The sequence below is a fragment of the Serratia sp. CY33525 genome (assembly GCF_052169115.1).
In the GTDB taxonomy this organism is placed as follows: Bacteria; Pseudomonadota; Gammaproteobacteria; order Enterobacterales; family Enterobacteriaceae; genus Serratia; species Serratia sarumanii.
In genome coordinates this window covers 1-56,969 of the sequence record NZ_JBJNLK010000016.1, presented here as the reverse complement: position 1 = coordinate 56,969, position 56,969 = coordinate 1, and the positions used below count along the sequence as shown (strand labels likewise).

General features: G+C 61.4%; 51 protein-coding genes and 1 other RNA gene (1 of these 52 running past the window's edge). 29 read left to right on the top strand and 23 right to left on the bottom strand.

Annotated features, from left to right (window positions below):
- The 3 genes in view from ACJ8IM_RS23985 to ACJ8IM_RS23975 are tightly spaced (at most 4 nt apart) and all read left to right on the top strand, a layout consistent with a single transcriptional unit that may run on beyond the window.
- Positions 1–540, top strand: the 3' portion of a protein-coding gene (locus ACJ8IM_RS23985) for a response regulator (protein WP_033654056.1). 120 nt of this gene lie to the left of the window's left edge; 540 of the gene's 660 nt are visible here — the last part of the coding sequence; its start codon lies off the left edge, out of view; it ends in the stop codon at positions 538–540.
- Positions 541–544: 4 nt separating this feature from the next.
- Positions 545–1,963: an ATP-binding protein gene (locus tag ACJ8IM_RS23980; RefSeq protein ID WP_033635852.1), complete on the top strand. Its 1,419-nt coding sequence runs from the start codon at positions 545–547 to the stop codon at positions 1,961–1,963.
- Positions 1,960–2,487: a GNAT family N-acetyltransferase gene (locus ACJ8IM_RS23975; protein WP_033654055.1), complete on the top strand. Its 528-nt coding sequence runs from the start codon at positions 1,960–1,962 to the stop codon at positions 2,485–2,487. The genes ACJ8IM_RS23980 and ACJ8IM_RS23975 overlap by 4 nt, the downstream gene beginning before the upstream one ends.
- Positions 2,488–2,497: 10 nt before the next feature.
- On the opposite strand, the gene ACJ8IM_RS23970 is transcribed toward ACJ8IM_RS23975, so the two are convergent.
- From ACJ8IM_RS23970 to ACJ8IM_RS23935, 8 genes are all read right to left on the bottom strand, one after another.
- On the bottom strand, positions 2,498–3,463 hold the full coding sequence (locus ACJ8IM_RS23970) for a quinone oxidoreductase family protein (RefSeq protein ID WP_033654054.1): 966 nt from the start codon (positions 3,461–3,463) through the stop codon (positions 2,498–2,500).
- 108 nt (positions 3,464–3,571) lie between these two features.
- On the bottom strand, positions 3,572–6,451 hold the full coding sequence (gcvP, locus tag ACJ8IM_RS23965; RefSeq protein ID WP_101455657.1) for an aminomethyl-transferring glycine dehydrogenase: 2,880 nt from the start codon (positions 6,449–6,451) through the stop codon (positions 3,572–3,574).
- A gap of 92 nt (positions 6,452–6,543) precedes the next feature.
- Positions 6,544–6,930: a glycine cleavage system protein GcvH gene (gcvH, locus tag ACJ8IM_RS23960; protein WP_033635856.1), complete on the bottom strand. Its 387-nt coding sequence runs from the start codon at positions 6,928–6,930 to the stop codon at positions 6,544–6,546.
- Between the two features lie 46 nt (positions 6,931–6,976).
- Complete coding sequence (gene gcvT / locus ACJ8IM_RS23955) at positions 6,977–8,074, bottom strand: glycine cleavage system aminomethyltransferase GcvT (RefSeq protein WP_033635857.1); 1,098 nt, start codon at positions 8,072–8,074, stop codon at positions 6,977–6,979.
- A gap of 507 nt (positions 8,075–8,581) precedes the next feature.
- Positions 8,582–9,784 (bottom strand): FAD-dependent 2-octaprenylphenol hydroxylase, encoded by a 1,203-nt coding sequence (ubiI, locus tag ACJ8IM_RS23950; protein WP_101455658.1) that lies wholly within the window; start codon positions 9,782–9,784, stop codon positions 8,582–8,584.
- An 80-nt stretch (positions 9,785–9,864) separates the two neighbouring features.
- On the bottom strand, positions 9,865–11,043 hold the full coding sequence (gene ubiH / locus ACJ8IM_RS23945; protein WP_101455659.1) for a 2-octaprenyl-6-methoxyphenyl hydroxylase: 1,179 nt from the start codon (positions 11,041–11,043) through the stop codon (positions 9,865–9,867).
- Position 11,044: 1 nt separating this feature from the next.
- Entirely contained in the window at positions 11,045–12,361 is a 1,317-nt protein-coding gene (pepP, locus tag ACJ8IM_RS23940) for a Xaa-Pro aminopeptidase (RefSeq protein WP_033654049.1), read from the bottom strand.
- Positions 12,362–12,416: 55 nt separating this feature from the next.
- Entirely contained in the window at positions 12,417–12,995 is a 579-nt protein-coding gene (locus ACJ8IM_RS23935) for a YecA/YgfB family protein (protein ID WP_033654048.1), read from the bottom strand.
- A 319-nt stretch (positions 12,996–13,314) separates the two neighbouring features.
- Between ACJ8IM_RS23935 and zapA the strand changes: the two genes are divergently transcribed.
- From zapA to ACJ8IM_RS23920, 3 genes are all read left to right on the top strand, one after another.
- Entirely contained in the window at positions 13,315–13,644 is a 330-nt protein-coding gene (zapA, locus tag ACJ8IM_RS23930) for a cell division protein ZapA (protein WP_004931621.1), read from the top strand.
- 40 nt (positions 13,645–13,684) lie between these two features.
- A non-coding RNA gene (gene ssrS, locus ACJ8IM_RS23925) (6S RNA) lies at positions 13,685–13,867 on the top strand.
- A gap of 52 nt (positions 13,868–13,919) precedes the next feature.
- Positions 13,920–14,528 carry a 5-formyltetrahydrofolate cyclo-ligase gene (locus ACJ8IM_RS23920; protein ID WP_033638575.1) on the top strand — a complete coding sequence of 203 codons (609 nt, stop codon included), beginning with the start codon at positions 13,920–13,922 and terminating at the stop codon, positions 14,526–14,528.
- Positions 14,529–14,576: 48 nt separating this feature from the next.
- Here ACJ8IM_RS23920 and serA read toward each other — a convergent pair whose 3' ends face one another.
- Entirely contained in the window at positions 14,577–15,815 is a 1,239-nt protein-coding gene (gene serA / locus ACJ8IM_RS23915) for a phosphoglycerate dehydrogenase (RefSeq protein WP_025304156.1), read from the bottom strand.
- A gap of 292 nt (positions 15,816–16,107) precedes the next feature.
- Positions 16,108–16,764, bottom strand: a complete 657-nt coding sequence (gene rpiA / locus ACJ8IM_RS23910) for a ribose-5-phosphate isomerase RpiA (protein ID WP_025304157.1) — start codon at positions 16,762–16,764, stop codon at positions 16,108–16,110.
- A gap of 204 nt (positions 16,765–16,968) precedes the next feature.
- Between rpiA and ACJ8IM_RS23905 the strand changes: the two genes are divergently transcribed.
- Entirely contained in the window at positions 16,969–17,862 is an 894-nt protein-coding gene (locus tag ACJ8IM_RS23905) for a LysR family transcriptional regulator ArgP (protein ID WP_033635863.1), read from the top strand.
- Between the two features lie 48 nt (positions 17,863–17,910).
- Here ACJ8IM_RS23905 and ACJ8IM_RS23900 read toward each other — a convergent pair whose 3' ends face one another.
- The 3 genes from ACJ8IM_RS23900 to ACJ8IM_RS23890 all read right to left on the bottom strand — a co-directional run bounded on the left by ACJ8IM_RS23900 (position 17,911) and on the right by ACJ8IM_RS23890 (position 20,325).
- Entirely contained in the window at positions 17,911–18,642 is a 732-nt protein-coding gene (locus ACJ8IM_RS23900; protein WP_025160209.1) for an oxidative stress defense protein, read from the bottom strand.
- Between the two features lie 121 nt (positions 18,643–18,763).
- Entirely contained in the window at positions 18,764–19,381 is a 618-nt protein-coding gene (gene argO, locus ACJ8IM_RS23895; RefSeq protein WP_025304159.1) for an arginine exporter ArgO, read from the bottom strand.
- Positions 19,382–19,506: 125 nt separating this feature from the next.
- Positions 19,507–20,325 carry an IclR family transcriptional regulator gene (locus ACJ8IM_RS23890; protein WP_033649427.1) on the bottom strand — a complete coding sequence of 273 codons (819 nt, stop codon included), beginning with the start codon at positions 20,323–20,325 and terminating at the stop codon, positions 19,507–19,509.
- 374 nt (positions 20,326–20,699) lie between these two features.
- Between ACJ8IM_RS23890 and ACJ8IM_RS23885 the strand changes: the two genes are divergently transcribed.
- The 12 genes from ACJ8IM_RS23885 (at position 20,700) to ACJ8IM_RS23830 (ending at position 33,003) form a co-directional block, all read left to right on the top strand.
- Complete coding sequence (locus ACJ8IM_RS23885) at positions 20,700–22,253, top strand: sugar ABC transporter ATP-binding protein (RefSeq protein WP_060422099.1); 1,554 nt, start codon at positions 20,700–20,702, stop codon at positions 22,251–22,253.
- Entirely contained in the window at positions 22,246–23,328 is a 1,083-nt protein-coding gene (locus ACJ8IM_RS23880; RefSeq protein WP_016930014.1) for an ABC transporter permease, read from the top strand. Before ACJ8IM_RS23885 ends, ACJ8IM_RS23880 begins: the two co-directional genes overlap by 8 nt.
- 14 nt (positions 23,329–23,342) lie before the next feature.
- Positions 23,343–24,443 (top strand): ABC transporter substrate-binding protein, encoded by a 1,101-nt coding sequence (locus ACJ8IM_RS23875; RefSeq protein ID WP_101455660.1) that lies wholly within the window; start codon positions 23,343–23,345, stop codon positions 24,441–24,443.
- On the top strand, positions 24,440–25,306 hold the full coding sequence (locus ACJ8IM_RS23870) for an SMP-30/gluconolactonase/LRE family protein (RefSeq protein ID WP_049212572.1): 867 nt from the start codon (positions 24,440–24,442) through the stop codon (positions 25,304–25,306). The genes ACJ8IM_RS23875 and ACJ8IM_RS23870 overlap by 4 nt, the downstream gene beginning before the upstream one ends.
- Before the next feature lie 256 nt (positions 25,307–25,562).
- Positions 25,563–26,561, top strand: coding sequence for a 3-dehydro-L-gulonate 2-dehydrogenase (yiaK, locus tag ACJ8IM_RS23865; protein ID WP_033654044.1), 999 nt, complete (start codon positions 25,563–25,565; stop codon positions 26,559–26,561).
- Between the two features lie 13 nt (positions 26,562–26,574).
- Positions 26,575–27,045, top strand: a complete 471-nt coding sequence (locus ACJ8IM_RS23860; protein WP_033654043.1) for a YhcH/YjgK/YiaL family protein — start codon at positions 26,575–26,577, stop codon at positions 27,043–27,045.
- A gap of 126 nt (positions 27,046–27,171) precedes the next feature.
- Complete coding sequence (locus ACJ8IM_RS23855) at positions 27,172–28,467, top strand: MFS transporter (RefSeq protein ID WP_033654042.1); 1,296 nt, start codon at positions 27,172–27,174, stop codon at positions 28,465–28,467.
- A complete protein-coding gene (locus ACJ8IM_RS23850; RefSeq protein ID WP_033654041.1) occupies positions 28,467–29,957 on the top strand; it encodes an FGGY-family carbohydrate kinase in 1,491 nt (496 codons plus the stop codon). The genes ACJ8IM_RS23855 and ACJ8IM_RS23850 overlap by 1 nt, the downstream gene beginning before the upstream one ends.
- Positions 29,954–30,610 (top strand): 3-keto-L-gulonate-6-phosphate decarboxylase UlaD, encoded by a 657-nt coding sequence (gene ulaD, locus ACJ8IM_RS23845; RefSeq protein WP_033654040.1) that lies wholly within the window; start codon positions 29,954–29,956, stop codon positions 30,608–30,610. The genes ACJ8IM_RS23850 and ulaD overlap by 4 nt, the downstream gene beginning before the upstream one ends.
- Position 30,611: 1 nt before the next feature.
- Entirely contained in the window at positions 30,612–31,472 is an 861-nt protein-coding gene (locus ACJ8IM_RS23840; protein ID WP_033654039.1) for an L-ribulose-5-phosphate 3-epimerase, read from the top strand.
- Entirely contained in the window at positions 31,466–32,161 is a 696-nt protein-coding gene (gene araD, locus ACJ8IM_RS23835; RefSeq protein WP_033649413.1) for an L-ribulose-5-phosphate 4-epimerase, read from the top strand. Before ACJ8IM_RS23840 ends, araD begins: the two co-directional genes overlap by 7 nt.
- Before the next feature lie 143 nt (positions 32,162–32,304).
- Positions 32,305–33,003 carry an RluA family pseudouridine synthase gene (locus tag ACJ8IM_RS23830; RefSeq protein ID WP_033654038.1) on the top strand — a complete coding sequence of 233 codons (699 nt, stop codon included), beginning with the start codon at positions 32,305–32,307 and terminating at the stop codon, positions 33,001–33,003.
- A gap of 7 nt (positions 33,004–33,010) precedes the next feature.
- On the opposite strand, the gene ACJ8IM_RS23825 is transcribed toward ACJ8IM_RS23830, so the two are convergent.
- Positions 33,011–33,550: a DUF2058 domain-containing protein gene (locus ACJ8IM_RS23825; protein WP_033635867.1), complete on the bottom strand. Its 540-nt coding sequence runs from the start codon at positions 33,548–33,550 to the stop codon at positions 33,011–33,013.
- Between the two features lie 316 nt (positions 33,551–33,866).
- Here ACJ8IM_RS23825 and ACJ8IM_RS23820 point away from each other — a divergent pair, with 316 nt between their 5' ends.
- The 3 genes from ACJ8IM_RS23820 to ACJ8IM_RS23810 all read left to right on the top strand — a co-directional run bounded on the left by ACJ8IM_RS23820 (position 33,867) and on the right by ACJ8IM_RS23810 (position 37,422).
- Positions 33,867–34,844 (top strand): DUF1852 domain-containing protein, encoded by a 978-nt coding sequence (locus tag ACJ8IM_RS23820; RefSeq protein WP_101455662.1) that lies wholly within the window; start codon positions 33,867–33,869, stop codon positions 34,842–34,844.
- A gap of 25 nt (positions 34,845–34,869) precedes the next feature.
- Positions 34,870–35,901 (top strand): methionine synthase, encoded by a 1,032-nt coding sequence (locus tag ACJ8IM_RS23815; protein ID WP_033649411.1) that lies wholly within the window; start codon positions 34,870–34,872, stop codon positions 35,899–35,901.
- Positions 35,902–36,072: 171 nt separating this feature from the next.
- On the top strand, positions 36,073–37,422 hold the full coding sequence (locus tag ACJ8IM_RS23810; protein ID WP_033654035.1) for an MFS transporter: 1,350 nt from the start codon (positions 36,073–36,075) through the stop codon (positions 37,420–37,422).
- Between the two features lie 82 nt (positions 37,423–37,504).
- Here ACJ8IM_RS23810 and mscS read toward each other — a convergent pair whose 3' ends face one another.
- Positions 37,505–38,371 carry a small-conductance mechanosensitive channel MscS gene (mscS, locus tag ACJ8IM_RS23805; protein ID WP_033635871.1) on the bottom strand — a complete coding sequence of 289 codons (867 nt, stop codon included), beginning with the start codon at positions 38,369–38,371 and terminating at the stop codon, positions 37,505–37,507.
- A gap of 205 nt (positions 38,372–38,576) precedes the next feature.
- Between mscS and ACJ8IM_RS23800 the strand changes: the two genes are divergently transcribed.
- The gene (locus tag ACJ8IM_RS23800) at positions 38,577–39,245 is read left to right on the top strand and encodes a DUF1345 domain-containing protein (RefSeq protein ID WP_033635872.1); all 669 of its coding nucleotides are present in this window, start codon (positions 38,577–38,579) and stop codon (positions 39,243–39,245) included.
- Between the two features lie 56 nt (positions 39,246–39,301).
- Here the strand turns inward: ACJ8IM_RS23800 and fbaA are convergent, their stop codons facing one another.
- From fbaA to ACJ8IM_RS23780, 4 genes are all read right to left on the bottom strand, one after another.
- Positions 39,302–40,381, bottom strand: a complete 1,080-nt coding sequence (fbaA, locus tag ACJ8IM_RS23795; protein ID WP_025304179.1) for a class II fructose-bisphosphate aldolase — start codon at positions 40,379–40,381, stop codon at positions 39,302–39,304.
- A gap of 116 nt (positions 40,382–40,497) precedes the next feature.
- Positions 40,498–41,661 carry a phosphoglycerate kinase gene (gene pgk / locus ACJ8IM_RS23790; protein ID WP_028127700.1) on the bottom strand — a complete coding sequence of 388 codons (1,164 nt, stop codon included), beginning with the start codon at positions 41,659–41,661 and terminating at the stop codon, positions 40,498–40,500.
- 70 nt (positions 41,662–41,731) lie between these two features.
- On the bottom strand, positions 41,732–42,748 hold the full coding sequence (gene epd, locus ACJ8IM_RS23785) for an erythrose-4-phosphate dehydrogenase (RefSeq protein WP_004931582.1): 1,017 nt from the start codon (positions 42,746–42,748) through the stop codon (positions 41,732–41,734).
- Between the two features lie 312 nt (positions 42,749–43,060).
- The gene (locus ACJ8IM_RS23780; protein WP_269454184.1) at positions 43,061–44,020 is read right to left on the bottom strand and encodes a LysR family transcriptional regulator; all 960 of its coding nucleotides are present in this window, start codon (positions 44,018–44,020) and stop codon (positions 43,061–43,063) included.
- Positions 44,021–44,102: 82 nt separating this feature from the next.
- Between ACJ8IM_RS23780 and ACJ8IM_RS23775 the strand changes: the two genes are divergently transcribed.
- The 5 genes from ACJ8IM_RS23775 to ACJ8IM_RS23755 all read left to right on the top strand — a co-directional run bounded on the left by ACJ8IM_RS23775 (position 44,103) and on the right by ACJ8IM_RS23755 (position 50,815).
- Positions 44,103–45,188, top strand: coding sequence for a tartrate dehydrogenase (locus tag ACJ8IM_RS23775; RefSeq protein ID WP_033652189.1), 1,086 nt, complete (start codon positions 44,103–44,105; stop codon positions 45,186–45,188).
- Between the two features lie 364 nt (positions 45,189–45,552).
- On the top strand, positions 45,553–47,163 hold the full coding sequence (locus ACJ8IM_RS23770) for a BCCT family transporter (protein WP_033654034.1): 1,611 nt from the start codon (positions 45,553–45,555) through the stop codon (positions 47,161–47,163).
- A gap of 26 nt (positions 47,164–47,189) precedes the next feature.
- The gene (locus ACJ8IM_RS23765) at positions 47,190–48,314 is read left to right on the top strand and encodes an aromatic ring-hydroxylating oxygenase subunit alpha (protein ID WP_033635879.1); all 1,125 of its coding nucleotides are present in this window, start codon (positions 47,190–47,192) and stop codon (positions 48,312–48,314) included.
- Between the two features lie 45 nt (positions 48,315–48,359).
- Positions 48,360–49,808 (top strand): NAD-dependent succinate-semialdehyde dehydrogenase, encoded by a 1,449-nt coding sequence (locus ACJ8IM_RS23760; RefSeq protein ID WP_033654033.1) that lies wholly within the window; start codon positions 48,360–48,362, stop codon positions 49,806–49,808.
- A 41-nt stretch (positions 49,809–49,849) separates the two neighbouring features.
- Positions 49,850–50,815, top strand: coding sequence for a PDR/VanB family oxidoreductase (locus ACJ8IM_RS23755; RefSeq protein ID WP_033654031.1), 966 nt, complete (start codon positions 49,850–49,852; stop codon positions 50,813–50,815).
- A 30-nt stretch (positions 50,816–50,845) separates the two neighbouring features.
- Here the strand turns inward: ACJ8IM_RS23755 and ACJ8IM_RS23750 are convergent, their stop codons facing one another.
- The 3 genes from ACJ8IM_RS23750 to ACJ8IM_RS23740 all read right to left on the bottom strand — a co-directional run bounded on the left by ACJ8IM_RS23750 (position 50,846) and on the right by ACJ8IM_RS23740 (position 54,842).
- Entirely contained in the window at positions 50,846–51,916 is a 1,071-nt protein-coding gene (locus ACJ8IM_RS23750) for an ABC transporter ATP-binding protein (protein ID WP_033654030.1), read from the bottom strand.
- Positions 51,909–53,678, bottom strand: a complete 1,770-nt coding sequence (locus ACJ8IM_RS23745) for an ABC transporter permease (RefSeq protein ID WP_033635883.1) — start codon at positions 53,676–53,678, stop codon at positions 51,909–51,911. Before ACJ8IM_RS23745 ends, ACJ8IM_RS23750 begins: the two co-directional genes overlap by 8 nt.
- Positions 53,679–53,756: 78 nt before the next feature.
- Positions 53,757–54,842 (bottom strand): ABC transporter substrate-binding protein, encoded by a 1,086-nt coding sequence (locus ACJ8IM_RS23740; RefSeq protein WP_373275244.1) that lies wholly within the window; start codon positions 54,840–54,842, stop codon positions 53,757–53,759.
- Positions 54,843–55,439: 597 nt separating this feature from the next.
- On the opposite strand from ACJ8IM_RS23740, the gene brnQ reads away from it, so the two are divergent.
- Positions 55,440–56,762, top strand: a complete 1,323-nt coding sequence (gene brnQ / locus ACJ8IM_RS23735) for a branched-chain amino acid transport system II carrier protein (protein ID WP_033654029.1) — start codon at positions 55,440–55,442, stop codon at positions 56,760–56,762.
- 69 nt (positions 56,763–56,831) lie between these two features.
- Here brnQ and ACJ8IM_RS23730 read toward each other — a convergent pair.
- A partial coding sequence (locus ACJ8IM_RS23730; protein WP_412034317.1) for a transketolase-like TK C-terminal-containing protein occupies positions 56,832–56,969 on the bottom strand: 138 nt, incomplete at its 5' end.

Below are 56,969 nucleotides of genomic sequence, written 5' to 3'. Positions count from 1 at the left end.
TCATCCGGCGGGTTCGATTTGATGCTGTTGGATCTCACGCTGCCGGACGGCGACGGTTTGCAGAAGCTGATCGCCTGGCGGGCCGCCGGGCAAAATATCCCGATCATCATCCTGACCGCTCGCGACCGCATCGAAAGCCTGGTGAACAGCCTGGACTCCGGCGCGGACGACTTTCTGGCCAAACCCTTTGCGCTACTCGAACTCATCTCGCGCGTCAAGGCGGTCAACCGGCGTATGGCCGGCTTTGCTTCGCAAACCTGGAGCCTCGGCACGCTGTATCTCGATCCGGTCAACCATCAGGTGACGCTGGATAACGAGCTGCTGATGCTGTCGAAAAAAGAGTATCACCTGCTGCATGAACTGATGCGCTGCGCCGGCACCGTGGTGCGCAAAGCGGTGTTGGAGCAGCGGCTGTTCGGCCACGGCGACAGTGTGGAAAGCAACTCGCTGGAAGTGCACATGCATAATTTACGGCGCAAGATCGGTAAAGAAAGGATTATTACCGTACGCGGCATTGGTTATTTGCTGAAGAAAGAGTAGCGGCATGATCGGTTTTAAATCCTTCTTTATGCGCACCATTATTTTCCAGGTGCTGGCCATTTTATTATTGTGGGGGCTCCTCGTCGCCTGGGTGAAATATTGGTATTACCCCGACATGGAGAAATATTTCGATAATCAGCAACGTATCGTCGCCGCAGGCATCGCCAATATTCTCGATGAAACCGGCACTGACAATATCGATTATCTCGGCATCATCAAGACCATTGAAGGCATGTACATTGATTCCATCAATAATGGCATGCAGGATCAAATCGACTATCACCCGCTGTTCGTGGTTTATGATCGGGACAACCGGATGCTTTACAGTTCGCTGACGCAGGGAGAACCGCTGCGCCTGCCGCCTTCAGTGCTGTCCGGCTCCGTTAAATACGCCGGCGCCAACTGGCATCTCGCCGGCAGTTGGAGCGAAAAGCGTCAGTATCGGGTCATCGTCGGCGAATCGTTCAACGATCGCACCACGCAGTTCGGCAATCCGGCGGAAAGCACCGCCGTACCGCTGCTGGGCATTCTGGCAGCCATCATCGTCACCTTGTTATTTACCGCCTATTTCAGCCTGCGGCCGCTGCGCCAGATCGCCCGCACCATCTCCGATCGCCAGCCGGGCAACCTATCGCCGATCAATGTCAGCGAGCAGTATCAGGAAATCCGGCCGGTGGTGGTGGAGGTCAACAAACTGATGGCACGCATCGACGCCGCCAATCAGCGCGAGAAACGCTTTATGGCCGATGCGGCGCACGAACTGCGCACGCCGATCGCCGCCGTGCTGGCGCAGCTGCATCTGCTGACCCAGGTCAGCGAGCAGCAGGAGCGCCGGGAGATCATCGGCGACATGCAGCAGGGGCTGGATCGCGCGGCGTCGCTGTCGCGCCAGCTGATCAACCTGGCCAAGCTGGAGGCGGAAGATTTTCCGCTGAAAATCGAGGCGGTGGACATCTACGCAGAGATCGGAAAATGCATCGCGCAGCACGTCCCCTATGCGCTGGAAAAGGATGTGGAACTCTCGCTCGACGGCAGCGAGGACGTGGTGGTAACCACCGATCGCCATGCGCTGATCGCCATCTTCACCAACCTGCTGGACAACGCACTCAAGTACGCGCCGCCCGGCAGCCGCATCGAAGCCCATATCCGTTCGCTGGCACCGCTCGGCTGCTATATTACGTTGCGCGACAACGGCCCCGGAGTGAGCGAAGAGCACCTTCCGCGCCTGTTTGAACGCTTTTACCGCGTGCCCGGCACGCAGCAGACCGGCAGCGGACTGGGATTGGCCATCGCCCGGAACCTGGCCGACAAGATCGGCGCGCAGCTGCGCGTCACCGAAGGCCTCGACGATCGCGGCATCGGTTTTATTATCGATTTGCCGGAAAGTTACCGGCCACAGACTGAGAGTGAACAACGATCATGAGCGCCCCTGTCCTGCTGCAACGGCAGCAACTCGACCGACTATGGGATATTGACCGCAGCGAAATTATCGACACCCTGTATCGCCTGCAGGACGGTAAACTGCAAGCCTACCCGGACTACTACGACGTGCGCGGTTGGGATCCGCACGACCGGGAAACCTATACGCCGATCCATGAAGCCTGCTTCGATCGCGGCGGCGCGTTTTTCGCGCGCTTCGAAGGCGAGGAGATCGTGGCGGCGGCGGCGCTGGATACCGAGCCGCGCGGCCCGCAGCGGGATCTGCGCCAGCTGCTGTTCTTTTACGTCAGCGCGCACAAACGCGGCCAGGGATTAGGCAAGCAGCTGTTCCAGCTCTGCCTGCGTCAGGTGGCGCAAGAAGGCGCCGCCGGGCTGTACGTCTCCTCCATCCCCAACAAAAGCACCGTAGACTTCTATCTGGCGCAAGGGTGCCGGCTCATCGAGCGCCCGGATGCCGAGCTGTTCGCCCGCGAGCCGGAGGATATTCACCTGGTCTGCCCTTGCTAGCGGCAGGAACTTAGCGGGCGATGCGTATCACCGAACGCACGTCGCTTTTCTTGTTCAGATCCCATACCTCGGCGATCTCCGCCAGCGCGTGCTCCTGCGTCTCGATAGTGAGCGCGCCCGTCGCCGCCAGCGCCAGAATTTCGGTCGCGTAGCGCTGCATCTCCGGGATCGGCGGGAAGTTGCCGGTGCCGCTGCCGAGGATCTGCAGCTGATTGCTGCGCAGCACCGCCGCCGGCAGCCGGATGTCCGGCGCGGCCATCGAGCCGACGTTGACCAGGCGAATGCCGCGCCCGCCGGCGTAAGACGAGAGATCGTGATTATTGAGCGTCGCGAGCAGCGCTTCGGTCGCCGGACCCCAGATATAATCGACGATCACCTGATAACCGCCCGACCCCGCCGCCGCCGCGAAGGCCTGCGTCAGCGCCTCGCCCTGCAGGCTCAGATCCACCGTGGCATCCACGCCCAACGCTTCCAGCACGCTCAGCCGACGGCCGGCGGCAACGATGCGCCCGGCTCCCGCCTGACGCGCCGCGGCGACCGCCAGTTTGCCCGAGGTGCCGGTAGCGCCGATGATCAGCACCGTTTCACCGGGCTGCAGATCCGCCCGCCAGCGCAGCGGCAGCCAGGCGGCGAAGGCCGGATTGATCAGCGCCGCCGCCGTGGCGTCGTCCACCGCCTCCGGCACCGGCACCGTCCATGACGCGACGCTGCGCTCAGCCATCGCGCCGTAAGGGCGGCGGAAGGAGGCGAAATACACCCGTTGCCCGTCGGCCGTCCGGCCCACGCCGTCGGTGCCGGGTACGATCGGCAACTGCTTGGGGCTGGAGTAATGGGTGCCGGCGACGGTGGCGCGATCCAGCTGTTTGATGCCGGCCGCCAGAACGTCGATCGGCACTTCATTCGCCTGCGCCTGAGGCTCCTCAAAGGTGCCGAAAACCGGGGCTTGCCCCAGCGCTGTTACGATTGCCGCTTGCATGGTGACTCCTCAAATCGTGGGAACGTACGGGAAAGAATAGGCCGCAATAAAATAAAAAGGGACACCGCATGATGCGGTGTCCCCCGAACACAAACTTTGCCGAACGTGTTATTCGTAGTCGCTCATCGGCACGCAAGAGCAGAACAGGTTACGGTCGCCGTACACGTCATCCAGACGCTTAACGCTCGGCCAGTACTTATTCTCGCGCACGCCGGCCACCGGGAACACCGCCAGCTCACGGCTGTACGGGTGCTGCCAGTCGTTAACCAGCTCAGCCTGCACGTGCGGCGCATTCACCAGCGGGTTGTCTTCCAGCGGCCATTCGCCTTTGGCGACGCGGTCGATCTCGCTGCGGATCGCCAGCATCGCATCGATAAAGCGATCCAGCTCCACTTTGCTTTCCGACTCGGTCGGCTCGACCATCAGCGTGCCCGCCACCGGGAACGACATGGTCGGCGCGTGGAAGCCGAAGTCGATCAGGCGCTTGGCGATGTCCATTTCGCTGATACCGGTCTCTTCCTTCAGCGGACGAATATCAAGGATACATTCGTGCGCCACGCGGTGATCGCGGCCGGTATACAGAATCGGATAGGCGTCTTTCAGGCGGGTAGCGATGTAGTTGGCATTCAGGATCGCCATCTGGCTGGCCTGCTTCAGGCCTTCCGCGCCCATCATGCGGATGTACATCCAGCTGATAGGCAGGATGGAGGCGCTGCCGAACGGCGCCGCGGAGACCGCGCCCTGCTGGGTGGTTACGCCGTCGATCTGCACGACGCTGTGGCCCGGCACAAACGGCGCCAGGTGCGCTTTCACGCCGATCGGGCCCATGCCCGGGCCGCCGCCGCCGTGCGGGATGCAGAAGGTTTTATGCAGGTTGAGGTGCGAAACGTCCGCGCCGATGTAGCCTGGCGTGGTGATACCCACCTGGGCGTTCATGTTGGCGCCGTCCAGATACACCTGGCCGCCGAACTGATGCACGATCTGGCACACTTCGCGGATGGTTTCTTCATACACGCCGTGGGTCGACGGGTAGGTCACCATGATGCAAGAGAGCTCTTCGCCCGCCTGCTCCGCCTTGACGCGCAGATCGTGCAGATCGATGTTGCCGTTCTTGTCGCAGGCAACCACCACCACGCTCATGCCCGCCATCTGGGCGGAGGCCGGGTTGGTGCCGTGCGCGGAGCTCGGGATCAGGCAGACGTGGCGGCCCGCTTCGTTGCGGCTTTCGTGGTAGCGGCGGATCGCCAGCAGGCCGGCGTATTCGCCCTGCGCGCCGGAGTTCGGCTGCATGCACACCGCGTCATAGCCGGTCAGCTGCACCAGCCACTGAGACAGTTGGCCGATCATCTGCTGGTAGCCGGCAGCCTGCTCCGGCGGGCAGAACGGGTGCAGCTCGGAGAATTCAGGCCAGGTGATCGGGATCATTTCCGCCGCGGCGTTCAATTTCATGGTGCAAGAGCCCAGCGGGATCATCGCCTGGTTCAGCGCCAGATCTTTGCGCTCCAGGCGATGCATATAGCGCATCATCTCGGTTTCGCTGTGATAGCGGTTGAATACCGGGTGGGTCAGGATCGGATCCTGACGCAGCATGGCGGCCGGGATCGATTGACTGCTCTTGCTCACCGCCGCGTCCAGCGCGTCGATGTCCAGGCCGTGGTTGTCGCCGGCCAGCAGTGCGAACAGCGTCTGCACGTCTTCGCGCGAGGTGGCTTCGTCCAGCGTGATGCCTACGGCGCCGTGGATATCGGTACGCAGGTTGATGCCGAAGCTCAGCGCGCGTTCCAGCACCGCCGCTTTGTCTTTCACCTCAACGGTCAGGGTGTCGAACCAGGTGTTGTGGCGCAGCGTCAGGCCGGCCTTCTGCAGCCCGGCAGCCAGAATGTCGGTCAGGCGATGGATACGCCCGGCGATGCGCTGCAGCCCTTGCGGGCCGTGATATACCGCATACAGGCTGGCGATGTTGGCCAGCAGCACCTGCGAGGTACAGATATTCGAGTTGGCCTTTTCGCGGCGGATATGCTGCTCGCGGGTCTGCATCGCCATGCGCAGCGCGGTGTTGCCGGCGGCATCGCGGGAAACGCCGATGATGCGGCCCGGCATCGAGCGCTTGAACTCGTCGCGGCAGGCGAAGAAGGCGGCATGCGGGCCGCCGTAGCCCATCGGCACGCCGAAGCGCTGCGCGGAGCCGAACACCACGTCGGCGCCCTGCTTGCCCGGCGCTGTCAGCAGCACCAGGGCCATGATGTCGGCGGCCACGCTGGTGATGATTTTGCGCGATTTCAGTTCGGCCAGCAGCGCGCTGTAGTCGTGCAGCTCGCCGGAGGTGCCCACCTGTTGCAGCAGCACGCCGAACACGCCGTCCAGCTCCAGCACTTTTTCCGCTTTATCGACGATGACGTCGAAGCCGAAGGTTTCGGCGCGGGTGCGCACCACGTCCAGCGTCTGCGGATGCACGTCGTCAGCCACGAAGAAGCGGTTGGCGTCTTTCAGCTTGCTGGCGCGTTTGGCCAAGGCCATCGCTTCGGCGGCGGCGGTAGCTTCATCCAGCAGCGAAGCGGAAGCCAGATCCAGGCCGGTCAGATCGAGGGTCACGGTCTGGAAGTTCAGCAGCGCTTCCAGACGGCCCTGCGACACTTCCGGCTGATAAGGGGTGTAAGCGGTGTACCAGCCCGGATTTTCCAGCATGTTGCGCAGGATCACCGGCGGCGTCAGCACGGCGCTGTAGCCCATGCCGATATAGGATTTGTAGCGCTGATTCTGCGAGGCGATCGCCTTCAGCTCAGCCAGCGCCTGGTGTTCGGTCGCCGCATCGCCGACCGGCGGCGGCCCCGGCAGCTGAATGTCCGCCGGCACGATCTGTTGGATCAGCGCGCTGAGCGAGCGAGCGCCCACCGCTGCCAGCAACTCCTGGCGTTGTTCCGCAGAAGAGCCGATGTGGCGTTCGATGAACGCTTCGCTGTGTTCGAGTTGGCTGAGTGTCTGGGTCATTGCTACAAATTCCTGAATGCTTGCGTGATACGGGATATAGCTTGAGCGGTAACTAAAACGCCCCGACCGAAAGGCCTGGGGCGTGGTCACGATTACTCGTCGATCGAGGCCTGATAAGCCGCGGCGTCCAGCAGGTTCGCCAGTTCGCCTTCGTCGGCGGCTTTAATCTGGAACAGGAAGCCGTCACCGTAAGGTTCGCTGTTGACCAGCTCCGGGGAGCTTTCCAGCTCGCCGTTCACCGCCACGATTTCGCCGCTGATTGGCGCGTAAATGTCCGATGCCGCCTTGACGGACTCCGCCACGGCGCAATCTTCACCGGCGGCGACGCGGCGGCCCACTTCCGGCAGATCGACAAACACCATATCGCCCAGCAGTTCCTGCGCGTGTTCGGTGATGCCTACGGTGTAAACGCCGTTACCTTCTGCACGAACCCACTCGTGGGAGGATGCGTATTTCAATTCTGTTGGCACATTGCTCATCGCCGGTTACTCCTTCGAAGAAATAAAAGAATCAATCAATAAAAAATCAATTTGTCAGCGGCTTGCCGGCGCGAACGAAACCGGGCTTGGTCACTTTGACCGGCATTTCACGGTTGCGGATCTGCACGATGGCCTGCTCGCCGATACCTGCCGGCACGCGCGCCAGCGCGATGCTGAAGCCCAGCGTCGGAGAGAACGAACCGCTGGTGATCACGCCTTCGTGAGTTTGTCCCGCCGCGTCGGTGAAACGCACCGGCAGCTCATTACGTAATACGCCTTTTTCCGTCATGATCAAGCCGACCAGTTGCTCGGTGCCCTGCTCGCGCTGTTGTTCCAGCGCTTCGCGGCCGATGAAACGGCGATCTTCCGGCTGCCAGGCGATGGTCCAGCCCATGTTGGCGGCCAGCGGCGAAACGCCTTCGTCCATCTCTTGCCCGTAGAGGTTCATGCCCGCTTCCAGACGCAGCGTGTCGCGCGCGCCCAGACCGGCCGGCTTGACGCCCGCGGCCAGCAATTTTTGCCAGAAATCCGCCGCCTGATCTTTCGGCAGCGCGATCTCATAGCCGGCCTCGCCGGTGTAACCGGTGGTGGCGATGAACAGCTCGCCGGCCTGTACGCCGAAGAATGGCTTCATGCCTTCGACCGCGCTTTTTTGTTCCGGGGTGAACAACGTGCCGGCGCGCTCTTTGGCCTGCGGGCCCTGCACCGCGATCAGCGCCAGATCGTCGCGCACCGTCAGCGCGACGCCATACGGCGCGGCGTGCTCTTCGATCCAGGCCAGGTCTTTGTCGCGCGTGGCGGAGTTCACCACCAGGCGGAAATAGTCTTCAGTGAGGAAATAAACGATCAGGTCGTCAATCACGCCGCCGGAGGCATTCAGCATGCCGGTGTACAGCGCCTTGCCGGGTTGGGTCAGTTTGGCGACGTCGTTCGCCAGCAGGTAGCGCAGGAACTCGCGGGTGCGGGCGCCGTGCAGATCCACAATGGTCATGTGAGACACGTCGAACATGCCGGCATCCTGACGCACCGCGTGGTGCTCATCAAGCTGCGAGCCGTAGTGCAGCGGCATCATCCAGCCGTGAAAGTCTACCATGCGCGCACCGCACGCCACGTGCTGGTCGTACAGTGGGGTTTGCTTTGCCATCTTTTCCCTCTTTCCACTCGTCGCTAGAAGTTAGGGTGCTGCCACGCAATGCGGCGGAGCCTGGCTCGCGGCCCGATCGCCATGGCGCACTGACTGCTCAACACAAATGCTGCGCCGGGACGGGCGGAAACTGCGTGCAACCGCCGTGACGCAAACGATACCTTTCCCTCGAACTTATCACCGAACGACCACATTAACCATAAGTTAAAATAGGCTCATCGCCGTTCCGGGACGGTAAAATGCCGGGCTAGTGTGCAGAGTTTTTCACTGGAAAAATGCGCTTTAAGGCACAAAATTAACAATTAAAGCGGCAAAACTCCGAAGTTATATAACAAACCGACGGCCGCGCATGAGATTCCGACTTTTGATAACCGAACATGGAATTAGAAAAAGTAATGATAAAAAGCGGCTGGAATTAGATTATTTCAAATGAAGGGTTATATAAGGAAAGACGATGGCATAAGGCAAGAAGCGCGAGCCCGCGGAGGGCTCGCAGAAGGCAGGATGTCAGGCAAGCCACTCGGGCAGATCGTTCAGGCCCATCGCCTGACGCACCAGCTTCGGCTTGACGCCCGGCAGGCTGTCCGCCAGCCGCAGGCCCACGTCGCGCAGCAGCTTTTTGACCGGGTGGTTGCCGTCGAACAATTCGCGGAATCCCTGCATGCTGGCCAGCATTACCGCCGCGCCATGTTTGCGGCGGCGCTCATAGCGGCGCAGATAGAGGTGCTGGCCGATATCCTTGCCCTGCCGCTGCAGGCGGCGCAGTTCGGAAATCAGCTCGGCGGCGTCCATAAAGCCCAGATTCACGCCCTGCCCGGCCAATGGATGCACGGTATGCGCCGCATCGCCCACCAGCGCCAGGCGGTGCGCGGCGAAACTGCGCGCATAGCGGCCGGTCAGCGGGAACGCCAGCCGTTCGCTTTCCAGGCTGCAAGCCCCCAGGCGCATGTCGAAGGCCATCGCCAGTTCGCGGTTGAACTGCGCCGGTTCCAGCTGCTTGAGCCGCTCGGCCTCTTCCGGCGTCACCGACCAGACGATGGAGCTCAAATGCGGATCGCTGAACGGCAGGAACGCCAGAATGCCGTCGCCGTGGAAAATTTGCCGCGCCGTCGCCTGATGCGGCTCTTCGGTGCGAATGGTGGCGACCAGCGCATGGTGGCGGTAATCCCAGAAGGTAAGCGGAATGTCGGCATGCTGACGCAGCCACGACTGGGCGCCGTCGGCGCCGATCACCAGGCGGGCGGTCAGCATGCGGCCGTCCTCCAGCGTGACGAAAGCGTCGTTCTCGCCCCACGCCACCTGTTTGAGCGCGGCCGGGGTAATCAGCGTGATGTCCGACAGGCTTTCGGCGCGTTTCCACAGCGCCTGCTGGATCACCGAGTTTTCGATGATGTGGCCAAGATGGCTGAAGCCGCACTCGTCGCCGCGGAAGGCGATTTTGCCAAAGCTGTCGCGATCCCACACTTCCATCGCGTTGTAGGCGCTGGCGCGCAGCTGGAGAATGTCGTCCCACACGCCGATGTGCTGCAGCAAACGCTCGCTGGCGGCATTGATGGCGGAGACCCGCAGCGCAGGCTGCTCCGACGGCGGCGCCATATCCGGCTGGCGCTGCTCCAGCACCGCCACGCGCAGCCCGCTGCCCTGCAGGCCGCAGGCCAACGCCAGCCCCACCATACCGCCACCGGCGATAATCACGTCAAATGATTGCATGCTGCTCGATTTCCTTAAATAACGCGCGACGCCTTGCCGCGCCGCGTTTTGGGCGCGCCACAGGGCGCCCGATTCTGTGTCTAACGTTCCACCCAGCCCAGCGTGCGCTTGGCGAAGGCGTCGCGCACCGCCGGCAAACGCTCCATCGCCATCAGCCCCAGGTTGCGGCCGACCACCAGCGGGGCATAACGGTTGGCGAACAGGCGGATCAATCCGTCGGTCACGCCGATCGTCGCCTGCTGATCGTTTTGCCGCCGCTGCTGATAGCGGCTCAGCAGCGCATAACCACCGGCGTCTTCGCCGCTGTTCACCGCTTCTGCCAGCGTTTCCGCCAGCGACATCACGTCGCGCAGACCGAGGTTGAACCCCTGCCCGGCGATCGGATGCAGCGTCTGCGCCGCGTTGCCCACCAGCGCCAGACGATGGCTGACATGGCGATCGGCGGTCAGCAGGCTGAGCGGATAGCTGTGCCGTTTACCGGCCTTGAGGATGCGCCCCAGCCGCCAGCCGAAGGCCTGTTGCAGCTCGGCGATAAAACGCTCGTCGTCCCAGGCATCCACCCGGGCGCGATCTTCGCGCGCATGGCACCACACCAAAGAACTGCGCCCCTGCGACATCGGCAGCAGCGCCAGCGGCCCGTAGCGGGTAAAGCGCTCGAAGGCGCGCCCCTGCGGATCTTCCGCCGTGGTGACGTTGGCGATGGTGGCGAACTGCGGATAGTCCTCCTGCCGCCACTGCACGTTGCAGGCCTGCGCCAGCGCCGAACGCGAACCGTCGGCCGCCACCAGCAGTTGCCCGCACAGGCGCAGACCGGTATCCAGTTGTACTTCCGCCCGCTCGGCGGTGCGAATCACGTCCACCACCCGCGCGGGGCAGTGCAGCGTAACGCCCGGCGCCTTCGCCAGTAGCGCAAACAGCCGCTGCCCGGCGTCGTGCAGTTCGATCACCTGGCCAAGCGCATCGACCTGATAATCCTGCGCCTGCAGATTCACGAAACCGGCGTGGCCGCGATCGCTGACGTGCACCTGAGCGATCGGCGTAGCGCAATCGCGCAGCGCCGGCCAAACGCCGATGCGCGCCAGCTGTTGGCAGGTGCCCTGCGCCAGTGCGATGGCGCGGGCGTCAAAGCCCGGATGGCTGCGGTCATCCGGCCGAGTCGCCTCGACCAGATCCACCGCCATTCTTCCCTGAGTAAGCGACGAGATAGCCAGCGCCAGCGTCGCGCCCGCCATACCGCCACCAACGATAATTACGCTCATTTTATGACCTTGTCGCCGCCATCAACGCTTCGATGGCATCGGCGTCTTTCACTACGGTAGCGGTCAGGTTTTCATTGCCGTCGGCGGTGATCACGATGTCGTCCTCGATGCGGATGCCGATGCCGCGGTATTCCGCCGGCACGTCCGCATCCGGCGCAATGTACAGCCCCGGTTCCACGGTCAGTACCATGCCCGGCTCCAGCAGCCGATCGCGGCTCGGCGTGCCGTAGTGGCCGACGTCGTGCACGTCGAGGCCCAGCCAGTGGCTCAGCCCGTGCATGAAGAACTGCCGGTGCGCCTGCTCGGCGATCAGCTGATCGACTTCACCTTTCAATACGCCCAGTTCCACCAGCCCGACCACCATGATGCGCACCACTTCGTCGTTGACTTCGCGGATGCTGGTGCCGGGTTTAAACAGTTCCAAAGCGCGCTGCAGCGACGCCAGCACGATGTCGTACACCGCGCGCTGCGGCTTGCTGAACTTGCCGTTGACCGGGAAGGTGCGGGTGATGTCGCCGGCGTACCCCTGGTACTCACAACCGGCGTCGATCAGCACCAGATCGCCGTCGCGCATCTGGCTCTCGTTCTCGGTGTAATGCAGGATACAGCCGTTTTCGCCACTGCCGACGATGGTGTTGTAAGAGGGGTAGCGGGCACCGAGGCGGGTGAATTCATGGTGAATTTCCGCTTCCAGCTGGTATTCGAACATGCCCGGGCGGCATTTTTCCATCGCGCGGGTGTGCGCCAGCGCGCTGATCTCACCGGCGCGGCGCATCACCGCCAGCTCTTCCGGCGATTTGAACAGGCGCATGTCATGCAGCCACGGCCGCCAGTCGGTCACGGTGGCCGGCGCCTGCAGATTCTGGCGGAACCCCTTGCGCAGCTTGTCCAGCGCGCCGAACAGGATCTGATCGGCATAGGCGTATTCGCCCTGCGCGTGGTAGACCACGTCCAGGCCGTTGAGCAGCAGGTGCAGCTGGTCATTGATTTCATCGAACGGCAGCGCGCGATCCACGCCCAGCTTCGCCGGCGCGGCGTCTTGCCCCAGGCGGCGGCCAAACCAGATTTCCGCCGTCAGATCGCGCACCCGGTTGAACAGCACGCTGTGGTTGTGCGTTTCGTCGCTTTTGATCAGCACCAGCACCGCTTCCGGCTCATTGAAGCCGGTCAGGTACCAAAAGTCGCTGTTCTGCCGATAGGGATAGTCTGAATCTGCACTGCGCGTCGTTTCCGGCGCAGAGAAAATAACCGCCGCGCTGGCCGGCGCCATTTTCGCCAACAGCGCCTGACGGCGGTTGTTGAATTCCTGCTGAGTCATTACCTTCTCCTGAAATCATGCCATCCGCATCGCCGGCGGAGGGCCGATAGGACGTTTAGTGCAACGTCGGTTTGATGTTTTCCGGCGCCGTTGGCTTGTGACGGGTGAATTCGCCGTAGCACATGATGGCGGCAACCCGCACATACTCCGCCACTTCTTCCAGCGACTGCTCCAATTCTTCCTGATCTTCGTCTTCGTCGTAGCCCAGCTGCGCGATGTTGCGCAGATCGTCGATCGCTTCACCGACTTCGTCTTTCACCAGGGCCAGCTTGGGCTGCATCATGCCCAGCCCGAGCAGGAAGTGGTTGACCCAACCGGCCAGCGCGTCGGCGCGATCGAACACGCTGACGGCTTCCCCTTCCGGCAACATCAGTTGGAACAGGAATTCGTCGTCTTCCAGCGTTTCGCGCGTCACTTCATACAGCTGTTGCAGCGGTTGGCTGAGCGCCTGCGGGAAGGCGACGCCTTCGTTGGTCAGATCGTGCACCAGCGCCTGCCAGCCGGCATCACGGCTGCCGCCGCACAGCAGGCCGCTGATCAGGCCGTGCATTTCTGCCGCGGTCAGCGCCACCGACTGCTGGTTGAGGGCCACGGTCAAAGATTGGTAACTTGGAAATGTATTCTGTATAGACATGCGCATTCGTCATCGTTGGCAGGATAAGTTCGTGTTATGCTACCACCAAGGTCCGTCGCTATACCAGATAAGCGCGACACCTCAGTGGCTAGTTATAATCGCGATGTGGCAGGTTTCACACTGCGCCGTCAGGTGGCGAAAGTGCGGTAAATACGCATTTTGAAACCCTTTTTTGACTGGCAATGTGCGCCACAGTAGATTACAACCAGGTACTGAAAAAGGGGTTGTATCTTGGTACCGAGGTATATATAGTGGCGCCCGCTTTGACGGCCCGGCCAGGGCGGACAAGGCTGGCGCGAAATTTAGGCAGGAAGGTGGCATGTCTGCACAACCGGTAGATATTCAAATTTTTGGCCGCTCGTTAAGAGTCAATTGCCCGCCAGAACAACAAGATGCGTTGAATATGGCGGCGGACGATCTTAACCAACGGTTGCAAGATCTTAAAGTTCGCACTAGAGTCTCCAATACTGAGCAACTGGTTTTCATCGCGGCATTGAACGTCTGTCACGAACTTGCTCAAGAACGGTTGAAAACCCGTGACTATGCGTCCAATATGGAACAACGCATACGGATGCTGCAGCAGACCATTGAACAAGCGTTGCTTGAACAAGGTCGCATCTCTGAACGTCAGGATGCACAATTCGAATAACTTAAGTTGTTGAAATCACAGTTTCGGCAACGAGTACAAAATTTCTCTGAGATGTTCGCCAGCGGGCCAGTCCCCTGAGCCGATATTTAGTACAAACAGAATGTGTTGCTCCGCGATCGGTGAGCACGCTCGGTGCGCCGAGAAGCCTTAAGATTGCGACGGCACGTTCACCTTGAACCATGGGTTCAAGGGTTACAGCCTGCGACGGCATCTCGGAGATTCCCCTTCTCAGCAGTTTATGTGTGCCGAACGCCACACTGAGCAAGCCTGATACGATGCCTTTTCAACCCCAATTTGCGCAGCAGCGCCAAGCCATTCGTCAACTCATACGCCAACGTCGGCGCGAGCTTACGCCGGGCCAGCAACGCTTTGCCGCAGACAAGATAGCCGAGCGCCTCGTCGCGCATACGCACATTAAGGCGGCGCACAGCATCGCGGTATTCCTGTCGTTTGACGGTGAACTCGACACCGGGCCGCTGATCGAGCAACTGTGGACGCTCGGTAAACGGGTTTACCTGCCGGTGCTGCACCCGTTCAGCCCTGGCCACCTGCTGTTCCTGCGCTATGCGCCGGAAACGCCGCTGGTGCGCAATCGCTTCAATATTCTCGAACCGCGCCTCGATGTGCGCCAGGTGCTGCCGCTGGGCGAGCTGGACGTCGTGCTGACGCCGCTGGTGGCGTTCGATCATACCGGGCAACGTCTGGGCATGGGCGGCGGCTTTTACGATCGCACCCTGCAAAACTGGCGCAGCGGCGGCCCTTATCCTATCGGCCTGGCCCATGATTGCCAGCAGGTGGAGCGCCTGCCGATCGAGCACTGGGATATCCCGCTGCCGGAAATCCTCACCCCGCTCTGCAGCTGGGCGTGGCACGAGCCCAAATAGCAAAAGGCCGGATCGCTCCGGCCTTTTTTGTTGCGGCGAGCCGCCGAATCAAAACAGCAGACGGGCGCGAATGGTGCCGTCGATGGCCTTCATGCGCTGCAGCGCGGCGTCGGCGCGCGCGGTTTCCGCTTCGATGTCGATCACCACGTAGCCGATTTCCGGCCCGGTTTGCAGATACTGTGCGGCGATGTTAACCCCCTCTTCGGCGAAAATCTGGTTAATCTGCGTCAGCACGCCCGGGCGGTTTTCGTGGATGTGCAGCAGGCGGCTGGCGTTCGGGCCATGCGCCGGCAGCGACACTTCCGGGAAGTTGACGGCGGACAGAGTCGATCCGTTGTCGGAGTATTTCGCCAGCTTGCCGGCCACTTCGTCGCCGATATTCTCCTGCGCTTCCTGGGTGGAGCCGCCGATGTGCGGCGTCAGCAGCACGTTGTCGAACTCACACAGCGGCGAGTTGAACGGATCGCTGTTGGTCGCCGGTTCTTCCGGGAAGACGTCGATCGCCGCGCCCGCTAGGTGATTGCTGGCCAGCGCGTCGCACAGCGCGGGAATATCCACCACGGTGCCGCGCGAGGCGTTGATCAGAATGGCGCCCGGTTTCATCAGCGCCAGCTCTTCCGCCCCCATCATGTTCTTGGTGGCCAGCGTTTCCGGCACGTGCAGCGTCACCACGTCGCTCATATTGAGCAGATCGGACAGATGACGCACCTGCTGCGCGTTACCTAACGGCAGCTTGTTCTCGATGTCGTAGAAGAACACCTTCATGCCCAGCCCTTCGGCCAGAATGCCCAGCTGGGTGCCGATGTGGCCGTAGCCGATGATGCCCAGCTTTTTGCCGCGCGCCTCGTAGGAGCCCACGGCCAGTTTGTGCCACACGCCGCGGTGCGCCTTGGCGTTGGCGGCCGGAATGCCGCGCAGCATCAACAGCAGCTCGCCCAGCACCATTTCGGCCACGGATCGGGTATTGGAGAACGGGGCGTTGAAGACCGGAATACCGCGCTTGGTCGCCGCTTTCAGATCAACCTGGTTGGTGCCGATGCAGAAGCAGCCCACCGCCACCAGTTTTTCTGCGGCGGCGAACACCTCTTCGGTCAGATGCGTACGCGATCGGATGCCGACGAAGTGCGCATCGCGGATGGATGCCTTCAGCGATTCGGTGTCTAACGCACCCTTGTGGTATTCGATGTTGGTATAACCGGCGGCACGTAAATTATCGACCGTGCTCTGATGAACCCCTTCCACCAACAGGAATTTAATCCTGTCTTTCTCCAATGATACTTTTGCCATTTACCCGACCCTATGTTCAGACTTCAGAAGCGGCTGTGACGACACAGCTCCCATCCAACATAACAAAAATAACGCGGGCGGCAATACAAACGATTGCCTGCCCAGCAGGACAAGGCGCAGCGTTGATGGCGGTTTACGGCAGAAAATGCCATAGGGAAAGTTTTCGGCAGAAGCTTTGGGGAGTCAGTTTTCACAATGTGACATAAGTCACCAAATTTGCCGTTTTTCAGAAAAGATATTTTAACCGAAGAATTATGCGGCCCGGCACTACCGGGCCACAAACGGCGGAGGTTTATTTGACCACTTTCACGCCTTCCGGGGTGCCGACCAGCGCCACGTCCGCGCCGCGGTTGGCGAACAGCCCCACGGTCACCACGCCGGCGATGCCGTTGATCTTGTTCTCCAGCGCGATGGCGTCGGTGATGCTCAAGTTATGCACATCGAGGATCACGTTGCCGTTGTCGGTCACCACGTTTTGGCGATACTCCGGCAGGCCGCCGAGTTTCACCAGCTCACGCGCCACGTAAGAGCGAGCCATCGGGATCACTTCCACCGGCAGCGGGAACTTGCCCAGCACGTCCACTTGCTTGCTGGCGTCGACGATGCAGATAAATTTCTTGGCGATGGCGGCGATGATCTTCTCGCGCGTCAGCGCCGCGCCACCGCCTTTGATCATCTGCATATGGCCGTTGATTTCGTCCGCGCCGTCCACATAAATATCGAGCGAGTCCACTTCATTGCTGTCGAACACATGGATGCCGAGGCTTTTCAGCTTGGCGGTGGAGGCGTCGGAGCTCGATACTGCGCCTTCGATCTGGTGCTTGATGGAGCCCAGCGCGTCAATAAAGTGGGCGGCGGTAGAACCGGTGCCGACCCCGACGATGGTGCCCGGCGTCACGTATTCCAGCGCTGCCCAACCCACCGCTTTTTTCAGTTCATCCTGCGTCATAATATGTCCCTTGCCTCTGTACGAAAACGTGTGCGTATTATAGGGTAAAACGCTGTTTTTCACGCTGGCAGGATCACACTTATTTGCCGCAGCCCGCATTTTTAGCCGCTTAGCGGCGAGACGGGGGCGTGATTTTTCCACCTGCGCCGCGCGCAAAATGTGGCATAGTGCCGGTATCATTCTAATTTAAGGGATATCTTTCCGATGAAACGCCCAGACTATCGTACGCTGCAAGCGCTGGACGCGGTGATCCGTGAGCGCGGCTTCGAGCGCGCCGCTCAAAAACTCTGCATCACGCAATCGGCGGTATCCCAACGCATCAAACAGCTGGAAAACCTGTTCGGCCAACCGCTGCTGGTCCGTACCGTGCCGCCGCGCCCGACCGAACAAGGGCAAAAGCTGCTGGCGCTGCTGCATCAGGTGGAATTGCTGGAAGAAGAGTGGCTGGGCAACGACACCGGCGTCGATACGCCGCTGCTGCTGTCGCTGGCGGTCAACGCCGACAGTCTGGCAACCTGGCTGCTGCCGGCGCTGAAGCCGGTGCTGGCGGATTCCCCCATTCGCCTGAATCTGCAGGTAGAAGATGAAACCCGCACCCAGGAGCGGCTGCGCCGCGGTGAGGTGGTGGGCGCGGTGAGTATTCAGCCGCAGCCGCTGCCGAGCTGCCTGGTGGATCGGCTGGGGGCGCTGGATTATCTGTTCGTGGCCTCCAGCGCCTTCGCCGAGCGCTATTTCCCGAGCGGCGTCACCCGCTCCGCGCTGCTGAAAGCGCCGGCGGTGGCCTTCGATCATCTCGACGACATGCACCAAGCGTTCCTGCAGCAGAACTTCGATCTGTCGCCGGGCAGCGTGCCTTGCCATATCGTGAACTCGTCGGAAGCCTTCGTGCAGCTGGCGCGTCAGGGCACCACCTGCTGTATGATCCCGCATCTGCAGATCGAAAAGGAGCTGGCATCCGGTGAGCTGATCGATCTGACGCCGGGGCTGTATCAGCGCCGCATGCTGTACTGGCACCGCTTCGCGCCGGAAAGCCGCATGATGCGCAAAGTGACCGACGCGCTGCTGGAACACGGCCACCAGGTGCTGCGCCAGGATTAAAACGAAAAAAGGTTCGCCGCAGCGAACCTTTTCTTCAACACGAACACCTTACTGCGCGGCGTTGCGCTGCAGCTCGAACACCACATCCACCTGATCGTCGAAGTGAATGCTTTGCTGCTCATAGGTTTGCGCCGCGTCGCTTTCCGCCGCCGCACCCGCCGCCTTATACATCCGCGCCACCGGCATCGGCTGGTAGTTGGCGACCCGGTAGCGAATGCTGTACACCGGCCCCAGCTTGGCGTGGAAACCTTTGGCCAGGGATTCGGCCTGCTGAGTCGCGTTCTCGATCGCTTTTTGCCGCGCCTGCTCGCGATACACGTCCGGCTTGGCGACGCCCAGCTCCACCGCGCGGATCTCGTTCAGGCCGGATTTCAGCGCGCCGTCCAGCAGCTCGTTCAGCTTGTCCAACTGACGCAGGGTCACCTGCACCTGACGCACCGCCCGGTAGCCCTTCAGCACCGACTCGCCGGTTTTCAGGTAGTCGTACTCCGGCTGGGTGCGCAGGTTGGCGGCGCTGATGTCTTTCTTCTCGATGTTATTTTTCTGCAGGAAATCAAAGTACTGCGCTACGCGCTCGTCCACCTGCTTCTTCGCCTGGGCGGCGTCTTTGGAGGAAACGCTCACTTCGATCGCCAGGGTGGCGATATCCGGCGTGGCGTCCACGCTGGCGGTGCCGGAGGTGACGACGTGCGGCCCTTCAGGCACTTCAGCCGCCTGCAGCGCCATCGGTAACGTCCCTAATCCGACCATTGCGGCCATAGCCAATGCTTTTAGCTTCACAGTGTCTCCTTAATGACAGGCTGTCTCTGATCGCCGGCTTTTCCCTGTGAGAACCGCCGGATTCCTGGCATCAAACGTAGCATATCGCGCGGCGTTTTGAATTCGGATTAGTGGCAAATTCTTATAAATTTGCCCCCTGCCAGGCCAGCTGCAGCGCGATGCCCCACATCACCAGCCCGACCAGCGCGTTGATGATGCGCTGCGCCCGCTGGGTGTTCAGCCACGGCGCCAGCCAGGAGGCCAGCAGCGCCAGCCCGAAGAACCACACCGCCGACGCGCTGACCGCGCCGAGCGCGAACCAGGAGCGCACGTCCGCCGTCAGCTGCCCGCCCAGGCTGCCGAGCACCACAAAGGTATCCAGATAAACGTGCGGGTTCAGCCAGGTAACCGCCAGCATGGTGACCACGAGGCGCCAGCGGCTCTGCGCCAGCTCTTGCGCCGCGGCCTGCGCCGGTTGCGGGCTGAAGGCGGAACGGAACGCGCCCCAGCCGTACCACAGCAGAAACGCCACCCCGCCCCAGGTGACCAGCGCCAGCAGCAGCGGCGAGCGGGTCAGCAACGCGCTGCCGCCGAAAATACCGGCGCAGATCAGCACGATATCGCTCAACGCGCACAGCGAGGCGATCATCAAATGATACTGGCGGCGAATGCCCTGATTCATCACGAATACGTTCTGCGGGCCCAGCGGCAAGATCATGGCGGCGCTCAGGGCAAAACCCTGCAGGAAGACGGCTAACATGGGAGATTCCTCGGATGATAAAAGGCGCCGGACGAGGGCGCGTGTCGGTCAACACGCGCATCATACGAGGAAGCGATCATTAGGTGAAATTGATGTTTCTAATCCAGTATCAGAGATGCTAATACTTAAATCGGTGTGACGAACCCCAGCTCCTGCGAGATGCGTTGCGCAGTGGCCAGCACCGGTTTAATCAGGCTTTTGACGCCGATTTGCTGCAGCTTGGCGGTCGGCAGAGAAACAGACACCGCATAGGGCACGCGCTGTTGAATATCGAATACCGGCGCCGCCACGCAGGAGACCCCCAGCTCGTTTTCTTCGCGATCCATCGCCATACCGCGCTGGCGAATATCGGCCAGTTCCTCATACATTTTCGGCAGCTCGGTGATGGTATTGCGCGTCAGCGTCTGAATCTCCTGCTGATGGCTCTGCCAGTAGTGGGCCGGGTAATCGTCGTTGCCGTAGGCCATGAAGATTTTACCCATCGCCGAACAGTACAGCGGCATATGCTGGCCGATATAGGCGCGGGTACGCATCATGCCGGTGGTCGGCTCCAGCTTGTAGATCAGGATGACGTGGTCGTCTTCGCGGCTGGAGAAGTTGACCGTCTCACCCACTTCCAGGTTCAGCTGTTCCAAATGCGGCGCAGCCACGTGAATGATATTGAGTGACGACAGCGCCTTCTGGCCGATGGAAATGAACTTGGTGGTCAGGCGGTAACTGCCCGGCGACGGCGCCTGGGTCACATAGCCGCTGGTGTGTAACCCCTGAAGCAAGCGGTGCACCGTGCTCTTGTTCATGCCGGCCAGTTCGGACAGATGCGCCAGTGGGCATCCATTGGGGAAATTGCTCAGGATCTCAATCAACTGCAAACCGCGGAACAGGCTTTGGCTGCCCAGCGGTTTGTCTTTCTTGTCATCTTTCTCGTCGACGGCTTTCAGGCTCATAGCGAAAATCTCTCCAGTGTCGAACCGCCAACCGGCGCCGCGGCGAAGTCAGCAGGCTCTTTGCCGGGCATGTTACCCCAAGGCCTGCATCAGGTGAAGACGGAACGCCGTTTCATTGTCCGCAGCGGGCCAAAAATCCGCAATATTTCCCCCGCATTGAAGTGAGCCATCGGTCACACTTCCGCAAAGTAATAAATAACCCATTGTTTAATAAAAACAATTAAAACCTAATCGCCTTTGATTTAGCGCAACGAACGTCATATTATTTTTGAAATTGAATTTCGCATATTGAAATCTAAAGGCCAGATACTCACCAGCGGTTTAGCTGATTTGCCCGGCATCGTCGCATGGGCACAACACCAGGGGCGCATCACATGACTATCGATAATGCGGCACAACCCATCCTTACCCTCAGCCACATCGTCAAGCGATTTGGCGGCAACGTGGCGGTCAACGACGTCAGCCTGCAGGTGATGCCGGGCGAGGTTCTGGCGCTGCTGGGCGAAAACGGCGCCGGCAAATCGACGCTGATCAAAGTGCTGGCGGGCGTCTACCCGCGCGACGGCGGCGATATTCGTTTTCAGGGCGCAAGCATCGCCTCCGCCGCCGCGATAAAAAGCGCCAGCCGCCAGCCGATCGCCTTTATTCATCAGGATCTCGGCCTGATTGAATGGATGACGGTGGCGGAGAACATGGCGCTGGTGATGGGGTTTCCCCGCCGCTTTGGGTTGATCGACTGGCGAGCCATTCGCCGCCGGGCGGCGCAGGCGCTGCACGACGTCGGTATCGCGCTCGATCCCGATGCGCGCGTCTTCGAACTGTCGCGCACCGAAAAATCGCTGCTGGCGATCGCCCGCGCGGTGGCGGTCAACGCCGAGCTGCTGGTGCTGGATGAACCGACCGCCTCCCTGCCCGCCAACGACGTGCGCCATCTGTTCGCCGTGATCAACCGGCTGCGCGCCAAAAAGGTCGGCATGATTTATGTCACCCACCGCCTGGACGAAGTGATCGAAATCGCCGATCGGGTCTGCGTAATGCGCGACGGGCGCTATGTCGCCGGCGGCCGCACCGCCGACTACTCGCTGCGCGATCTGGTGCAAACCATCGTCGGTGAAGCGATGGCGGACGATCAGCGCGAACCGCTACCGGAACATCGTCCGCCGGTGCTGCAGCTCGATAGCGTCACGGTAGGCGACATCGGCCCGGTGAGCTTCGATTTGCAGCCGGGCGAGATGCTGGCACTGGCCGGCCTGCGCGGGGCCGGGCAAGAAGAGATTGGCCGGCTGCTGTTCGGGTTGCGCCAGGCCGACGGCGGCGCGATTCGGTTTCGCGATCGGCCCTATCAGGCGAGCTCCCCGCAGCAGGCGATGGCGTGCGGCGTTTCGCTGGTGGCGGGCGATCGCACCGGCGAAAGCCTGGTGATGTCGATGAGCGTGCGTGAAAACCTGTTTATCAACCCCTGCGCCAGCGGCCACCGGCTGCTCTCCCGCTACGGGCGGCGAGCGGAGATCGGCGCCAGTTGGTGGAAAGTGCAGCTATTCGACGTGCGCCCCAAGGACGTCAATATCGATATCAGCGCACTGTCCGGCGGCAACCAGCAAAAGGTGGTGATGGCGCGCTGGATGCACCTGGGAGCGCCGCTGCTGATCCTGGAAGATCCCACCGCCGGCGTGGACGTCGGCGCACGAGCGGAAATCTACCACCTGCTGAATAAATCCCTGGTGGAAGGCGTGGCGGTGCTGGTGATCTCCAACGATTTCGAGGAGATCGCCCATATTTGCAACCGCGCACTGGTGTTCAACCGTGGGAAAGTGGTCGGCGAGCTGAAAAATCAGCAGGTGTCATTCGCCAATTTATTGGAGCTGGCCTCTGCCAGCACCGGGGAAAGCGTCGCAATCACGTCAGAATCCGAGGTAGGCCATGTCTAAAACATCCGTTAAATCAACCGCGCTGGAGCAGCGCGTCAGTCTGGCGCAGGACGGCGCCGGCCCCTGGCTGATGCAGGTTCTTACCCGCTATGGCCTGCTGCTGCTGTGCATCGCGCTGGTCGTGCTGTTCTCACTGCTCACCCCCTCCTTCGCATCGATGCTGACGCTGCAGGCGATCCTGTCGAGCAAGGCCAAAATCGCCCTGTTGGCGCTGGCGGCGACCATCCCGATGATCGTGGGCAAGATCGATCTTAACGTCGGTTTCGGCATTGTGTTGTGGCATATCCTGGCGATCACGCTGCAGGTGGAATACGGCTTCTCCTGGCAGATGGCGGTGCTGACGGTGCTGGCGATCTCGGCGCTGTACGGGTTGCTGAACGGCATTCTGGTGGCGCTGGCCGATATCGACAGCTTCGTCGCCACTCTCGGCTCCGGCACCGTGCTGTACGCCATTGCCCTGTGGCACTCCGGCGGGCGGCAGATCGTCGGCGACTTGCCGGATGCCTTTATCGCGCTGCACCACACCGAGATCGCCGGCATTCCGATCGTGGCGTTTTACGTGCTGATCGTCGCGGTGGTGCTGTGGCTCATCACCGAACATACCCCGCTCGGCCGCTGCATGTATGCGGTGGGCGGCAACCCGGCGGCGGCGCGCCTGAACGGCATCTCGGTCAACCGCTTCACGATCGGCGCTTTCATCGCCTCCAGCGTGCTCACCGGTTTCAGCGGCGTGTTGATCGCCGCCGAACAGGGCGTCGGCCAGGCCAGCGTCGGCATGGACTATCTGCTGCCGGCGCTGGTCGGCGCCTTCCTCGGCAGCACCACCATTCGCCCTGGGCGCGTCAACGTCTGGGGCACCGTGGTCGGCATCGCCATTCTGGCTATCGGCATCGCCGGCATTCAGCAGTTCGGCGGTGAATTCTGGGTCGAGCCGCTGTTCAACGGCGCGACGCTGTTGCTGTCGATCACCCTGGCCGGCTATGCCCAACGCCGCCGGCTGCTCAATCAGAAAGCGGTACAACGCAGCCAGGCGACGCCGGCTGACAACAACAATCAGACAGCGACCCACCCTTAAACCAGGAGCACACCATGAAACGCATTTGGCTGTTACCGGGGTTCACCACATTATTGCTCGCCGCATCGCCGGCCTGGGCCGACGCCTATCTCGATCAGGCCACCGCCGCCGTCGCGAAGGCCACCGCCAGCGCCACCCAGTGGGACGGCCCCACCAGCGGCCCGCAGCTGCAGGCCAACAAGAAGATCATTTTTATCGCCTCCGACATGAAGAACGGCGGCGTGCAAGGGGTGCAACAGGGGTTGAGCGAAGCGGCGAAAGCCGCCGGCTGGAAGCTGGAAACGCTCGACGGCGGCGGCTCGGTGAAAGATCAGCTGGCATCGCTCAATCAGGCCATCGCCCAGAAACCGGACGGCATCGTGATCGGCGGCTGGAACCCTAACGTCGCCAAGATCCCGCTGAAAAAGGCCGTGCAGCAGGGTATCGTGCTGACCGCCTGGCACGCGGTGCCGGAACCGGGCCCCATCACCAAATACAACGTGTTCTATAACGTCACGTCGGACTCCAACGAAGTGGCGCGCATCGCCGCGCAATACGCGGTGGTGCAGTCCGGCGGCAAGGCGAGCGTGCTGATCTTCACCGACTCGCTGTACCAAATCGCCTTGGACAAGGCCAACGTCATGAAAGAAGAGATCGCCAAATGCAGCGGCTGCACGCTGCTGGAATTCATCGACACGCCGCTGGCCGATACCGCCAACCGCATGCCGGCGATGACCTTCAGCCTGCTGCAGAAGTACGGCGACAAATTCCAATATGCGCTGGCGATCAACGATCTGTACTTCGACTTTATGGCGCCGGCGCTGAAGACCGCCGGCAAAGGCGGCAAGAACGCACCTTACAACGTATCGGCCGGCGACGGTTCAATCTCCGCTTACCAGCGTATCCGCTCAGGCGACAGCCAGTCGGCGACGGTGCCGGAACCCTTGAAGCTGCACGGTTGGCAACTGCTGGACGAATTCAACCGCGCCTTCGCCAAGCAGCCGCCTTCCGGCTACGTTACCCCGGCGCATCTGGTCACCCGCGACAATATCGCCGCCGACGGCGGCGCCAATAACCTGTATGACCCGCAAAACGATTATCAGGGCCATTACAAAGCAATCTGGGGCGTGAAGTGAACGGCGATTCATTGCGCACGCACGCCCGGCTCGAGCGCCTGTGTTCGCCGGCGATCTGGGCCGAGGGGCCGGTGTGGCTGCCGCAGGAGGATGCGGTGGTGTTCAGCGACGTGAAAGGCAATCGCATGTTCCGCTGGTCGCGCCGGGGTGAGCTAAGCCTATACCGCTCGCCGTCTCACTACGCCAACGGCAATGCGCGCGACGGCGAGGGGCGCGTGATCAGCTGCGAACACGGGCGGCGCGGCATTAGCCGCACCGAAAGCGATGGCGAGGTACGTCTGTTGATCGACCGCGTCGACGGCAAGCGCTTTAATTCGCCGAACGACGTGGCGGTGCGCTCCGACGGCACCCTATGGTTCACCGATCCGCCCTACGGCATCATCGGCGACGAAGAGGGTTACAAATCGGAAAGCCAGGTGATCGGCTGTTATCTCTACAGCTTCGATCCGCGCGACGGTTCGCTGACCATCGCCGCCTGCGACCTGCAGCGCCCGAACGGCCTGGCGTTTTCACCGGATGAAAAATGGCTGTACGTTGCGGACATGTCGATCGTGGATTTTCCGACGCTGGGCCGCCGCGAGTTGCGCGTCTATGCGGTCAACGGCCGCGAGCTGGAAGCCGGCCGCCGTTTCGCGACGGTGGAGCCCGGTTTCCCGGACGGCTTCTGCGTCGATCGGGCCGGCAATCTGTTTTGCAGCTGCGCCGACGGCGTGCTGGTCTTTGATCCACAGGGGCGACAGATCGACAAAATCAGCGTGCCGGAACGCGTCTCCAATTGTACCTTCGGCGGCCCGAACGGCGATGAGCTCTATATCACCGCCACCACCTCGCTCTACCGCATGGTACTGAACACCCGCGGTTAGCCGGGGCCTCGCAAGACGCAGGGTGGGTTTCGATCCGCCCTGCTTTGTCGCGTCTGAAGCACGTCATTCCCACCAAAACGTGGCGGCGATCACAAAACCACCACTCAATTTTAACGTCATGTTTTTCATGAATAATTTTACTCCCTCTTGCTTTGACTTCCCTGAACCGCCGGGATAGCATTTATTTGAAATGCAATTTCGCATATTGAAATTTAGCGAACCAAAAACAGACGATTCGCACAGGCGGAGAACCGGCATGAGAGTGAGTTACAGCGAGTTAAAACAGCAATTCAAACGCGTGCTGCTGGCGCGCGGCGTGGCGGAACACACCGCCGACGACTGCGCCGGCATGTTCGCCGACACCACCGCCAGCGGCGTTTACTCCCACGGCGTTAACCGCTTTCCGCGCTTTATTCAGCAGTTGGACGCCGGCGATATCGTGCCGGACGCCGAACCCAGCAAACTGTTGTCTCTGGGGGCGATCGAGCAATGGGATGCGCACCAGGGCATCGGCAACCTTACCGCCCGCCGCATGATGGATCGCGCCATGCAATTAGCCGACGATCATGGCATCGGCCTGGTGGCGCTGCGCAACGCCAACCACTGGATGCGCGGCGGCGGTTACGGCTGGCAGGCGGCGGAGAAAGGCTATATCGGCATTTGCTGGACCAACTCGATCGCCGTGATGCCGCCGTGGGGCGCCAAAACGTGCCGTATCGGCACCAACCCGCTGATCGTCGCCGTGCCCGGCAACCCGATCACCATGGTGGATATGTCGATGTCGATGTTTTCCTACGGCGCGCTGGAGCTGAACCGGCTGGCGGGTAAAACCCTGCCGGTGGACGGCGGCTTCGACAACGACGGCCACCTGACCCGCGATCCGGCCACCATCGAAGAGAACCGGCGCATTTTGCCGATGGGGTATTGGAAAGGATCGGCGCTGTCGATCGTGCTGGACATGATCGCTACCCTGCTGTCCGGCGGCGCCTCGGTGGCGGAAGTGACGGAAGATCACCGCGACGAATACGGCGTCTCCCAGGTGTTCATCGCGATTGAGATAGACCGGTTGATCGACGGCGACAGCCGCGATCAAAAACTGCAGCGCATCATGGACTACGTCACCAGCGCCGAACGGGACAATCCCGACGTCGCCATTCGCCTGCCGGGCCACAAGTTCCCGCGCATTCTGGAAGAAAACCTGCGCGACGGCATTCCGATTGACGAACGAGTCTGGGCGCGCATTCAGGCGCTATAACGGGAGGATCATCATGATATTCGGCCACATCGCCAACACCGCGCCCGAGCAGTATCCGAGGCCGGTCGCCAACGCCGTCGCCTATCTGCAACGCACCGATTTCAGCATCTTGCCCGCAGGGCGCTATGAAGATCCCGCCACCGGCTACGTGGTGCAAGTGCTGGATCTGCATACCCAACCACCGGATGCGCTGCGCCCGGAAGTGCATAGGCAAAACGTCGACGTGCAGTTTCTGGTCAGCGGCACCGAGCTTATCGGCGTAGCGGCGGACAGCGGCGACAACGTCGTTCATCAGGAGCTGCTGGCGCAGCGCGACATCCTGTTTTATCAGGACGTGGCCGATGAATCCTGGCTCACGATGCAACCCGGCAACTTCGCGGTATTTTTTCCGCAGGACGTGCATCGCCCGGCCTGCATTAACCAGCGCCCCAGCGCGATACGCAAGGTGGTGGTGAAGATACCGCTGGCGTCGTTTAGCGCCTGATCGGCCGCAACACCCGTAACGATAACAACACCGGTCCATGGGGCCTGTGCGGGCGCCCTTGCGCTCAAACCAAGCAAAACAATAACGCCCGACCCTACAAAAAAGCGAACATCGAAAGAGGTCCTTATGAATACAGCCTCCGTTTCCGTCAGCCAAAGCCAGGCGATACCCAAGCTCCGCTGGCTGAGGATCGTGCCGCCGATCCTCATCACCTGCATCATTTCTTACATGGACCGGGTCAATATCGCCTTCGCCATGCCCGGCGGCATGGATGACGAACTCGGCATCACCGCCTCGATGGCCGGGCTGGCCGGCGGCATTTTCTTCATCGGTTACCTGTTTCTGCAGGTGCCCGGCGGCAAGCTGGCGGTATACGGCAACGGCAAGAAATTCATCGGCTGGTCACTGTTGGCCTGGGCGGTGATCTCGGTGCTGACCGGCCTGGTCACCAACCAATACCAGCTGCTGTTCCTGCGCTTCGCCCTCGGCGTTTCCGAAGGCGGCATGCTGCCGGTGGTGCTGACCATGATCAGCAACTGGTTCCCGGATAAGGAGCGCGGCCGCGCCAACGCCATCGTCATCATGTTCGTACCGATCGCCGGCATCCTCACCGCCCCGCTGTCGGGTTGGATCATCACCGCCTGGGACTGGCGCATGCTGTTCCTGGTGGAGGGGGCTCTGTCGCTGGTGGTGATGGCACTGTGGTACTTCACCATCAGCAACCGGCCGCAGGAAGCCAAATGGATCTCGCAGGCGGAAAAAGAGTATCTGGTGAAGACCCTGCACGACGAACAGCTGCTGATTAAAGGAAAAACGGTGCGCAACGCCTCGCTGCGCCGGGTGCTGGGCGACCGGATCATGTGGCAGTTGATCCTGGTGAATTTCTTCTACCAGACCGGTATCTACGGCTACACCCTGTGGCTGCCGACCATTTTGAAAGGGCTGACCCACGGCGATATGGAGCAAGTGGGCCTGCTCGCTATCCTGCCCTATATCGGCGCCATCTTCGGCATGCTGATCATCTCCACCCTCTCCGATCGCACCGGCAAGCGCAAAGTCTTCGTCGCCCTGCCGCTGGCCTGCTTTGCTGCCTGCATGGCGCTGTCGGTGCTGCTGAAGGATCACGTCTGGTGGTCTTACGCTGCGCTGGTCGGCTGCGGCGTGTTTATTCAGGCGGCAGCCGGGGTGTTCTGGACCATCCCGCCCAAATTGTTCAACGCCGAAGTGGCCGGCGGCGCGCGCGGCGTGATCAATGCGCTGGGCAACCTCGGCGGCTTTTGCGGCCCGTATATGGTCGGCGTCCTGATCAGCCTGTTCAGTAAGGATGTCGGCGTCTACAGCCTGGCGGCCTCGTTGGCGATCGCCTCCGTGCTGGCGTTGATGCTGCCCAATAAATGCGACCACGGCGCGAGGAACGAATGATGGAATATTGGCTGGGGCTCGACTGCGGCGGCACCTTCATCAAGGCGGGATTATACGACCGCCGGGGCCATGAACACGGCGTTGCGCGGCGCAATCTGGCGATCGTCGCGCCGCAGCCCGGCTGGGCCGAGCGCGATATGGCATCGCTGTGGCGCACCGCCGCCGACGTGATCCGTGAAGTGCTGTCCGCCAGCGGCGTCGCCGCCGGCGCCATCCAGGCCATCGGCATCTCGGCGCAGGGCAAGGGCGCATTTCTGTTGGATAAGCAGGGGCAGCCGCTGGGCAACGCCATGCTCTCTTCCGATCAGCGCGCGCTGGCGCTGGTGCAGGAATGGCAACGGCAGGGCGTGCCGCAGGCGCTGTATCCGCAAACGCGCCAAACGCTGTGGACCGGGCACCCGGTCTCGCTGCTGCGCTGGCTGAAGCGGCATCAGCCGGAACGTTACGCCCGCATCGGCAGCGTGCTGATGGCGCACGACTACCTGCGCTATTGCCTGACCGGCGAGCTGGCCTGCGAAGAAACCAATATCTCCGAATCCAACCTGTATCAGATGCGCAGCGGACGCTATGACCCGGCGCTGGCGCAGCTGCTGGGTATCGGCGACATCATGCCCGCCCTGCCGACGATTGTCGGTTCGGCCGATATCGCCGGGCGCGTCGCGGCAAACGCCGCGGCCATCACCGGCCTGCAAACCGGCACCCCGGTGGTCGGCGGGCTGTTCGACGTGGTGTCCACCGCGCTGTGCGCCGGCCTGCAGGACGAAACCCGGCTCAATGCGGTGATGGGAACCTGGTCAGTCACCAGCGGCATCACCGACGCCATCGTCGAGGGTTTCGATCATCCCTTTGTCTATGGCCGCCACGCCGAAAGCGGCCAATACATCGTGCATGAAGCCAGCCCCACGTCTGCCGCCAACCTGGAATGGTTCTGTCGCCAATGGGGGCTGCAGGACTACGGCCAGCTTAACCGCTGGGTCGCCGCCCTGCCGAAAGCCGCCGGCGATCTGCTGTTCGCCCCTTTCCTGTACGGGTCCAACGCCGGCCTGGGGCTGAGCGCCAGCTTCTACGGCCTGCAGGCCTTCCACCAGCGCGAGCACCTGGTGCAGGCGATCTACGAGGGCGTGGTGTTCTGCCACATGACGCACCTTAACCGCATGCGCCGGCGTTTCCCTGAGGCGCAGGCGCTGCGCGTGACCGGCGGCCCTGCCAAATCCCTCCCCTGGATGCAAATGTTCGCCGACGTCAGCGGCCTGCCGGTGGAGCTGCCGCAGGTGGAAGAAACCGGCTGTCTGGGCGCGGCGATGGCGGCCATGGTCGGCAGCGGCGCCTTCAACGATTTCACCGCCGCCCAGCACCGGCTGGCGCCGCGTATCGAGCGGCTGCTGCCAGATGCGGCCGCCGCTGAAGCTTACGACAACAAACACCAACGTTATCAGGCACTGATTGCTGCATTGCAAAATCTGCAGCCCGCCAACAAGGAGGCTCCATGAGCACGAAACCGCGCCTGCAGTTGGCGCTCGATCAAACCCGTTTGGATACGGCGCTGCGCACCGCCGAGACCCTCAGCCCCCATGTGGACATCATCGAGGCCGGTACCATTTTGTGCATCAGCGCCGGCATTCAGGCGGTTAGCGCGCTGCGCGAGCGCTACCCGCAGCACACGCTGGTGGCCGATCTCAAGGTGGCCGACGCCGGCGCGACGCTGGCCGAGCAGGCTTTCGGCCAGGGCGCGGACTGGATGACGGTGATCTGCGCCGCGCCGTTGGCCACCATGGCCAGCGCGCGGGAGGTCGCCGAGCGTCACGGCGGTGAAATCCAGATAGAACTGTTCGGCCGCTGGACATTGGAGGATGCACGGCAATGGCGCGGCCTCGGCATTCGCCAGGCGATCTATCACCGCGGCCGCGACGCGCAGGCCAGCGGGCAAACCTGGGGCCGGCAGGATCTGGATCGGATGAAGGCGCTGTCCGATCTGGGCATCGAACTGTCGGTGACCGGCGGCATTACGCCCGCCGACCTGCCGCTGTTTAAAGAGATCGCCGTCACCGCCTTTATCGCCGGCCGCGCGCTGGCCGAAGCCGGGGATCCGCCGGCGGCCGCCAGGCAGTTCCGCACCGCCATCGATGACATCTGGAGATCATGATATGCGTCAGCACCCGTTGGGAATTTACGAGAAGGCGCTGCCGAAACACCTGAGCTGGCCCGAACGCTTGGCGCTGGCCAAGGCCTGCGGCTTCGACTTCGTCGAAATGTCGGTGGACGAAAGCGATGAACGCCTGGCGCGCCTGAGCTGGAGCAAAGCGCAGCGCCTGGCGCTGGTGGACGCCATGCTGGAAACTGGCATCCGCATCCCGTCGATGTGCCTCTCCGGCCACCGGCGCTTTCCGTTTGGCAGCCACGATCCGGCGCTGCGCCAGCGCGCCTTCGACGTGATGGAACAGGCCATTAAGCTGGCCCAAGACGTCGGTATCCGCACCATCCAGCTGGCCGGCTACGACGTGTATTACGAAGAGCAGGACGAGGGGACGCTGGCGCGCTTTAGCGAAGGCATGCAGTGGGCGGTAGAACGTGCCGCCGCCGCCCAGGTGATGCTGGCGGTGGAAATTATGGATACCGCCTTTATGAACTCGATCGGTAAATGGAAAGCCTGGGACACCCTGTTGGCCTCGCCGTGGTTCACGGTGTATCCAGACGTTGGCAACCTCAGCGCCTGGGGCAACGACGTGCCGCGTGAATTGGAGTTGGGCATCGATCGCATCGCCGCCATTCACCTGAAAGACACCTACCCGGTCACCGCCGCTTCGCCGGGGCAATTCCGTGACGTGCCGTTTGGCGAAGGCTGCGTCGACTTCGTCGAGGTGTTTCGCACGCTGCAGCGCCTCAATTACCGCGGCGCATTCCTGATTGAGATGTGGACAGAAAAAGCCGAGGAGCCGGTGGCCGAGATCGTTCAGGCCCGCCGCTGGATCGAACAGAAAATGCAACAAGGGGGCATGACATGCTGACTCAGTTAAAACAACAGGTGCTGGAGGCCAATCTCGATCTGCCGCGCCATAAGCTGGTGACCTTTACCTGGGGCAACGTCAGCGCGGTGGATCGCGAACGCGGTCTGGTGGTGATCAAGCCTTCCGGCGTTGAATACGAGCATATGACGGCGGAGGATATGGTGGTGGTCGATCTGGCCAGCGGCCGCACCGTCGAGGGGGCAAAAAAACCGTCGTCGGACACCGCCACCCATCTGGCGCTGTACCGCGAATTTGCCGATATCGGCGGCATCGTCCACACCCATTCCCGCCACGCCACCATCTGGGCGCAGGCCGGGCTGGACATCCCCGCCTGGGGAACCACCCACGCCGACTATTTTTATGGCGCTATTCCCTGCACGCGCCTGATGACCCAGGATGAAATTGAGCACGATTACGAACTGGAAACCGGCAAGGTGATTATCGAAACCTTCCGCCGGCGCGATATCAATCCCAACGCTATCCCAGCGGTACTGGTCAACGCCCACGGCCCCTTCGCCTGGGGCAAAGACGCCCACAATGCGGTGCATAATGCGGTGGTGCTGGAAGAAATTGCCTACATGGGCATTTTCTCACGCCAGCTGACGCCGGGCATCCACAGCATGCAGCGCGAACTGTTGGACAAACACTACCTGCGCAAACACGGCCAAAACGCCTACTACGGGCAGTAGCGCGCCAGGGCCATAATCGTTGCGCCCGATGCTTTGCCGCATCGGGTGCCAGCGGGCATGAGGCGCAGTGATAACGATAACCGCATTCGCCCATCGGCGAAAAATTCGCTATCATCCGCACCCACCCTCCAGCCGGCCGCCCGATGTCTACGATCACCGATACCTTTATCGCCCCGCCATGCCATGACCAAATAGAGATCCTCTATCAGGACGATCATCTGGCGCTGATCAATAAGCCGGCCGGGCTGCTCAGCCTGTCGGGCAAGAATCCGCAGAATCTCGATTCGGTACACCATCGGCTGGTACAGATCTTCCCCGGCTGCACCCTGGTGCACCGCCTGGATTTCGGCACGTCCGGCTTGATGGTGGTGGCCCGCAACAAGGCCGTCAACGCCGCACTCTGCCGGCAGTTCAGCGAGCGCACCGTCGGCAAAGTGTACAGCGCGCTGCTGTGCGGCCATCTGGCGGATAACGAAGGGGTAATAGACGCGGCGATCGCCAAAGATCCGGCGCTGTTCCCGCTGATGTCGATTTGCGCCCTCCACGGCAAGCCCGCCCGCTCCCGCTATCGGGTCGTCGAGCATTTTTATCGTGAAGCGGAGGACGGGATCTCGCTGCCGCTGACGCGGGTGCAGCTCATCCCGGAGACCGGGCGCACCCACCAGTTGCGTATTCACAGCCGGCAGTTGGGCCACCCTATTTTAGGCTGCGATCTGTATGGCGGGCGACTGCTGCCAGGTACCGAACAGACGCCGCGGCTGATGCTGCACGCCAGCGAGCTGGACTTTGTGCACCCCATTAGCGGGGAGCGGATCGCCGCTCGTCACGCCGCGCCGTTCTGAACGCGTCTTACCACATCAAATCGTCGGGCACTTTAAAGTCGGCGTACGGATCGTCTTCATCCTGTTCTTCCTGACTCAGCGCGCTGTGCAGCACAATGCTGGCCGCATCGCGCTGCGCGATTTTATCGGCGACGCTCGCGGGGATAATCGCGTATTCACACTCTTCCCGGTTCTCGACCACCAGGCGTGCAATGGCGAGGCGGCCATTGATCAGCTGGGTTTGCGTCGCCTTATCCACCAGGATTTTCTTGATCAGGTTACCGTCGGTGAAGTTGAAACCGATATCGCCTTTCGCCAGAACGATGCGGTTCATTTCGATCAGCTGTTTCACCTGCGCCTTGTACTCTTTGGACAGCGCGGCCTGCTTTTGCTGCTCGTTCAGCTGCTTATCGCGCTCAAGCTGCGCCTTTTTATTCTCTTCCACCGCCTCTCTGGCCTCGCGGGCCTGAACGCGTGATTTTTTAGCCGTTCTTTGGACTTTGGCCATTTTCTTGCTGGTTACCAAGCCCGCTTTGAGCATCTGCTCTTGTAAGGTGAGTTTTGTCATGTTCGTGTCTGAAGCCGTGGGATCATGGGGGGATTATACCCGTAATTTTTCAGGCTGCACCAGGTTGCCGGCCCGGTACGTTGGCGGTTTGCGCCGCAGGGCGACGGCGGCCAACCGGCCCGAACGCCAGATCATGAATAGCGCTCATGTGGTAATGAAATTAAGTCTCTTTCACTCCCACCGGGACTCTGGCAAAAATAGACCTCATTAACGACAGACAATATGAAATCGGCTGAATAAAAAAAGAGAAAAACAACCCATTGAAAGAAATGGATAAATCCAGCCTTCATATCATATAACAGGATGCTATAAGACGATGAATAGAGACTTTGCCTTTACGATTAAGAGCAGTTCTTTCGATGAAGATTATAACCCTTCTGAAAGTACGCGTATCACCACCAACTTCGCCAATTTGGCCAGAGGGGAAAACCGCCGGGAGAACCTGCGCAACACGCTGGTGATGATTAACAATCGCTTCAATTCGTTGGCGCATTGGGATAACCCCAAGGCCGACCGCTATTCGGTTGAGCTTGACATCATTTCGGTTGAGATGCGCGTTGAAGATCAGGGTGCCAGCTTCCCGGTGATCGAAATCCTGAAAACCAACATCATTGATAAAAAAACGCAAAAACGTCTTGAGGGCATCGTCGGGAATAACTTCTCGTCTTACGTGCGCGATTACGATTTTAGCGTCTTGCTGCCGGCGCACAATAAAAACACGGCGGAGTTCAACATTCCGGATGATTTCGGCGATTTGCACGGCAATATCTTTAAGCACTTCGTCAATTCAAACGCATACCATGAGAATTTCAGCAAACCGCCGGTGATCTGCCTCAGCGTGTCCAGCAAAGACACCTATCATCGGACTGGCAATCAACACCCGGTGTTGGGTGACGAGTATCGGCAAGACAGCGCTTCGCTGACCGACCGGTATTTTAAAAAAATGGGCCTGCAGGTGCGCTACTTCATGCCGAAAAATAGCGTTGCACCCCTGGCGTTTTATTTCCCCGGGGATTTGCTGAGCGATTACACCGATCTGGAACTGATCGGCACCATCAGCACGATGGAGACCTTCCAGAAAATCTATCGGCCTGAAATTTACAATGCCAACTCGGCGGCGGGGCAATGCTATCAGCCAAGCCTGAATAACCAGGATCATTCATTAACCAAGATTGTTTACGATCGCGAAGAGCGTAGCCGGTTAGCGATTGAGCAGGGGAAATTTACGGAAGAGCAATTTATCAAGCCCTACAAGCCCATTCTTGAACAATGGTCTGCTCACTACGCGCTTTGATTCACTTAAATACAGGTCATCTATTATGAAAATATTGCTCCCTACCTCGACCGCCGGCAGCTTGCCTAAACCTTCCTGGCTGGCCCAACCGGAAACCCTGTGGTCGCCCTGGAAATTGCAAAATGAAGAATTAATCGAAGGGAAACAGGATGCCCTGCGTTTGTCGCTGGCTGAACAACAACAGGCCGGCATCGATATCGTCAGCGATGGCGAGCAAACGCGCCAGCATTTCGTCACGACGTTTATCGAGCACCTCAGCGGCGTCGATTTCGAGAAACGCGAAGTGGTTAAAATCCGCAATCGCTATGAGGCGAGCGTGCCGAGCGTCGTGGGTGCGGTGGCGCGCCAAAAGCCCGTTTTCGTTGAAGACGCCAAATTTTTACGCCAGCTGACCAAGCAGCCGATTAAATGGGCCCTGCCGGGGCCGATGACCATGATCGACACGCTTTATGACAACCACTATAAAAGCCGCGAGAAATTGGCCTGGGAGTTCGCCAAGATCCTCAATCAGGAAGCCAAAGAGCTCGAGGCCGCCGGCGTCGACATTATTCAGTTTGATGAGCCCGCATTTAACGTGTTCTTTGACGAGGTGAATGACTGGGGCATCGCCGCCCTGGAAAGGGCCGTTGAAGGGCTTAAGTGTGAAACGGCGGTGCATATCTGCTATGGATACGGCATTAAGGCCAATACCGACTGGAAAAAGACGCTGGGCTCAGAGTGGCGGCAATATGAAGAGGCGTTCCCCAAGCTGCAAACGTCTACTATCGATATTATCTCGCTCGAGTGTCATAACTCGCACGTCCCGATGGATCTGCTGGAACTGATTCGCGGTAAGAAAGTGATGGTCGGTGCCATTGATGTAGCGAATCATACCGTTGAGACGCCGGAAGAAGTGGCCGCTACGCTGCGCAAAGCGCTGCAGTTTGTCGATGCCGACAAGCTCTATCCGTCGACCAACTGCGGCATGGCTCCCCTGCCTCGTCAGGTCGCCAGCGGCAAGCTGAATGCCTTGAGTGCCGGCGCCGAGATCGTGCGCCGAGAACTGCTGGCCAAATAATCGCGCCATCGCCCGCCGCAGTACCCTCCTGCGGCGGGCGATGATCATCGACTCCCCCTCCCCGCAACGCCCCCGCTCTGGTGTATACTCGGATTTCTACGCGATGCCAGCCACAGCGGCCTGAACGGCCCCTCAGCCAGCCCACACCAGCTTAATAACAGTGGAACCCTCATGAGCCCAGATACCGCTCGCATCAGCGAAATTATCGATCGCGCCAGGATCTCGCCTTATCAAATCCTCATCCTCACCCTGTGTTTCCTGATCGCCCTGCTGGACGGGTTCGATACCGCCATCATCGGCTATATCGCCCCGGCGCTGCGCGAAGAGTGGGGTCTGCAGCCCTCGCAGCTCTCCCCCGCCTTCGGCGCGGGGTTGTTCGGCCTGCTGATCGGCAGCCTGCTGTTCGGGCCGATCGCCGACGCCATCGGCCGCAAACGCGTGCTGCTCGTCGCGGTGCTGGTATTTGGCGGCTGCACCCTGGCTTCGGCCTATACGCATTCGATCGAATCCCTGACCCTGTTGCGCTTCATCACCGGCATTGGCCTCGGGGGCGCGATACCGACCTGCATCACCCTCAGCTCGGAGTACTCACCGGCGCGCCGCCGCATGCTGATGGTCACCCTGAGCTGGAGCGGCTTTACCGCCGGCTTGGCCCTGGGCGGCCTGCTGGCCGGGCAGATCATTCCTGCATTTGGCTGGCGCGGCGTGCTGCTGGTCGGCGGCATCGCGCCATTGGCGCTGCTGCCGCTGCTGGCCTGGCAGATGCCCGAATCGGTGCGCTTTATGGCCGCCAGCGCCAGGCATGCCGATCGGCTGCGCCGGGTGGTCGAACGTATCACCGGCCAACGTTGGACGGGGATAACCATCGTCGATGACGAGCGCCCGGCACAGGCCAAGTCGCCGATCTCGCACCTGTTTATCGAAGGGCGCGCCGCGCGCACCCTGCTGCTGTGGACGGCGTTCTTCTGCTCGCTGTTTGTGTTCTACCTGCTCACCAGTTGGCTGCCGACGATACTTAAAGACGCCGGTTACGATATCGTCCACGCCTCGCGCATCGGGGCGATGGTGCCGCTCGGCGGCACCCTGGGCGCCATCCTGATGGCGCTGCTGATGGACCGGATCGGGCCCTACCGCGTGCTGGCCGTCTCCTACCTGGGCGCCGCGCTGGTGATCGGCGCGACCGGGTATCTGATGGGCGACGTCTACACGCTGGCCGCCGTCGTGTTCCTGATAGGCTTCGGCGTGGCCGGCGCGCAGAACGGCCTGAATCTGGTTTCCGCCACCCTTTATCCGACCGCGGCCCGCGTCACCGGCGTCAGCTGGGCCATGGCCAATGGCCGCTTCGGCTCGATCGTCGGCTCGATGCTCGGCGCCTGGATGATGACCGCCGCCGGCTCGGCGGAAGTGTTCTTCCTCTGGCTGGCGCTGCCGGCGCTGCTGGGCGCGGGCGCCATCTTCCTGCTCTATCGCCTCAGCCTGCGCCGCCGCGCGCCGCTCGCCAAGCCGGTCGCCGGCGCCTGAACTCGCGGAAAAGAAAAGGCCGAGACGCCCTTGGAGACGTCTCGGCCTGTAATCAAAAAGGGAGCCAAGGCCCCCTTCTCTGTTATTCCGCCTTGGCGGAAGCGTCTTCGGTGCGATACAGGTGCACGTCCATCTGCGGGAACGGAATGCCGATGTTGTGGGCATCCAGCGCGCGCTTGAAGTTTTCCATCAGATCGAAGTACACGTTCCAGTATTCCGCGTTGGTGGTCCAGGAACGGGTGACAAAGTTCAGGGAAGACGGCGCCATCTCGTTCAGACGCACGGTCACGCCTTTGGCGTGCATGATGCGCTTGTCGGCGGCGATCACATCGCCCAGCACCTTCTTCACCACGTCGATATCGGCGTTGTAGGCCACGCCTACCACGATATCCACGCGGCGGTTCGGCTCGCGAGAATAGTTGATGATGTTGCCGGCGATGATTTTACCGTTCGGCACCACGATGGTTTTGTTGTCTGCGGTACGCAGGGTGGTGGAGAAAATCTGCACCTGATCGACGGTACCGGCCACGCCGCCCAGATCGACATATTCCCCCACGCGCAGCGGACGGAAGATCACCAGCAGCACGCCGGCGGCGAAGTTGGACAGCGAGCCTTGCAGCGCCAGGCCGACGGCCAAACCGGCGGCGCCCAGCACGGCGATCACCGAGGTGGTCTGCACGCCGACACGCCCCAGCACGGCGATGAAGGTGAACGCCAGCACGCCGTAGCGCACGATCGCCGCCAGGAAATCTGCCACCGTGGCGTCGATGCCGCGCAGCTTCATCACGCGGTTCAGCGCATTGCCGACCACGCGGGCCACGATCGAGCCGATGATCAGGATAACGATGGCGGCGACGATATTCACCGCGTACTGGATCAACAGATCCTGATTCTTCACCAACCAGTTGCCGGCACCGTTGATGCCGTCTACTACATTCAAATCTTTCATTCGTGTCGTCCTAACTCAGTCCCTAACGGGAGAAACTCGCAAAAATACACTGGCCTCGGCAGCCAGTCGGAAACCACCGCCTAAGGGTAACCAACATTAAAGGCTCATGCCAACCGTCAGCGTTAAAAATAGCCGAAACCGCTCGCCGCTTCTTCTATGCTGAAAACAGCGCGTTGGCCATTTCACGACAAGGGATCCGTTCTTCATGCACATTCGCTCTTCGCTCAAACATTATTGGCAAGTGCGGCCCAGGCTGCTGTTTTCCGTCGGCGCCGGGCTGTTGTGCTTTCTGCTGCTGCCCGCCCAGCTCTCGTTGCTGCAGCGCTTGATGATCGGCTGGAATACGCTGGCCTGGCTCTATCTGCTGTTTCTCTGGCGGCTGATGCTGGTCAGCACGCCGCAGCACATTCGCCAGATCGCCCGGCGACAGGATGAAAGCGCCAGCACGGTGTTGGCGCTGGTCAGTTTCGGTTGTCTGGTGAGCATTCTGGCGATCCTGTTCGAATTGAGCAGCGCCAAACAGGCCAGCGACTCGCTGAAAACCCTGCATCTGGCGTTAACCGGCGGAACGCTGGCGGTCTCCTGGCTGCTGCTGCCGACCGCCTTCACCATGCACTACGCCCATCAATTTTATCGCCAGGGTGCGCAGCAGGAGCCTTTGCCGCTGCTGTTCCCCGGCAATCTCACCGAGCCGACCTATCTGGACTTCGCCTACTTCTCTTTCACCATCGCAGTCGCGTCGCAAACCGCCGACGTGGCGGTCGGCGCCGCGGAGGTGCGTAAAATCGCGCTCGTACAGTCGGTTATTTCGTTCGTGTTCAACATGCTGATCCTGGGCCTGTCTATCAACGTCGGCGCCGGCCTGCTGGGCTGAAAACGAAAAAGGCTCCCCGCAGGGAGCCTTTTGCATCGTGCAACAGGTGCCGAAGATTACAGAACGTCTACCGCGTTCAGATCTTTGAAAGCCTGCTCCAGACGCGTCACCATGCTGGTCTGCGCTGCGCGCAGCCATACGCGTGGATCGTAGTATTTCTTGTTCGGCTGATCGGCGCCTTTCGGGTTGCCCAGCTGGCCCTGCAGGTAAGCTTCGTTCGCTTTGTAGTACTGCAGGATGCCGTCCCAGGTCGCCCATTGGGTGTCGGTGTCGATGTTCATCTTGATCACGCCGTAACCCACAGACTCTTTGATCTCTGCGTCGGTAGAACCGGAACCGCCGTGGAACACGAAGTTCAGGCTGTTGTGCGGCAGGTTGAATTTCTTGGACACGTAGTCCTGAGAATCACGCAGGATGGTCGGGGTCAGCTTGACGTTGCCTGGCTTGTACACGCCGTGCACGTTACCGAAGGAGGCAGCGATGGTGAAGCGCGGGCTGATGGCGTTCAGTTTTTCATACGCGTAAGCCACGTCTTCCGGCTGGGTGTACAGTGCGGAAGCGTCCATATGGCTGTTGTCCACGCCATCTTCTTCACCGCCGGTGCAGCCCAGTTCGATTTCCAGCGTCATGCCGATTTTGGCCATGCGCTTCAGGTAGGCGCTGCAGATCTCGATGTTTTCTTCCAGAGACTCTTCAGACAGATCGATCATGTGAGAAGAGAACAGCGGTTTGCCGGTAGCGGCGAAGTGCTTCTCGCCGGCGTCCAGCAGGCCGTCCAGCCATGGCAGCAGTTTCTTCGCGCAGTGGTCGGTGTGCAGGATCACCGGCACGCCGTAGTGTTCAGCCATCTGGTGAACGTGGTGTGCGCCGGAGATGGCACCCAGAATCGCTGCGCCCTGAGGCACATCGGTCTTCACGCCTTTGCCGGCGATGAACGCGGCGCCGCCGTTGGAGAACTGAACGATGACCGGCGCGCGCACTTTAGCCGCGGCTTCCAGCACTGCGTTAATGGAGTCGGTACCCACGCAGTTCACCGCTGGCAGCGCAAAGTTGTTCTCTTTAGCAACTGCGAAGACTTTCTGAACGTCATCACCCGTGATGACACCCGGTTTTACGAAATCAAAAATTTTAGACATGTTACTTTGTCCTGTTTCGTCGGCCGTAGATGGATGTAAATCGATGTTTTCACGCCGCGCAGCGTGAGCCGCGCGGTATAAAACAAACGGGCGGCTTTCGCCTCCCGTTGTCTGAATTACTGCTTAGCGCGCTCTTCCAGCATCACGACTGCAGGCAGCGGTTTCCCTTCAACGAATTCCAGGAATGCGCCACCGCCGGTGGAGATGTAGGAAATTTTGTCAGCGATACCGAACAGATCGATGGCTGCCAGAGTGTCGCCGCCGCCAGCGATAGAGAAAGCGTCGCTATCGGCGATCGCGCGGGCGACAATTTCGGTGCCCTTACGGAAGTTAGGGAACTCGAATACGCCAACCGGGCCATTCCACAGAATGGTCTTGGCGTTCTTCAGGATAACGGCCAGACGCTCGGCAGAGACGTCGCCCATATCCAGAATTTGCTCGTTGTCCTGGATCTCGTTGGCCTGCTTCACGGTCGCGGTCGCGGTTTCGGAGAACTCGGTCGCGACGCGCACGTCGGTCGGAACCGGGATGTCGCAGGTTTCCAGCAGTTTCTGCGCGTTCGGGATCAGGTCAGGTTCGTACAGGGACTGGCCCACGTTGTTGCCCTGCGCCGCCACGAAGGTGTTGGCGATGCCGCCGCCGACGATCAGCTGATCGGCGATTTTGGACAGGGAATCCAGCACGGTCAGTTTGGTGGAGACTTTAGAACCGCCCACGATGGCGACCATCGGACGGGCCGGGTTGCCCAGGGCCTTGCCCAGCGCTTCCAGCTCGGCGGACAGCAGCGGGCCGGCACAGGCGACAGGCGCGAACTTGCCCACGCCGTGGGTGGAAGCCTGCGCGCGGTGCGCGGTGCCGAACGCGTCCATCACGTACACGTCGCACAGCGCCGCGTATTTCTTGGACAGGGTTTCGTCGTCTTTCTTCTCGCCCTTGTTGAAACGGACGTTTTCCAGCACCACCAGTTCGCCTTCGGCGACGTCGACGCCATCCAGATAATCCTTCGCCAGACGCACTGGGGATTTCAGGTGTTCTTTCAGGTAGTTAACAACAGGCAGCAGGGAGAATTCTTCGTTGTACTCGCCTTCGGTAGGACGACCCAGGTGGGAGGTTACCATCACGCGGGCGCCTTGCTTCAGCGCAGCTTCGATAGTCGGCAGGGAAGCGCGGATACGCGCGTCGGAAGTCACTTTACCGTCTTTTACCGGCACGTTCAGATCGGAGCGGATCAGTACGCGTTTACCCGCCAGATCCAGATCGGTCATCTTAATTACAGACATGGTGAACCCTCTTTATTGAATCTCTATAAAATTGCCTGAGCAGCGCGCCAATCACGCCGGCGCCGCCGTACTAGAAACCGCTGGCGGCCATTGCCCGTGTTGTATCCAACATCCGATTGGCAAAGCCCCATTCATTGTCGCACCAGACCAAGGTCTTTATCAGGTGCTGCCCGCTGACCCGGGTCTGCGTACCGTCGACGATAGCGCTGTGCGGGTCATGGTTAAAATCGATCGAGACCAATGGTAATTCCGTGTAGTCAACTATACCACGAAATGATTCCCGTGCGGCCTTTTGCAACAGCTGGTTGACCTCCGCCACCTTCACCGCGGCGCTCACGCTGACGCTGAGATCGATAGCCGTCACGTTGATGGTCGGCACGCGCACCGAGATCGCCTCGAAGCGATCGCAAAACTGCGGGAAGATACGGGTGATGCCCGCGGCCAGCTTGGTGTCGACCGGAATGATCGACTGGCTCGCCGCGCGGGTGCGCCGCAAATCCGCGTGATACGCGTCGATCACCGGCTGATCGTTCATCGCCGAGTGAATGGTGGTCACGGTGCCGGATTCGATGCTGTAGGCGTCGTCCAGCAGCTTGATCACCGGAATAATGCAGTTGGTGGTGCACGAGGCGTTGGACACGATGCGATGTTCCGCCAACAGCGTCTGATGGTTGACGCCGAACACGATGGTGGCGTCCAGATCGTTGCCGCCCGGATGGGCGAACAGCACTTTCTTCGCCCCCGCCGCCAGATGGGCTTCGCCATCCGCCCGGCTGCCGTACACGCCGCTGCAGTCCAGCACCACGTCGACGCCCAGCTCACCCCAGGGCAACTGCTCCACCGCCGGCTGATGCAACAGGCGAATCGCGTCGTCCCCGACGCTCAGCGTGTCGCACTCTTGCCGCACATCCCACGCGAAGCGGCCGTGGCTGGAATCGTACTTCAGCAGATGGGCCATGCCCTCGGCGTTCGCCAGCTCGTTGATCGCCACCACGGAAATTTCCGCCCGTCGTCCCGATTCGTACAGTGCGCGCAATACGCTGCGGCCGATGCGGCCAAAGCCGTTTATCGCTATGCGGATGGTCATGCTGCTCCTGAAAAAGGGCCGTCCCGCCGGGCTGACTCACCGGCGCCGGGCCGGCGCTGACTGGTTGTCTCACTAACCCGCATAGAGTAGTGGATCGCACCGCCCGCTGTGAATCGCCGCGTTTGCATTATTCCCGCGCTTCAGCGGCTTTTCGCCGCCGTCACATCGGCATTTCTGTCGAAGAGTGCTTCAACTGAAACGCTTCAGCTGAGCATAAACCAAAGTTTTGGCAAAAGGAACAGGTGCAACAGTTCCACAAGTAACGGAGGGGAGTTTTACGAGCATAAGATGATCTGGCGCACATTTTTGGCCTCAAGGCCGCGGCGGATTTTCACTCGCCGGCCCCGTTTCGCCGTAGTGCTCGCGAAAATAGTCGCGCAAAAATTCGACCGTCACCCGCACTTTCGCCGACGTTGCCAGCCGGGAAACGTACACCGCCCAGATGTTGGCCGGCTGATAATACTCCGGCAGGATGTGCACCAACCGGCCGCTGTCGATGTTCTCTTTCACGTCCCAGGCGGAACGCAGCGCGACGCCCTGCCCGTCCAGGCACCACTGATGCACGATTTCGCCGTGGTTCGACGCCAGCGCCCCCGTCACCTTCACCGTCTCTTCGCCGCCCGGCCCCTGCAGCCGCCACAGCCCGAACGGGTGATCGCGCTCCTTGATCACCAGGCAGGTGCGGCCCGCCAGCTCCGCCACGCTTTTCGGCACGCCGTGGCGCTGCAGATACGCCGGCGAAGCGCACAGGATGCGCTGGTTGTCCGCCAGCTTGCGCGCGATCAAATTGGGGGCGATATCGTCGCCGATGCGGATATCCAGATCGAACCCTTCGCTGACCAGATCCACCAACCGATCGGACACGTCGAGCCGCAGCTCCAGCTGCGGATACTCCCGCGCCAGCGCCGACAGCGCCGGGGCCACGAAGCGTCGGCCGAAGCCGAAGCTGCTGACCACGCGCAGCATGCCCTGCGGCGCCTGACGCACCTCGGACAGTTCATCCATCATCTGATCGACATCGTTGAGAATGCGCTGCGCCCATTCGTAGATGCGCTCGCCGTCCTCGGTGATCGCCACCCGCCGCGTGGTGCGGTGCAGCAGCGACACGTCCAGCGCCTTCTCCAGCAACGCGATGCGTTTGCTGATAAAGGCCGGCGACACGCCCAGTTCTTCGGCGGCGGCGGCAAACCCGGCGCGGCGTGCCACCAGCACGAACACCCGCAGGTCACTCAGGATCGGCATATTGTTCATGATTCGTGTTTTATGTTTCACCGTTTTCGAGATTGATTAACAGTTAGTCAATTATAGGATAAGAGTGTTGTCAATCTCCCCTACCTACAAATGAGACCTCTGTATGAGCAAAACTTACAAGATTGCCGCTATCCCCGGGGACGGTATCGGGCGGGAAGTGTTGCCGGAAGGCATACGGGTATTGCAGGCGGCGGCGGCGCGCTGGGATCTGTCGCTGGAGTTCGCCACCTTCGAGTGGGCCAGCTGCGACTACTACCAGCACCACGGCCAGATGATGCCGGACGATTGGTTTGAGCAGCTCAAGGGCTTCGACGCCATCTATTTCGGCGCCGTCGGCTGGCCGGATACGGTGCCCGATCACATTTCGCTGTGGGGTTCGCTGCTGAAATTCCGCCGCGACTTCGAGCAGTACGTCAACCTGCGCCCGGTGCGGCTGTTTCCCGGCGTGCCCTGCCCGCTGGCGAACAAGCAGCCGGGCGACATCGATTTCTACGTGGTGCGCGAAAATACCGAAGGGGAATACTCCTCGCTCGGCGGGCGGATGTTCGAAGGCACCGAGCGCGAAATGGTGATCCAGGAATCAGTCTTCACCCGCCAGGGCGTGGACCGCATCCTGAAGTACGCCTTTGAGCTGGCGCAGCAGCGCCCGCGCAAACGCCTGACCGCCGCCACCAAGTCCAACGGCATGGCCATCAGCATGCCGTACTGGGACGAGCGCGTGGCGGAAATGGCGCGCCAGTACCCCGACATCGCCTGGGACAAACAGCACATCGATATTCTGTGCGCGCGCTTCGTGCTGAACCCCGAACGCTTCGACGTGGTGGTGGCCTCCAACCTGTTCGGCGATATTCTGTCGGATCTCGGCCCGGCCTGCACCGGCACCATCGGCATTGCGCCGTCGGCCAACCTGAATCCGGAGCGCAACTTCCCGTCGCTGTTCGAACCGGTGCACGGCTCGGCGCCGGACATTTTCGGCAAGAACATCGCCAACCCGATCGCCATGATCTGGAGCGGCGCGATGATGCTGGACTTCCTCGGCGACGGCGATGCCCGTTACCGCCAGGCGCACGACGGCATCCTGCAGGCGATCGAGCGCATCATCGCCGACGGGCCGCGCACGCCTGACATGCGCGGCGATGCCTCCACCCAGCAAGTTGGCCAGGCGATCGCCGCCCTGCTGCAACGCTAAGCATCGCCGGTTTTCCTGCGCAGGGCGCCCTTTCGCGCCCTGCTTTGCCACGTCCGTTTTTCCGCTTCGATCGCCGCCGCAAATCCGCTGAAAACCACCGCAGAAAGCACGCCAATACCCCGGCCAAGATCACAACAAATTGTTTACATACTGTGTTTTATCCTTTTACAGATGCCCCAATTGTGGCCCTCCTGTAATTTGTGCACACTCGAAAATGTTAATGAAGAGTAAATATTCTCGGCGGCGTTCTGCCGGGGCGTTTACTCCTCGCGGTGTAACAAAACAAAGGGTTCAAACCAATAAGGCCCGGGCGCACCCTACGCTTCGCGCACCGGCCCACCACCGATAACAGGAGTTCACTCCCATGCAGAGCAACCCTAAAAAGGATGTCACGCTCATCGCTATCAGCCTGTGCAGTATTGCGCTGATCGCCATTTGCCTGATGCTCTTTCCGGCTCAATCCGCGCTTATCGCCAACACCATTTTCAACGGCGTCACCCGGCTGTTCGGTTCAACCATTCAAATCCTGGTGCTGATCGCCCTGCTGGTGGTGCTGTATCTGGCGTTGAGCAAATACGGCAACATCCGCCTCGGCGAAGGCAAACCGCAATACTCCACGCTGGCCTGGCTGTTCATGTTCATCTGCGCCGGCCTGGGCTCGTCCACCCTGTATTGGGGGGTGATGGAATGGGCGTATTACTACCAGACGCCGGGGCTGAACATCGCGCCGCGCACCCCGAAGGCGCTGGAATACAGCATCAGCTACTCCTTCTTCCACTGGGGCCTGAGCGCCTGGGCGACCTATGCCCTCGCCTCGCTGATCATGGCCTACCACTTCCACGTGCGTAAGAACAAAGGGCTCAGCCTGTCGGGGATCATTTCCGCCATCACCGGCGTGCGCGCCAACGGCCCGATCGGGCGGATGGTGGATCTGATTTTCCTGGTCGCCACCGTCGGCGCCCTCACCATTTCGCTGGTGCTCACCGCCTCCACCTTTACCCGCGGGCTGACGGCGCTGACCGGCATCCCCGACAATTTCGCGGTGCAGGCGACGGTGATCCTGCTGGCGGCGGTGATCTTCTGCCTCAGCTCCTACATCGGCATCGACGGCGGCATGCAGCGCCTCAGCAAAATGGTCGGCTGGGGCGCATTCGCCTTCGCCGGGCTGGTGCTGCTGGTCGGCCCCACCGAGTTCACCATCAACAACACCATCAACGCCATCGGCCTGACGGCGCAAAACTTCCTGCAGATGAGCCTGTTCACCGATCCGATGGGCGACGGCAGCTTCAGCCGCAGCTGGACGGTGTTCTACTGGCTGTGGTGGATCTCTTACACCCCGGGCGTGGCAATGTTCGTCACCCGCGTCTCGCGCGGCCGCAAGATCAAAGAGGTGATCTGGGCGCTGCTGCTCGGCAGCACCCTCGGCTGCTGGTTCTTCTTCGGTTCGCTGGAAAGCTACGCCATGCACCAGTTCATCAGCGGGCAGCTCAACGTGCCGGAGATCCTCAGCACCCAGGGCGGCGAAACCGCCGTGCAAATGCTGCTGACGGCGCTGCCGCTCGGTAAGCTGTTCCTGGCCGCCTATCTGTTCATCATGATCATTTTCCTGGCCTCGCACATGGACGCGGTGGCCTACACCATGGCCGCCACCAGCACCCGCAACCTGCAGGAGGGGCAAGATCCCAGCCCGATGCTGCGCCTGTTCTGGTGCGTGGTGATCACCCTGATCCCGCTGTCGATCCTGTTCACCGGCGCCTCGCTGGACACCATGAAAACCACGGTGATCCTGACCGCGCTGCCGTTCCTGCTGGTGCTGCTGGTGAAAACCTACGGCTTCACCCGCTGGCTGAAACAGGACTACGCGGCCATCCCGGCGCACCTGATCGAAAGCAGCGCGCCGGCGCTGCCCGAAGCGCCGCCGGCCGCCGAACTCTCCGCTCCATCGTCGTATCAACCGCGCCCTATGGCGAAATGACAATAAGAAAAGAGGAAGGTTAACTTATGAGCACTCTGATCCCTGAATTTACCTTACCGAAAGATTTCTGCGCCGACGCCCGCGAGGCTTACACCATTCCGGCCCGGTTCTATACCCACCAGGCGGCGTTCGAGCACGAAAAAGAGCAGGTGTTCGCCACCAGCTGGATCTGCGTGGCGCACCGCAGCGAGCTCGCCGAACCGAACGACTACATCACCCGCGAGATCATCGGTGAAAACATTCTGGTGGTGCGCGGCCGCGATAACGTGCTGCGCGCCTTTTACAACGTCTGCCCGCACCGCGGCCACCAGCTGCTGGCGGGCGACGGCCGGGCGAAAAACGTCATCACCTGCCCTTATCACGCCTGGGCGTTCAAGCTGGACGGCGAACTGGCGCACGCGCGCAACTGCGAAAACGTGCAGAACTTCGATAAGGAAAACTCGCACCTGATGCCGGTGCGGGTCGAAGAGTACGCCGGGTTTATTTACGTCAATCTGGACTCGCAGGCCGGCACGGTGGAAGACCAGCTGCCGGGCCTCGGCGCCAAAGTGCGCGAGGCCTGCCCGCAGGTAGACGATCTCAAGCTGGCGGCGCGCTTCGTCACCCGCACTCCGGCCAACTGGAAGAACATCGTCGACAACTACCTCGAGTGCTACCACTGCGGCCCGGCACACCCCGGCTTCGCCGACTCGGTGCAGGTCGACCGCTACTGGCACACCCTGCACGGCAACTGGACGCTGCAGTTCGGCTACGCCCGCCCTTCCGAGCAGTCGTTCAAGTTTGAAGAGGGTAAAGAAGCCAGCTTCCACGGCATCTGGCTGTGGCCGTGCACCATGTTCAACATGCCGCCGCTGGAAGGCATGATGACGGTGATCTATGAGTTCCCGGTCGATGCGGAAACCACCCTGCAGCACTACGACATTTACTTCACCAACGCCGATTTGAGCGACGAGCAGCTCAAACTGATCGACTGGTACCGCGATGTGTTCCGCCCGGAAGATTTGCGGCTGGTGGAGAGCGTGCAAAAAGGCCTCAAATCGCGCGGCTATCGCGGCCAGGGGCGCATCATGGCCGACGGCGCCGGCAGCGGCGTCAGCGAGCACGGCATCGCCCACTTCCACAACCTGCTGGCGCAGGTTTATCAACCCTGATGCGACGGGGCCCACGGGCCCCCTCCCCTGACTTGTGAGGTTCTCGTGAATATTTCCGATCGGGCGCTATTCCGCCAACAGGCCTACATCAACGGCCAATGGCGCGATGCCGACAACCAGGAAACCCTGCCGGTGAGCGATCCCGCCACCGGCCAACGCATCGGCAGCGTGCCCAACATAGCGACGGCCGAAACCCAACGGGCGATCGACGCCGCCCAGCAGGCGCTGGAAGGCTGGCGCACGCTGCCGGCACAACAGCGCGCGCAGCTGCTGCGCCGCTGGTTCGAACTGATGCTGGAACACCAGCAGGATCTGGCCAGCCTGATGACGCTGGAGCAAGGTAAGCCGCTGGCGGAATCGCTGGGCGAGATCCGCTACGCCGCCTCCTTTATCGAATGGTTCGCCGAACAGGCCAAACGCACCAATGGCGACATCATTCCCTCGCCGAGCGGCGATAAACGCCTGATGGTGCTGAAGCAGGGCATTGGCGTGTGCGCGGCGATCACCCCCTGGAACTTCCCGGCGGCGATGATCACCCGCAAGGCCGCGCCGGCGCTGGCGGCCGGCTGCACGCTGGTGGTCAAACCCGCTAACGAAACCCCTTACTCAGCGCTGGCGATGGCCGAGCTGGCCGAGCGCGCCGGCATTCCCGCCGGGGTGTTCAACGTGGTGACCGGCAACTCGCAGGCGATCGGCGCCGAGCTGACCCGCCACCCGCAGGTGCGCAAACTGAGCTTTACCGGCTCCACGCCGGTGGGCAGGCTGCTGATGCGCCAGAGCGCGGACACCATCAAGAAAGTGTCGCTGGAGCTGGGCGGCAACGCGCCGTTCATCGTGTTTGACGATGCGGACATCGATGCCGCGGTGGAAGGCGCGCTGATCGCCAAATACCGCAACGCCGGGCAGACCTGCGTTTGCGTCAATCGGTTCTACGTGCAGCGCGGCGTTTACCCACAGTTCGCCGAGAAGTTTGTCGCCCGGGTGGCGGCACTGCAGGTCGGCAACGGCTTCGAACCTGGCGTACAGATCGGCCCGCTGATCAACCGCAAGGCGCGCGACAAGGTGCTGGAGCTGCTCGATGATGCGCTGAGCAAAGGCGCTCGGGTGCTGACCGGCGCCACGCCGCACGCGCTGGGCGGCAATTTCTTCACGCCGACGGTGCTGGGCGACGTGCAGCCCGGCTCGCTGCTGCTGGAAGAAGAGATCTTCGGCCCGGTCGCGCCGCTGGTGGTGTTCGATGACGAAGCCGAGGCGATCCGCCAGGCCAACGACACCATCTACGGCTTGGCCGCCTACTTCTACACCCGCGATGCGGCGCGCATCTGGCGCGTTTCGGAGCGGCTGGAGTACGGCATGGTCGGCATCAATACCGGCCTTATCTCCAACGAGGTGGCGCCGTTCGGCGGGGTGAAGCAGTCGGGCCTGGGGCGTGAAGGCTCCGAATACGGCATCGAAGACTATCTGGAGCTCAAATACCTGTGCCAGGCGGTATAACTTTTTCATGCGCGGGGACGCCCGCGCTTTGGAGCCAATAAATGACCAGCTATCAGATGCTTGATGTTCGCGTCGTCGACATCGAACCCGTCACCGCGCAGGTCAAGCGCTTTACCCTGGCGGATCCGCAAGGCCGGCCGCTGCCCGCCTTCCGCGGCGGCAGCCACATCATCGTGCAAATGCAGGACGGCGAGCAGCGTTACAGCAATGCCTATTCGCTGCTGAGCTCACCGTTCGAGCTCGACCGTTACCAGATCGCCGTGCGCCGTGAGTCCCCTTCCAAAGGCGGTTCCGACTTCATGCACGATCGGCTGGCGATCGGCGATACGCTGACCATCAGCACCCCCAATAACCTGTTCGCGCTGGCGCCCGAGGCGCAGCATCACGTGCTGATCGCCGGCGGCATCGGCATCACGCCGTTTATGGCCCATCTGCACGAGCTGCAGCGCAGCGGGCAACGCTATCATCTGCACTACTGCTTCCACAGCGAGGAACACAACGCCTTCCAGCAGCAGCTGACGCAAGCGCCGTTCACCGACAACGTCAGTTGCCATGTCTCCAGTCTTAACGGCCGGTTGGATCTGGCGCGCACGCTGGCCGACGTGGAGCCCGGCGCCCATATCTACGTCTGCGGCCCGGCGGCGCTGAACGAAGCGGTTTACCGGACCGCCGCCGAGCTGGGCATCGACGCCGCTCGCTTGCACAGCGAAGCCTTCGCCGCCGAAGACACGGCGGGCGGCGCCTTTACGCTGGTGCTGGCCCGCTCGGGCATTGAGCTTGAAGTGGCGGAAGACATGACCATCCTGCAAGCGCTGGAAAACAGCAAGGCGGCCAGGGTCGAGTGCCTGTGCCGCGAAGGCATTTGCGGCACCTGCGAAACCCGCATCGTCGAGGGGGAAGCCGATCACCGCGATCAGTATCTCAGCGACGAAGAGCGCGCGGCGCAGCAAACCCTGTTGATCTGCTGCTCGCGCGCCAAAGGCAGCCGGCTGGTGCTGGATCTGTAAACGGAACGCCCGCGTCTGCGGGCGTCCTGATTAGGCTTTCGGGAATATCCACAGATGCTCGGCCGGCAGGGAGAGCCGGCACAGCGCCCGATCGCGCGCTTCGTGGCCATAGGCGCGCACCACGAAATCCTCGGCCACGGTGCGGAACAGGTATTCCCAGCGATCGCCGAGATACATGCTGGTCAGCAGCGGCAGCTCAAGCTGGTTGCCCTGCGGATCTTCGCCCAACCGCACGCGCTCCACGCGGATCACCGCCGAGCCCTCCTGGCCGACCTGCACGCCTGCGCCCGCTATGCCCCACAGCGCCCAATCCTTGCCTTCGATGCGCGCCCGGTCGCCTTCCAGCGCGACAACCTTGCCCGGCAAGCGGTTGTTGCTGCCCATGAACTCGGCGGTGAACAGCGTGGTGGGCGAACCGTACATCTCCTGCGGCGTGCCCTGCTGCTCGATTTTACCGTTATTGAGCAGCAGGATGCGATCGGAGATGGCCATCGCCTCGTTCTGATCGTGAGTCACCATCAGCGCCGACAGGCCAAGCTTGATGATCAATTCGCGCAGGAATACCCGCGCCTCTTCGCGCAGCTTGGCGTCAAGGTTGGACAGCGGCTCGTCCAGCAGGATCACCGGCGGATTGTAGACCAGCGCACGCCCAATCGCCACGCGCTGCTGCTGGCCGCCGGATAGCTGGTGCGGATGGCGCTTGGCCAGATGCCCCAACCCGAGCTGATCCAGCACCGCCTGCACCCGCTGGGTGATTTCCGCCGAGGCGATCTTACGCAGCTTCAGCGGGTAAGCGACGTTCTCAAACACCGTTTTATGCGGCCACAGCGCGTAGGACTGAAACACCAGCCCCAGGTTGCGCTCTTCGGCGGGAATTTCGCTGCGCGCGCTGCCGTTGTACACCGCGCTGTTGCCGATGACGATCCGCCCCTGGCTCGGTTTCTCCAGCCCGGCCACCGCCCGCAGCAGCGTGGTTTTGCCGCTGCCCGACGGGCCCAGCAGCGAGACCACTTCGCCCCGTTTCAGATCCATCGACACCCCTTTCAACACCGGGTTGTCGCCATAGGTCAAATGCAGATTCTCTACCGAAAGTTCAATCATGTAATTTCACTCCAAAGCGCAAGGCAATCCCCAGCCCCAGCACCACCAGCAGGATATTGATGAACGACAGCGCGGCGACGATATCGATAGCGCCCGCGGCCCACAGGGAAACCAGCATCGAGCCGATGGTTTCCGTGCCCGGAGACAGCAGATACACCCCGGTGGAGTATTCGCGTTCAAAAATCAGGAACATCAGCAACCAGGAGCCAATCAGGCCGTAGCGCGACAGCGGAATGGTGACGTGGCGGGTGATCTGGCCACGGCTGGCGCCGGCGCTGCGCGCCGCCTCCTCCAGTTCCGGCCCCACCTGCAGCAGCGTGGAAGAGATCAGCCGCAGGCCGTAAGCCATCCACACCACGGTGTACGCCAGCCAGACGCTGAAGATGGTGCTGCGCAGCGAACGCAGCCAGACAATCCAGTTAGCACGCAGCCACTCAGCCATCGGCAGCGCCGACAGCCAGCCCTCCTTGAGCGATTTGTCCAGCCACATCGGCAGGAACAGAAACACCCACAGGAACGCCAGACCGGCCAGCAGCCCCGGCACAGCGCGCGGCACCAGCACGCTGTAGTCGAGGAAGCGCGTGGCGCCATCCGGCTTGCGGTGCATGGCGATGCCGATGAACAGGTAGCACGCCACCGCCAGCGCCCCGCCAATCACCCCAATCGCCATTGAGTTGACGATGGCGCGCAGCAGGTTGGGCTGCGCCCAGATGGTGCGGAAGGTGTTGATCGACAGCTCGTCCCAAACAGACACGCCCACGCCCCAGTTGGAGATAAAGGCGCGCAGCACCACGCCGATCAGCGGCACGCCGATGGTCACGGTCAGCCAGAACACCACCACCGCGCCGGCCACCCAGCGCCATTTGCCCAGCGGCAGCGCGCGGGCCTGCGAGGCTTTGCCCTTGACGGTAACGAAGCGGTTGGCGGTGCGCATCAGCCGGCGCTGCAGCATCACCAGCGGAATGGTGATGCAGATCAGCACCACCGCCACCGCCGCCATCAGATGGTAAGACGGCGTGCCCAGCTTGTTGGTCAACTGGTACAGGTAGGTCGCCAGCACCAGGTTGCCCTCCGGATCCCCCAGCACCAGCATCAGGCCGAACACTTCCAGCCCGAGGAAGAACAGCAGCACCCCGGCGTACAGGATAGACGGCCGCACCATCGGCAGGCTGACGGCGGTCATCACCTGCAGCGGCGTGGCGCCGGCGGTGCGCGCCGCCTCTTCAACGTCGGAGCCCACGCTGCGCAGCGCCGAGGAGATGTACAGATACGCGTGGGGGACGTGCGTCAATCCGGCTATCACCACGATGCTGGCCATCGAATAGATGTTCCACGGCACGAAGCCCAGCAGCGCCTGCGCCCACAGCGAGAAGAAGCCCACCGGCCCCGCCGCCACCACGTAACCGAAACCCAGCACCATCGGCGACACGAAGATCGGCACCAGAATCAGCGGTTCGATGATCCGCCGCCCCGGCAGATCGGTGCGCACCATCAGGAAAGCCAAAATGCCGCCGAGGGGGATGGCGATGATCACCAGGCCGAATGCCAAAATAAAGCCGCTTTTCAGCGCCTTGTAGAAATCAGGATCGGTAAATATGAACTCGAAGGCCTCCAGGCTGAAGACCTTGGAGGGAGAGAAAAACGGTGCCGAGAGGAAGCTTTGAATGATGATAAACGACAGGGGGACATAGATAACCAGCGCGGTTATCAACACCACCAGGCCGCGCGGCAGGCTCTGCCACTTTCTGCGCCATGCTTGCATAAATGCTCCCTATGGTTGTAAACGACGACCAAAGGGCGCGCGCCTCTAAGGCAGGCGCGCGTCCGAATGCAGTCCCTGTTATTTCGCCGCGGCGGCGCGCCACTGTTTGATGTAGTCGAGGCGTTTGGCCGGCTGCAGATATTCCAGCAGGCTGTCGTCGACCGGGATCGGCTTGAGCGCGTTACCCAACAGCTTGGTCATGCCGTCGATGTCGTTCTTGCCTTCGATGTCGTTGCGGATCGAGGGGATATCCGCCTGATTGGCGAGAATACTTTGCCCTTTCTCCGACAGCACGTAGTCGAACCACAGCTTGGCGGCGTTAGGGTTGCCGGCCTCTTTGCTGATGAAGCTCACGCGCGACAGCACCAGGGTATAGTCTTTCGGATAGACGATGCCGAGCGACGGGTCGCTTTTGGCGCGGGCCTCGGCGTACGAACCGAGGATATTGAAGCCGATCAGGTTTTCACCGGAGGAGACGCGCTCCATCATGGTGCCGGTGGAGGATTGTACCGCCAGCCCGCCCTTGGCCACGTCGGCCAGCGTTTTGAAGTAGTTAGGATCGGCCTTGAAGTCCTGCACCGACAGCATGAAGCCGACGCCGGATTTTTCGATGTCGTACGTAGTGACTTTCTTCTTGAATTTGTCCGTCTGGCCGGCGATCAGTTTAGCCAGCGCCGCGTGCGAATCCGGCACATCACCTTGCGGGATCAGGCGTTTGTTATAGATAAACACCACCGGCTCATAGGTGGTGCCATACACCTTATCTTGCCATACCGCCCATTTCGGCAGCTGGGCCTGCTCGGGGGAGGTGTATTCCTGTGCGTAATCGCCCGCCAGTTTCAAAATGGTATCCATCGACGAGCTCCACACCACGTCGCCGCTGGTGCCGCCGGCCGCCTGCTCGCTGATGAAGCGGTTATAGAGTTCGGTGCTGTTCATGTCGTTGTATTCCACCTTGATGCCCGGATACAACGTTTCGAACCCCTGGATCAGCGGCGCCGCCGCCTTGGTGTCGGTGGTCGAGTAAATCACCACCTTGCCTTCTTTCTTCGCGCCGTCGACCCATTTCTGATAGTCGGCGGGGTAGCCCGCCGGGAAGGCCGCATAGGCGGTAACGGAGCCCAGTAAGGTGATTGCAGCTACGGTCGCGCTGATTTTTTTCATCATCATCCATCCCCTGATCACATTTAACAAACCAAAAATTAACATATAGTTAATAACTGCAACGAGGCAACGGCGTTGCTTTGTTATCTTTCGGTTTTGTGAGATTGGGCATTTTTTAGCCAACAAAAAAGCCCGGCAGCGCGGGCTTTGCGGCACTTTCTGTTGCAGACTATTCGGCCAAGCGAGAGCGCCGCAGCAGGCGAATTCGCTGTACGATGGCGATCTTGGAAACTTCAGGACAAACGCCGGCATTCGACCCGCGATATGCTGATCTTTTTCACCCGCAAACCGGTCGAAGACGGCCATGTCTCTTTCGCCTATGACTCTTTCAAACCGCATATCGAAATCCCGCTGTCGATAGACATGGTGGCGCGCGCGAGCTAAAGCCCTGCCGGGCCGGCCGCCATGATCCCTCTGTGCGGCCGGTTCACGCCAGGATAAACAGCGCTGGATTAATCAGGTTTTTGTCGCCGAATTATTATATCCTGCCGGACGAAAATTTTGCGGGCGCTCGCGGCCCCCTGCGCCTGCCCTTCTGCGGTTCTCCATCCGCAGCCAGGCCGTTTATTTCATGAATACAGGCAGTGCCATACCGTTATGACCAAGAATTTATCCCCGAAAGACATTATCGCCCTGGGCTTTATGACCTTCGCCCTGTTTGTCGGCGCCGGCAACATCATTTTCCCGCCGCTGGTGGGGCTGCAGTCCGGCGAACATCTGTGGCCGGCCGCCCTCGGGTTTATGGTGACCGCCGTCGCCCTGCCGGTGATCGCCGTGATCGCGCTGGCGCGCGTCGGCGGCAGCATCAGCCTGCTGACCGGCCCCATCGGCCGCACCGCCGGCCTGCTGTTGGCGACCGTCTGCTATCTGGCGCTCGGCCCGCTGTTCGCCACGCCGCGAACCGCCAATGTCTCTTTCGCCCTCGGCATCGCACCCTTCACCGGCGACGGCGCCCTGCCGCAGTTCATCTACAGCCTGCTGTTCTTTACCCTGGCGATGATCGTCTCGCTGTATCCCGGCCGCTTGCTCGATAACGTCGGCCATATTCTGGCGCCGCTAAAAATTCTGGCGCTGGCCGCGCTCGGCATCGCCGCCCTGGTTTGGCCCGCCGGTGCGCCGATCTCCGCCGTCGGCAGCTATCAGGCATCGGCGTTTTCCACCGGCTTCGTGCAGGGGTATCAAACCATGGACACGCTGTCGGCGCTGATGTTCGGCTCGATTATCGTCACCGCCGCCCGCTCGCGCGGCGTCAGCGACAGCGGCCTGCTGCTGCGCTACACCCTGTGGGCCAGCCTGATCGCCGGCGTCGGCCTGACGCTGGTCTATATCTGCATGTTCAAGCTCGGCGCCGGCAGCGGCGGCCTGGTCGAGAGTGGCGCTCAGGATGGCGCGGCGATCCTGCACGCCTATGTGCAGCACACCTTCGGCGATCTGGGCAGCATCTTTATGGCGGTGCTGATGTTCATCGCCTGCCTGGTGACGGCGGTCGGCATGACCTGCGCCTGCGCGGACTTCTTCTCCCGCTACCTGCCGCTCTCTTACCGCGCGCTGGTGGTCATCCTCGCCCTCTTCGCCATGCTGGTCTCCAACATGGGGCTGGCCAATCTGATCCGCGTCTCGCTGCCGGTGCTGACGGCGATCTATCCGCCCTGCATCGCGCTGGTGTTGCTCAGCTTCAGTCAGAACCACTGGCGCAGCGCCAAGCGCGTCTTCGCGCCGGTGATCGCCACCAGCCTGGTGTTTGGCCTCGCCGACGGCCTGAAGGCCTCCAGCTTCAGCGGCCTGCTGCCCGCCTGGTTCGATAAGCTGCCGCTGGCCGAACAGGGTCTGGTCTGGCTGCAGCCTACGCTGCTGGTGCTGTTGCTGGCGGCGGCTTACGACCGGTTGCGCAGCGTCGAAAGCGCCAACGCCGCGTCGTAACCGCGGGTTCCGCCCATAAAAAAAGCCGGTCACGATGACCGGCTTTCTTATCGGCTGGCACCAGGCCGCTTACTTCAGCAGCGCCTGCGCCTTGGCCACCACGTTGTCCACGGTGAAGCCGAACTCGGCGAACAGCTGCTCCGCCGGCGCCGACTCACCGAAGGTGGTCATGCCCACGATGGCGCCGTTCAGCCCCACGTACTTGTA

Bases quoted from the DNA above. Each gene is read 5' to 3' on its own strand.
- epd (WP_004931582.1), bottom strand. From the start codon at position 42,748: ATGACCATCCGCATAGCGATAAACGGCTTTGGCCGCATCGGCCGCAGC.
- ACJ8IM_RS23875 (WP_101455660.1), top strand. From the start codon at position 23,343: ATGAAACGCATTTGGCTGTTACCGGGGTTCACCACATTATTGCTCGCC.
- ACJ8IM_RS23855 (WP_033654042.1), top strand. From the start codon at position 27,172: ATGAATACAGCCTCCGTTTCCGTCAGCCAAAGCCAGGCGATACCCAAG.
- ACJ8IM_RS23850 (WP_033654041.1), top strand. From the start codon at position 28,467: ATGGAATATTGGCTGGGGCTCGACTGCGGCGGCACCTTCATCAAGGCG.
- ACJ8IM_RS23920 (WP_033638575.1), top strand. From the start codon at position 13,920: ATGCCTTTTCAACCCCAATTTGCGCAGCAGCGCCAAGCCATTCGTCAA.
- ACJ8IM_RS23905 (WP_033635863.1), top strand. From the start codon at position 16,969: ATGAAACGCCCAGACTATCGTACGCTGCAAGCGCTGGACGCGGTGATC.
- ACJ8IM_RS23820 (WP_101455662.1), top strand. From the start codon at position 33,867: ATGAATAGAGACTTTGCCTTTACGATTAAGAGCAGTTCTTTCGATGAA.
- ACJ8IM_RS23755 (WP_033654031.1), top strand. From the start codon at position 49,850: ATGACCAGCTATCAGATGCTTGATGTTCGCGTCGTCGACATCGAACCC.
- mscS (WP_033635871.1), bottom strand. From the start codon at position 38,371: ATGAAAGATTTGAATGTAGTAGACGGCATCAACGGTGCCGGCAACTGG.
- ACJ8IM_RS23770 (WP_033654034.1), top strand. From the start codon at position 45,553: ATGCAGAGCAACCCTAAAAAGGATGTCACGCTCATCGCTATCAGCCTG.
- zapA (WP_004931621.1), top strand. From the start codon at position 13,315: ATGTCTGCACAACCGGTAGATATTCAAATTTTTGGCCGCTCGTTAAGA.
- yiaK (WP_033654044.1), top strand. From the start codon at position 25,563: ATGAGAGTGAGTTACAGCGAGTTAAAACAGCAATTCAAACGCGTGCTG.
- ACJ8IM_RS23775 (WP_033652189.1), top strand. From the start codon at position 44,103: ATGAGCAAAACTTACAAGATTGCCGCTATCCCCGGGGACGGTATCGGG.
- araD (WP_033649413.1), top strand. From the start codon at position 31,466: ATGCTGACTCAGTTAAAACAACAGGTGCTGGAGGCCAATCTCGATCTG.
- ACJ8IM_RS23860 (WP_033654043.1), top strand. From the start codon at position 26,575: ATGATATTCGGCCACATCGCCAACACCGCGCCCGAGCAGTATCCGAGG.
- ACJ8IM_RS23980 (WP_033635852.1), top strand. From the start codon at position 545: ATGATCGGTTTTAAATCCTTCTTTATGCGCACCATTATTTTCCAGGTG.
- brnQ (WP_033654029.1), top strand. From the start codon at position 55,440: ATGACCAAGAATTTATCCCCGAAAGACATTATCGCCCTGGGCTTTATG.
- gcvH (WP_033635856.1), bottom strand. From the start codon at position 6,930: ATGAGCAATGTGCCAACAGAATTGAAATACGCATCCTCCCACGAGTGG.
- fbaA (WP_025304179.1), bottom strand. From the start codon at position 40,381: ATGTCTAAAATTTTTGATTTCGTAAAACCGGGTGTCATCACGGGTGAT.
- ACJ8IM_RS23830 (WP_033654038.1), top strand. From the start codon at position 32,305: ATGTCTACGATCACCGATACCTTTATCGCCCCGCCATGCCATGACCAA.
- ulaD (WP_033654040.1), top strand. From the start codon at position 29,954: ATGAGCACGAAACCGCGCCTGCAGTTGGCGCTCGATCAAACCCGTTTG.
- pepP (WP_033654049.1), bottom strand. From the start codon at position 12,361: ATGACTCAGCAGGAATTCAACAACCGCCGTCAGGCGCTGTTGGCGAAA.
- gcvT (WP_033635857.1), bottom strand. From the start codon at position 8,074: ATGGCAAAGCAAACCCCACTGTACGACCAGCACGTGGCGTGCGGTGCG.
- ACJ8IM_RS23745 (WP_033635883.1), bottom strand. From the start codon at position 53,678: ATGCAAGCATGGCGCAGAAAGTGGCAGAGCCTGCCGCGCGGCCTGGTG.
- ACJ8IM_RS23970 (WP_033654054.1), bottom strand. From the start codon at position 3,463: ATGCAAGCGGCAATCGTAACAGCGCTGGGGCAAGCCCCGGTTTTCGGC.
- ACJ8IM_RS23800 (WP_033635872.1), top strand. From the start codon at position 38,577: ATGCACATTCGCTCTTCGCTCAAACATTATTGGCAAGTGCGGCCCAGG.
- ACJ8IM_RS23815 (WP_033649411.1), top strand. From the start codon at position 34,870: ATGAAAATATTGCTCCCTACCTCGACCGCCGGCAGCTTGCCTAAACCT.
- pgk (WP_028127700.1), bottom strand. From the start codon at position 41,661: ATGTCTGTAATTAAGATGACCGATCTGGATCTGGCGGGTAAACGCGTA.
- ACJ8IM_RS23880 (WP_016930014.1), top strand. From the start codon at position 22,246: ATGTCTAAAACATCCGTTAAATCAACCGCGCTGGAGCAGCGCGTCAGT.
- ACJ8IM_RS23975 (WP_033654055.1), top strand. From the start codon at position 1,960: ATGAGCGCCCCTGTCCTGCTGCAACGGCAGCAACTCGACCGACTATGG.
- argO (WP_025304159.1), bottom strand. From the start codon at position 19,381: ATGTTAGCCGTCTTCCTGCAGGGTTTTGCCCTGAGCGCCGCCATGATC.
- ACJ8IM_RS23890 (WP_033649427.1), bottom strand. From the start codon at position 20,325: ATGAGCCTGAAAGCCGTCGACGAGAAAGATGACAAGAAAGACAAACCG.
- ACJ8IM_RS23765 (WP_033635879.1), top strand. From the start codon at position 47,190: ATGAGCACTCTGATCCCTGAATTTACCTTACCGAAAGATTTCTGCGCC.
- ACJ8IM_RS23885 (WP_060422099.1), top strand. From the start codon at position 20,700: ATGACTATCGATAATGCGGCACAACCCATCCTTACCCTCAGCCACATC.
- ubiI (WP_101455658.1), bottom strand. From the start codon at position 9,784: ATGCAATCATTTGACGTGATTATCGCCGGTGGCGGTATGGTGGGGCTG.
- ACJ8IM_RS23935 (WP_033654048.1), bottom strand. From the start codon at position 12,995: ATGTCTATACAGAATACATTTCCAAGTTACCAATCTTTGACCGTGGCC.
- ACJ8IM_RS23750 (WP_033654030.1), bottom strand. From the start codon at position 51,916: ATGATTGAACTTTCGGTAGAGAATCTGCATTTGACCTATGGCGACAAC.
- ACJ8IM_RS23810 (WP_033654035.1), top strand. From the start codon at position 36,073: ATGAGCCCAGATACCGCTCGCATCAGCGAAATTATCGATCGCGCCAGG.
- serA (WP_025304156.1), bottom strand. From the start codon at position 15,815: ATGGCAAAAGTATCATTGGAGAAAGACAGGATTAAATTCCTGTTGGTG.
- gcvP (WP_101455657.1), bottom strand. From the start codon at position 6,451: ATGACCCAGACACTCAGCCAACTCGAACACAGCGAAGCGTTCATCGAA.
- ubiH (WP_101455659.1), bottom strand. From the start codon at position 11,043: ATGAGCGTAATTATCGTTGGTGGCGGTATGGCGGGCGCGACGCTGGCG.
- ACJ8IM_RS23840 (WP_033654039.1), top strand. From the start codon at position 30,612: ATGCGTCAGCACCCGTTGGGAATTTACGAGAAGGCGCTGCCGAAACAC.
- ACJ8IM_RS23825 (WP_033635867.1), bottom strand. From the start codon at position 33,550: ATGACAAAACTCACCTTACAAGAGCAGATGCTCAAAGCGGGCTTGGTA.
- rpiA (WP_025304157.1), bottom strand. From the start codon at position 16,764: ATGACGCAGGATGAACTGAAAAAAGCGGTGGGTTGGGCAGCGCTGGAA.
- ACJ8IM_RS23740 (WP_373275244.1), bottom strand. From the start codon at position 54,842: ATGAAAAAAATCAGCGCGACCGTAGCTGCAATCACCTTACTGGGCTCC.